Annotated in this window: 44 protein-coding genes, 17 tRNA genes, 3 rRNA genes and 3 pseudogenes (1 of these 67 running past the window's edge); 1 reads left to right on the top strand and 66 read right to left on the bottom strand. The window is 42.1% G+C overall.

All coding sequences use genetic code 11. From position 1 onward, the window contains the following. The 9 genes and pseudogenes from CWM22_00335 to CWM22_00295 all read right to left on the bottom strand — a co-directional run. Positions 1 to 34 carry the start of a hypothetical protein gene (locus CWM22_00335; GenBank protein ID AUC90494.1) on the bottom strand. 716 nt of this gene lie to the left of the window's left edge, so 34 of the gene's 750 nt are visible here — the first part of the coding sequence; its start codon is at positions 32 to 34; its stop codon lies beyond the left edge, outside the window. Positions 35 to 256: 222 nt separating this feature from the next. Continuing rightward, a complete protein-coding gene (locus CWM22_00330) occupies positions 257 to 1330 on the bottom strand; it encodes a 5-(carboxyamino)imidazole ribonucleotide synthase (GenBank protein AUC90493.1) in 1074 nt (357 codons plus the stop codon). Beyond that, positions 1317 to 1805 (bottom strand): 5-(carboxyamino)imidazole ribonucleotide mutase, encoded by a 489-nt coding sequence (gene purE / locus CWM22_00325; GenBank protein AUC90492.1) that lies wholly within the window; start codon positions 1803 to 1805, stop codon positions 1317 to 1319. Before purE ends, CWM22_00330 begins: the two co-directional genes overlap by 14 nt. A gap of 27 nt (positions 1806 to 1832) precedes the next feature. Then, a pseudogene (locus CWM22_00320) lies at positions 1833 to 2177 on the bottom strand (phosphoribosylamine--glycine ligase). Between the two features lie 64 nt (positions 2178 to 2241). Then, complete coding sequence (locus CWM22_00315) at positions 2242 to 3594, bottom strand: transposase (GenBank protein AUC90491.1); 1353 nt, start codon at positions 3592 to 3594, stop codon at positions 2242 to 2244. After that, positions 3548 to 3754, bottom strand: a complete 207-nt coding sequence (locus CWM22_00310) for a transposase (GenBank protein ID AUC90490.1) — start codon at positions 3752 to 3754, stop codon at positions 3548 to 3550. Before CWM22_00310 ends, CWM22_00315 begins: the two co-directional genes overlap by 47 nt. A 50-nt stretch (positions 3755 to 3804) precedes the next feature. Then, the gene (locus CWM22_00305) at positions 3805 to 4155 is read right to left on the bottom strand and encodes an IS66 family insertion sequence hypothetical protein (GenBank protein ID AUC90489.1); all 351 of its coding nucleotides are present in this window, start codon (positions 4153 to 4155) and stop codon (positions 3805 to 3807) included. After that, a complete protein-coding gene (locus CWM22_00300) occupies positions 4136 to 4321 on the bottom strand; it encodes a hypothetical protein (GenBank protein AUC90488.1) in 186 nt (61 codons plus the stop codon). Before CWM22_00300 ends, CWM22_00305 begins: the two co-directional genes overlap by 20 nt. An 83-nt stretch (positions 4322 to 4404) precedes the next feature. Continuing rightward, a pseudogene (locus CWM22_00295) lies at positions 4405 to 5331 on the bottom strand (phosphoribosylamine--glycine ligase). A gap of 310 nt (positions 5332 to 5641) precedes the next feature. On the opposite strand from CWM22_00295, the pseudogene CWM22_00290 reads away from it, so the two are divergent. Then, positions 5642 to 5989 (top strand): annotated as a pseudogene (locus CWM22_00290) (IS110 family transposase). Positions 5990 to 6228: 239 nt separating this feature from the next. On the opposite strand, the gene CWM22_00285 reads toward CWM22_00290, so the two are convergent. The 57 genes from CWM22_00285 to CWM22_00005 form a co-directional block, all read right to left on the bottom strand. Beyond that, complete coding sequence (locus CWM22_00285) at positions 6229 to 6387, bottom strand: hypothetical protein (GenBank protein ID AUC92815.1); 159 nt, start codon at positions 6385 to 6387, stop codon at positions 6229 to 6231. Positions 6388 to 6688: 301 nt separating this feature from the next. Further along, positions 6689 to 12889, bottom strand: coding sequence for a peptidase (locus CWM22_00280; GenBank protein ID AUC90487.1), 6201 nt, complete (start codon positions 12887 to 12889; stop codon positions 6689 to 6691). A gap of 778 nt (positions 12890 to 13667) precedes the next feature. After that, positions 13668 to 14453 (bottom strand): hypothetical protein, encoded by a 786-nt coding sequence (locus CWM22_00275; GenBank protein AUC90486.1) that lies wholly within the window; start codon positions 14451 to 14453, stop codon positions 13668 to 13670. A gap of 2 nt (positions 14454 to 14455) precedes the next feature. Further along, positions 14456 to 15178: a hypothetical protein gene (locus CWM22_00270; GenBank protein AUC90485.1), complete on the bottom strand. Its 723-nt coding sequence runs from the start codon at positions 15176 to 15178 to the stop codon at positions 14456 to 14458. A 391-nt stretch (positions 15179 to 15569) separates the two neighbouring features. Further along, positions 15570 to 17117 carry a bifunctional phosphoribosylaminoimidazolecarboxamide formyltransferase/IMP cyclohydrolase PurH gene (locus CWM22_00265; GenBank protein ID AUC90484.1) on the bottom strand — a complete coding sequence of 516 codons (1548 nt, stop codon included), beginning with the start codon at positions 17115 to 17117 and terminating at the stop codon, positions 15570 to 15572. Between the two features lie 24 nt (positions 17118 to 17141). Further along, positions 17142 to 17300 (bottom strand): phosphoribosylaminoimidazolecarboxamide formyltransferase, encoded by a 159-nt coding sequence (locus tag CWM22_00260; protein ID AUC90483.1) that lies wholly within the window; start codon positions 17298 to 17300, stop codon positions 17142 to 17144. Beyond that, a complete protein-coding gene (locus CWM22_00255) occupies positions 17297 to 17854 on the bottom strand; it encodes a phosphoribosylglycinamide formyltransferase (GenBank protein ID AUC90482.1) in 558 nt (185 codons plus the stop codon). Before CWM22_00255 ends, CWM22_00260 begins: the two co-directional genes overlap by 4 nt. Beyond that, positions 17851 to 18873: a phosphoribosylformylglycinamidine cyclo-ligase gene (locus tag CWM22_00250; GenBank protein ID AUC90481.1), complete on the bottom strand. Its 1023-nt coding sequence runs from the start codon at positions 18871 to 18873 to the stop codon at positions 17851 to 17853. Before CWM22_00250 ends, CWM22_00255 begins: the two co-directional genes overlap by 4 nt. A 55-nt stretch (positions 18874 to 18928) precedes the next feature. Further along, positions 18929 to 20383, bottom strand: a complete 1455-nt coding sequence (locus CWM22_00245; protein AUC90480.1) for an amidophosphoribosyltransferase — start codon at positions 20381 to 20383, stop codon at positions 18929 to 18931. Positions 20384 to 20385: 2 nt separating this feature from the next. Next, positions 20386 to 24105, bottom strand: a complete 3720-nt coding sequence (locus tag CWM22_00240) for a phosphoribosylformylglycinamidine synthase (GenBank protein AUC90479.1) — start codon at positions 24103 to 24105, stop codon at positions 20386 to 20388. A 12-nt stretch (positions 24106 to 24117) separates the two neighbouring features. Further along, positions 24118 to 24825 carry a phosphoribosylaminoimidazolesuccinocarboxamide synthase gene (locus CWM22_00235; protein ID AUC90478.1) on the bottom strand — a complete coding sequence of 236 codons (708 nt, stop codon included), beginning with the start codon at positions 24823 to 24825 and terminating at the stop codon, positions 24118 to 24120. Positions 24826 to 24942: 117 nt separating this feature from the next. Then, positions 24943 to 25191, bottom strand: coding sequence for an acyl carrier protein (locus CWM22_00230; protein ID AUC90477.1), 249 nt, complete (start codon positions 25189 to 25191; stop codon positions 24943 to 24945). Beyond that, positions 25184 to 26191 (bottom strand): phosphate acyltransferase PlsX, encoded by a 1008-nt coding sequence (locus tag CWM22_00225; protein AUC90476.1) that lies wholly within the window; start codon positions 26189 to 26191, stop codon positions 25184 to 25186. Before CWM22_00225 ends, CWM22_00230 begins: the two co-directional genes overlap by 8 nt. Continuing rightward, positions 26188 to 26970 (bottom strand): DNA repair protein RecO, encoded by a 783-nt coding sequence (locus CWM22_00220; GenBank protein AUC90475.1) that lies wholly within the window; start codon positions 26968 to 26970, stop codon positions 26188 to 26190. The genes CWM22_00225 and CWM22_00220 overlap by 4 nt, the downstream gene beginning before the upstream one ends. Then, positions 26957 to 28135, bottom strand: a complete 1179-nt coding sequence (locus CWM22_00215; protein ID AUC90474.1) for an aromatic amino acid aminotransferase — start codon at positions 28133 to 28135, stop codon at positions 26957 to 26959. The genes CWM22_00220 and CWM22_00215 overlap by 14 nt, the downstream gene beginning before the upstream one ends. 147 nt (positions 28136 to 28282) lie before the next feature. Then, a complete protein-coding gene (locus CWM22_00210; protein ID AUC90473.1) occupies positions 28283 to 29659 on the bottom strand; it encodes an IS5/IS1182 family transposase in 1377 nt (458 codons plus the stop codon). A gap of 122 nt (positions 29660 to 29781) precedes the next feature. Beyond that, positions 29782 to 30750 (bottom strand): ribose-phosphate pyrophosphokinase, encoded by a 969-nt coding sequence (locus CWM22_00205; protein ID AUC90472.1) that lies wholly within the window; start codon positions 30748 to 30750, stop codon positions 29782 to 29784. A 102-nt stretch (positions 30751 to 30852) separates the two neighbouring features. Further along, complete coding sequence (locus tag CWM22_00200; GenBank protein ID AUC90471.1) at positions 30853 to 32094, bottom strand: CHAP domain-containing protein; 1242 nt, start codon at positions 32092 to 32094, stop codon at positions 30853 to 30855. A gap of 84 nt (positions 32095 to 32178) precedes the next feature. Then, positions 32179 to 32694 carry a rod shape-determining protein MreD gene (locus CWM22_00195; GenBank protein ID AUC90470.1) on the bottom strand — a complete coding sequence of 172 codons (516 nt, stop codon included), beginning with the start codon at positions 32692 to 32694 and terminating at the stop codon, positions 32179 to 32181. Next, positions 32684 to 33520 carry a rod shape-determining protein MreC gene (locus CWM22_00190; GenBank protein ID AUC90469.1) on the bottom strand — a complete coding sequence of 279 codons (837 nt, stop codon included), beginning with the start codon at positions 33518 to 33520 and terminating at the stop codon, positions 32684 to 32686. The genes CWM22_00195 and CWM22_00190 overlap by 11 nt, the downstream gene beginning before the upstream one ends. 69 nt (positions 33521 to 33589) lie before the next feature. Continuing rightward, a tRNA-Ser gene (locus tag CWM22_00185) sits at positions 33590 to 33677 on the bottom strand. 12 nt (positions 33678 to 33689) lie between these two features. Then, positions 33690 to 33763, bottom strand: a tRNA-Ile gene (locus tag CWM22_00180). 31 nt (positions 33764 to 33794) lie between these two features. Continuing rightward, positions 33795 to 33867 (bottom strand) — tRNA-Phe (locus CWM22_00175). A gap of 15 nt (positions 33868 to 33882) precedes the next feature. Further along, positions 33883 to 33956 (bottom strand) — tRNA-Met (locus CWM22_00170). Between the two features lie 10 nt (positions 33957 to 33966). After that, positions 33967 to 34056, bottom strand: a tRNA-Ser gene (locus CWM22_00165). Between the two features lie 6 nt (positions 34057 to 34062). After that, positions 34063 to 34136 (bottom strand) — tRNA-Met (locus tag CWM22_00160). A 16-nt stretch (positions 34137 to 34152) separates the two neighbouring features. Continuing rightward, positions 34153 to 34226: transfer RNA gene (locus tag CWM22_00155), tRNA-Met, on the bottom strand. Positions 34227 to 34238: 12 nt separating this feature from the next. Next, a tRNA-Pro gene (locus CWM22_00150) sits at positions 34239 to 34312 on the bottom strand. Between the two features lie 44 nt (positions 34313 to 34356). Beyond that, positions 34357 to 34433: transfer RNA gene (locus CWM22_00145), tRNA-Arg, on the bottom strand. A gap of 18 nt (positions 34434 to 34451) precedes the next feature. Next, positions 34452 to 34535, bottom strand: a tRNA-Leu gene (locus CWM22_00140). A 7-nt stretch (positions 34536 to 34542) separates the two neighbouring features. Beyond that, a tRNA-Gly gene (locus CWM22_00135) sits at positions 34543 to 34614 on the bottom strand. 12 nt (positions 34615 to 34626) lie between these two features. Then, positions 34627 to 34699: transfer RNA gene (locus tag CWM22_00130), tRNA-Thr, on the bottom strand. 18 nt (positions 34700 to 34717) lie between these two features. Beyond that, positions 34718 to 34799, bottom strand: a tRNA-Leu gene (locus CWM22_00125). Between the two features lie 3 nt (positions 34800 to 34802). After that, a tRNA-Lys gene (locus CWM22_00120) sits at positions 34803 to 34875 on the bottom strand. Positions 34876 to 34940: 65 nt separating this feature from the next. Further along, a tRNA-Asp gene (locus CWM22_00115) sits at positions 34941 to 35013 on the bottom strand. Positions 35014 to 35015: 2 nt separating this feature from the next. After that, positions 35016 to 35088, bottom strand: a tRNA-Val gene (locus tag CWM22_00110). A 5-nt stretch (positions 35089 to 35093) separates the two neighbouring features. After that, positions 35094 to 35209 (bottom strand): 5S ribosomal RNA (gene rrf / locus CWM22_00105). A 202-nt stretch (positions 35210 to 35411) separates the two neighbouring features. Then, positions 35412 to 38317, bottom strand: a 23S ribosomal RNA gene (locus CWM22_00100). A gap of 306 nt (positions 38318 to 38623) precedes the next feature. Continuing rightward, a tRNA-Ala gene (locus CWM22_00095) sits at positions 38624 to 38696 on the bottom strand. A 187-nt stretch (positions 38697 to 38883) separates the two neighbouring features. Further along, a 16S ribosomal RNA gene (locus CWM22_00090) occupies positions 38884 to 40439 on the bottom strand. The 16S, 23S and 5S rRNA genes sit together here with 17 tRNA genes alongside, the layout of an rRNA operon. Positions 40440 to 40586: 147 nt before the next feature. Next, entirely contained in the window at positions 40587 to 40817 is a 231-nt protein-coding gene (locus tag CWM22_00085) for a hypothetical protein (protein AUC90468.1), read from the bottom strand. A 152-nt stretch (positions 40818 to 40969) separates the two neighbouring features. Then, positions 40970 to 41440: a sigma-70 family RNA polymerase sigma factor gene (locus CWM22_00080; GenBank protein ID AUC90467.1), complete on the bottom strand. Its 471-nt coding sequence runs from the start codon at positions 41438 to 41440 to the stop codon at positions 40970 to 40972. Positions 41441 to 41791: 351 nt separating this feature from the next. Next, complete coding sequence (locus CWM22_00075) at positions 41792 to 43765, bottom strand: ATP-dependent zinc metalloprotease FtsH (protein ID AUC90466.1); 1974 nt, start codon at positions 43763 to 43765, stop codon at positions 41792 to 41794. 21 nt (positions 43766 to 43786) lie between these two features. Further along, positions 43787 to 44329 carry a hypoxanthine phosphoribosyltransferase gene (gene hpt, locus CWM22_00070; GenBank protein AUC90465.1) on the bottom strand — a complete coding sequence of 181 codons (543 nt, stop codon included), beginning with the start codon at positions 44327 to 44329 and terminating at the stop codon, positions 43787 to 43789. A 7-nt stretch (positions 44330 to 44336) separates the two neighbouring features. Further along, positions 44337 to 45605 (bottom strand): tRNA lysidine(34) synthetase TilS, encoded by a 1269-nt coding sequence (gene tilS / locus CWM22_00065; GenBank protein ID AUC90464.1) that lies wholly within the window; start codon positions 45603 to 45605, stop codon positions 44337 to 44339. Then, a complete protein-coding gene (locus CWM22_00060; protein ID AUC90463.1) occupies positions 45606 to 46886 on the bottom strand; it encodes a serine hydrolase in 1281 nt (426 codons plus the stop codon). Between the two features lie 12 nt (positions 46887 to 46898). After that, on the bottom strand, positions 46899 to 47012 hold the full coding sequence (locus CWM22_00055; GenBank protein ID AUC90462.1) for a hypothetical protein: 114 nt from the start codon (positions 47010 to 47012) through the stop codon (positions 46899 to 46901). After that, positions 47009 to 47377 carry a septum formation initiation protein gene (locus CWM22_00050; GenBank protein ID AUC90461.1) on the bottom strand — a complete coding sequence of 123 codons (369 nt, stop codon included), beginning with the start codon at positions 47375 to 47377 and terminating at the stop codon, positions 47009 to 47011. Before CWM22_00050 ends, CWM22_00055 begins: the two co-directional genes overlap by 4 nt. Beyond that, positions 47364 to 47636 carry an RNA-binding S4 domain-containing protein gene (locus tag CWM22_00045; GenBank protein ID AUC90460.1) on the bottom strand — a complete coding sequence of 91 codons (273 nt, stop codon included), beginning with the start codon at positions 47634 to 47636 and terminating at the stop codon, positions 47364 to 47366. Before CWM22_00045 ends, CWM22_00050 begins: the two co-directional genes overlap by 14 nt. Before the next feature lie 49 nt (positions 47637 to 47685). Continuing rightward, the gene (gene mfd / locus CWM22_00040; protein ID AUC90459.1) at positions 47686 to 51180 is read right to left on the bottom strand and encodes a transcription-repair coupling factor; all 3495 of its coding nucleotides are present in this window, start codon (positions 51178 to 51180) and stop codon (positions 47686 to 47688) included. Next, positions 51180 to 51749 carry an aminoacyl-tRNA hydrolase gene (locus CWM22_00035; GenBank protein ID AUC90458.1) on the bottom strand — a complete coding sequence of 190 codons (570 nt, stop codon included), beginning with the start codon at positions 51747 to 51749 and terminating at the stop codon, positions 51180 to 51182. The genes mfd and CWM22_00035 overlap by 1 nt, the downstream gene beginning before the upstream one ends. A 157-nt stretch (positions 51750 to 51906) precedes the next feature. Further along, positions 51907 to 53022: a redox-regulated ATPase YchF gene (locus CWM22_00030; GenBank protein AUC90457.1), complete on the bottom strand. Its 1116-nt coding sequence runs from the start codon at positions 53020 to 53022 to the stop codon at positions 51907 to 51909. 84 nt (positions 53023 to 53106) lie between these two features. Further along, complete coding sequence (locus tag CWM22_00025) at positions 53107 to 53466, bottom strand: XRE family transcriptional regulator (protein ID AUC90456.1); 360 nt, start codon at positions 53464 to 53466, stop codon at positions 53107 to 53109. 103 nt (positions 53467 to 53569) lie between these two features. After that, positions 53570 to 53773, bottom strand: a complete 204-nt coding sequence (locus tag CWM22_00020; GenBank protein AUC90455.1) for a DUF951 domain-containing protein — start codon at positions 53771 to 53773, stop codon at positions 53570 to 53572. A gap of 9 nt (positions 53774 to 53782) precedes the next feature. After that, positions 53783 to 54664: a hypothetical protein gene (locus CWM22_00015; protein ID AUC90454.1), complete on the bottom strand. Its 882-nt coding sequence runs from the start codon at positions 54662 to 54664 to the stop codon at positions 53783 to 53785. A 243-nt stretch (positions 54665 to 54907) separates the two neighbouring features. Next, complete coding sequence (locus CWM22_00010; GenBank protein AUC90453.1) at positions 54908 to 56044, bottom strand: DNA polymerase III subunit beta; 1137 nt, start codon at positions 56042 to 56044, stop codon at positions 54908 to 54910. A gap of 153 nt (positions 56045 to 56197) precedes the next feature. Next, complete coding sequence (locus CWM22_00005) at positions 56198 to 57571, bottom strand: chromosomal replication initiator protein DnaA (protein AUC90452.1); 1374 nt, start codon at positions 57569 to 57571, stop codon at positions 56198 to 56200. Positions 57572 to 57671 lie beyond the last annotated feature (100 nt).

The following is a 57671-nucleotide window of genomic DNA, read 5'->3' as shown; positions in this document are numbered from 1 at the left end:
TAACTTGAAACTTCAATTCCGAATTACTCATCATAGAAATGTTATTTATTTGAATAGTGTTATTTCTCATTGCCAGAATATTTTGTTTATTTCTAAACTATCCGTTTTTAAAGTGTTGTTGTTAGTATTAAAAAAATCCATTTCCATTTATTTTCATCCTTTATAAATAATCTATATAATATTTAAAAGCAAGTGCTTTTCTTCCCCATTATCAATTAGTGCACGGTCGCACTTAATTACTAAGTTCTACTCCTTCCTAAAACTCCTCCACACCATCAACGTCTTCCCCCAACACCGTCACGTGTCCCATCTTGCGGTTGTGTTTTGCTTCTATTTTACCATAGAGGTGGAGGTGGGCGCTAGGGTTTTCTTGAAGAAAGGTTTGGACTGCTTCCATATCTTGTCCGAGGACGTTAATCATGACGGCTGGAGAAAGCAGGCGGATAGAGGGCAGAGGCTCCCCTAGAATGCCTCGAATATGGGTGTCAAACTGTGAAAAATCACAGGCTTCAATAGAATAATGCCCTGAATTATGAGGACGAGGGGCAATTTCATTCACAAGAATTTCTTGCCCTGCCACAAACATTTCAACACAGAGGGTGCCTGCCAAATGGAGCTTATCTGCGATTTGCAGGGCCATGTTTTTGGCTTTTTCAGCAAGTTCATCTGAAATACGGGCAGGCACAATGGTCTTGTAAAGAATATTATTGCGGTGGATATTTTCCTGCACAGGAAAGACGGTATAGTCGGAGCCGTTGCCAGATACAAGGACGGAGATTTCTAGGTCGAAATGCACAAACTCTTCCAAAACACACTCGGCAGAGTTAGCTAACTGACTAGCCTCTACCAAGTCCGCCTCTTCTCGAATGACCTTCTGGCCATGTCCATCATAGCCCCCAGTGGCTGTCTTCAAAACGTAGTTTTTGCTGAGGTCCAGACCTTCTAGGTCTAGGCTAGATGTGACGACTTTGTAGGGGGCGACTTGCACGCCAGCTTTTTTTGCCAAAAAATCCTTCTCAAAAATACGGTTTTGAGAAATGCGGAGGAGATCTGTCCCTTGAGGGAGCTGGCCGTCCTTGATGACCGCGTCCAGTCCGTCGGCATCGACATTTTCAAACTCGTAGGTCAGGACATCGCACCGCTCCGCCAACTGCTTGAGGGCTGCCACATCGTGATAGGGAGCGACGATAACCTCGCTGACCTTGGAGGCTGGGCAGTCCGCCGCAGGATCCAGCGTGATCACCTTGTGCCCCATGTAAATGGCGGAAATAGCCATCATCTGCCCCAGCTGACCGCCGCCGATAATTCCGATTGTCTTAGATGAGATCATCTGTCATCGCCTCCGCAATGTTTTCTTGTTCCTTGGCAAAGTCTGTCAGCTGAGCTGCAATGTTTTCATCCTCAATGGAGAGAATGCGAAGAGCGGTCAAGGCTGCGTTGGTGGCACCTGCTTCGCCGATCGCCATAGTCGCAACAGGGACGCCACCCGGCATCTGCACGATAGAATAGAGCGAATCCACACCGCTGAGGGCACGAGATTGGACAGGGACACCGATAACAGGCAAGGTTGTCTTAGCTGCCACCATACCTGGCAAATGAGCCGCACCACCCGCTCCTGCGATAATAACCTTGATGCCACGACCACGCGCCTCTTCGGCGTGACGGAACATGAGGTCTGGGGTGCGGTGGGCAGAGACCACTTTCTTTTCGTAGGCTACGCCAAATTTGTCCAGCACATCGGCTGCTTTTTTCATGGTTTTCCAGTCGGAACTAGACCCCATGATGATGGAAATTGGAATGTTCATATTTGCACTTCCTTTTCTTATGCCAAATTATTTAACAGCTTTACTTCCAATATCTGTCCGATAAAAGAGGCCTGTCGTATCTTGATTTTTCAGCTCCGCGTAAATTTTTTCCTGGGCTTCTTGTACGGTGTCTGCTGTGGTGACTAACATATAGACCCGACCGCCGTTTGATAGCAGTGCTCTGCTATTGTCCGCAAAACGAGCCCCTGCATAGTAAGTCGTGATGTCGCCCTCGGTCTTCGCTGGTAACTCTACACCTTTTTCGTAGTCCAGAGGGTAGCCGTTTGATGCCACGACTACGCCCAGCGTCACGCCACTATCCAGCCAAGTCAGCTGTGTCGGGCGTTTGTGGAGAATGTCGTCAATGTTCTGTAACCGCCCAATAACAAGGTATATTGAAAAGGTTCCAAAGTCCTGTCGACTCTGGAACCTTTTTCTATTTGCACTTTTCTTGAATATTTTCAGCCCATGGTAAATAAGCCTCCAGAACTTCTTTTTTTGCGAGCGTCTCTTCGTTAGGTAAGTGTTCTAGAAGATAGGTCATATATTTCTCTGCATCAAGACCGTGTCGTTTAGCAGTTTCTAAAAGACTCAAAATGATAGCTGTCGACTTGGCCCCCTCAAAGCTTTGAGAGAACAGCCAATTTTTACGTCCCATCACCAAGGTCTTCATAGCCCTCTCAGCCATATTGTTGGACAGGACTAAATCGCCATCCGAGAGAACGGTTCGGAAGGTGGTTTCGTATTTGAGGCTATACTCTATTGCAGTGCCCAATTTGGAACCTGGCAAGACAGCCTGATTGCGACACCAATCAAAGAACTCGTCCATCAAGGGAGCCAACTCTGTCTGCCGTTTATGCAGCCGCTCCTCAGTAGACAAGTCAGTCCAGTCATTCTCCAAGGCAAACAGGCGGTCGCAATAGGCTAAGCCCTTGGCTCCTAAAGAAGTCTTGTCTGTCTTCTTAGGAGTCGCCTCAAAGAATTTTCTTCTGACATGAGCCCAACAGCCAACCAGCTGAGCCTTGTCTAACTGCCGATAGGCTGACCACATGTCACAATGTACATAGCCCGCATAGTCCCCAAGAACTTCCTCCACAACCAAGCCACTCCGTCGTTTGTCATGATGATAGAGGGTGATGCCCTTTTTCTCATGCTTCCCAGACAAGAAAGTCCAGTAGAAGGTCAACTGGCTATCATTTTCTAAGACCTTGTAGGAGGTTTCATCCGCATGGAGAATAGGCTGCTCCAACAATTTCTCGTGCAACAGGTTATAAATCGGTTCGAAATAATACTGACTAGACTTGATGTGCCAATTGGCTATTTCCTTGCGACTGATGGGCAGACCGAGCTTGTTCCAATCCTCTTCCTGACGGTAATTGGGCACCTTCAGATTGAACTTCTGGTGAATGGTGTGGGCAATGATAGAGGCTGAACCCAAGCTGTGTGCCAAAGGTGCCTTAGGAATGGGAGCCTTGATAATCTTATCGCTCAGATTCTTCTGACTACATGCCTGACACTTGTATGCGTGTTGAACATGGTCAATCCGCTTTAATTGTGCAGGAATGAAGACCAACTCTTGTCGTTGAACAGTTGAACCAATCTCCTTTAATTGACCATGACAGTCTGGACAGGTACAATCTTCGCCTTGCAATTCGTGATGCACTATCTCTGGAGTGAATTGGCTGAAAATAGCCTGACGAACTCCCTTAGCTTTCTTGCGTTTATAGGTAATCGTTTCTGTTTCAACTGGGTAAGTCAGCTTCTTCTTCAGGGAGAATTTCCTCCCCAAACAAGCTCAGCTGACCGGGTTGATACACAACCTTCTCTGATGATTTTCCGTAGAGTTTCTGTCTCAGATACTCAATCTGTTCACGAAGGAGGGTAAGTTCATTAGCCATCATATCTATCGTTTTTGACTGTGTTTCAATAATTTTTTCTAGTGATGACATAACCAATCTCCTTCTTTTTATCTCATTATACACAAAGAAAAGCCATGATTTCAATAGAAATCACGACTTTTTGAAAGATTTATTTTTGGATTGATAGAAAATCCTTTCATGAGCCAGTCCACCTGCTCGGAAGTTAGAGCCTTGACCTCTTCTTCATTGTTTGGCCAGGTCAATTTTCCATTCTCAAAACGTTTATACAATAACCAAAATCCTTGTCCGTCCCAGTAAAGAGCTTTGAATCGGTCTTTTCGACCTCCGCAGAAGAGATAGACCTGACCTGAAAAGGGATCCAGATTGAATTGACTTTTGACAAGGTAGGCGAGAGAATCAATCCCTTGACGCATGTCCGTTTTACCGCAAACCAAGTAGACTTGACCTAAATCACTGAGTCGGATGGTCATAGTGCAGTACCTTATCCAAGATTGTTTCTAATATTTTTTGGTTGATAGAGTGAAAGAATGTGACTTCCACTTTTCCGAGACGAATTTTCATCAGAATATCATTTCTGCCTTTCTTCTCAAAGCGGCGAGATAGGGGAATAGTCAATGGGACGATGGGGTGTGACATAATAAATCCTCCAGTTTTGTTTTTTATAACAGTATACAGGAGGAGGGAGTGATTAGATAGATACCTTGTTATTGGGCGGTTACAATGTTCTGAGCAAAGTCAGAGGTCAGACGAGGCAGGATAATCTGGGTTTCTGGGTCGCCAAAACGGGCGTTGAACTCGATGACCTTGGGACCTTGCTCTGTCAGAATCAAACCAGCATAGAGCACGCCCAGATAAGACCGCCCTTCCGCAATCATGCCCTCAAGAATAGGCTTGACAATGGTGTCAACCGCTGTGTCCACCACGTTTTGAGGTAGGTGGGGAACAGGAGCGTAAGCCCCCATACCGCCTGTGTTAGGACCCTGGTCGCCGTCAAAGACACGCTTGTGGTCCTGGGCTGTCGGCAGAATATAGAACTGGTCGCCGTTGACCAGGGCAAAGAGGGAAAACTCCTCGCCCGCCAAGAACTCCTCGATGACCACGCGCGCACCCGAGTCGCCGAACTTGTTGTCCAAGAGCATCTCCCGTGCTGCTTCGACCGCCTGCTCAACGGTTTCCGCCACGACCACACCCTTGCCCAGTGCCAAGCCGTCCGCCTTGACCACGATGGGTGCACCCTGCTCTTCGATGTAGGCTTTGGCTTCTTCGAAGTTGGAAAATGTGCCAAAGGCTGCTGTTGGAATACCGTATTTGACCATAATTTGCTTGGCAAAGTCTTTTGACCACTCCAGCTCCGCAGCTAGACGACTAGGGCCAAAAGCTTTTAGTCCCGCCTGTTCAAAATCATCGACGATTCCTGCTGCCAGAGCATCATCTGGACCCACAAAAGTCCAAGCTACGTCATTTTCCTTAGCAAAGTTGATCAGGGCAGAATGTTCGGAAATTCCGAAATTGACTAACTTGATACCATCCAAGGTCATTCCGTCATTTCCAGAAGCAACAAAGACCTGTTCTACCTGCTCAGACTCTAGCAATTTCTTTGCGATAGCATGTTCACGACCACCAGATCCGACAACCAAAAGTTTCATTATTTACACCTCAAAAACGGATTTTCTATAAACAGTATAGCAAAAACAGACGGATTTTGATAGAAAAAGCCGAGTAATGTTCGGGAATGGAAAAGAGGCTGGACAAGACAGCCATGATGGCTTCACCTTCGTTAGGCGGTACATATTTCTTATAATTTTTGTGGTTGACGAGTTAATGATGTTAGTCATCGAGGGAAAAACTGATCCACTCTACTGACGAGCACCCCAAAATATGCGATAGGCATGAGTATAAAAATACGACTAAAATTCGGTAGATAAGCTCTCTAATTTTTAGAAGGAGGGAATTGTCATGGATGTTCTCTATCAATCTTGTGCAGGTATTGATGTCCATCAAGCCAATATTGTCGTCTGTATCCTACATGGACCACTCACCTCAACTCGTCCAAAGCGTGAGATGGCTACATTTGATACAACGACTAAAGTCCTACGTGCTTGCCACAATTTTCTCGGTCAATTTCGTGTGGAAGCTGTTGGTATGGAAAGCACAGGTGTTTATTGGCGACCTGTCTGGCACGCTCTCTGTGATGACTTCAAGTTGATACTCGCTCAACCAGCACACATGAAGGCTATTCCAGGTCAGAAAACCGACAAGAAGGATGCTCACTGGATAGCCAAATGGACACGGATTGGTCTACTTTAGGTATTCGCAGTGTATCGAGAATAGCTAGCCTATGGATTCTTCAAAACTGTCCGCTGTATAAAAAACGACCTTATCCCTCCTAAACAAGTAGGGACAAGGTCGTGACTGGAACAGCCGCTTTTGTCATATTTATAGTCTTTTAATTTACTTTTAGTACTCGCTTCAAAGATTTGGGGGATCCTCTGAAGGCTGGAGATAGTGCGAACCAAGTTCGCTTCAACAGTCGCAGGCATAACTCAATGCTTTTTTATTTCTAGGTGGCCAGCTGATGTACTTCGCTTTTTTGTTTTCAGGCTCAGGTACGAATAGTCCACTGGACTATTCGTATCCCCCAGATTGCTTGCACAGTCAATGGACTGTGCAAGGTGGGAGATAATACTTGCAAAGCAAGTCACTTTTACAAAATCAGGCAAGGCAAGTTCAAACACTCCAGTGGAGTGTTTGAACTTGGAAATAAGGAAACGACGTTTCAAACTACCACCCTTTTAATGACAGGTGGTAGGCTGAAAACCTCCAATGGAGCTTTTCAGTCGTCGAAGTAATAAAAGAAAAACTAAATGACGATATATCCACTTGACAGCATGCTGTTATCTAGAGTCTTGGTTTGCAAGTAACGACTTACAGATAACTTTACAGTCCTAGAACGATAGGGGCGGAACCATTTACCATATAACCAGTTCGCTCCTTCTTCTCATACTATTTAAAAATAGAAGTTCTGAAATCATCCGTATTTCTCAAAAGAGCATTATAAATCCGTTGTTTGAGGACATTGACCCAACTTGACTCATTGTGAGCAAGTACGATATCAATGCTCTTCATATCTTGAGCCACAGCTTCATCCATAAGCTTTTCTAAATCTGCAAAGGAGCTAATCATAACTTGTTTTGTTGAGTTTGGCTTATCCAATTCGTAGGTCATTGTGAAGTCAACCAAGTTGTCAAGTTGATTAATACGATTTTGGTACATAGCTTTCTTAAATGTTGCCCAATCAGCATACTCATCTTTAAAAATATGTTTAAAGACTCTGTCATCTGTGATGAGCCCAACATTTCGTCTAAACCAACCATCATACACAAGTTCCCCAGCCGCTTCCGCTTCTTTACCAAGTTGATTAGATACATAAGGAATGAAGCCCTCTACATAGCCCTTTTCTGCCATCAATTCATAGGCCATACGACGGAACATGAAATCTCCCGGAGAGCCATTTGGATTAGATAAGGCGGAATAAACTGGAGAAAAGAGACTTACGGTATAATAACCATTACGAGTTAAGCCAGCATGCGTGTCCCAATATTCACGACGGTTGATAATGCTGTTGTCAACCAAATCATTGATGGTATTCAGTTTTGCAGCTTCCTCAATTGTCAGCTGACGGATTGTATTTCCTGCATGCGTGTTCTTTTCTTTATCCTTGATATAGTAATTATCAATGACCCTATACCATTTCTGCTTGACAGTATCGCTTTGCTTCAAAACAGACTTAGCTTCTAAATAGTCTAGCAAATAGATGACATCAAACATATTGTGAACGTAGGTATTTAAATCTGCTACATTTTTATAACGCTGTGCAGGGTTAGCAGCATGATAGCGGGTTATAGAGTCTTCATTTCCAGAGTAAACAGTATTAATTCCTAATGAACGTGCCTGATTACCATTTGGAACTTGCAATAGACCAAGAGCAAATAATTCCGCACCTAAACCTTGACGACGACCATTTCCTTCGAAATAAATTCCTCCATCAAAGTTATGAACCATCTCGTGAGTGAAGACAGAAGTACCATACTGGTCTAGCATTCTATCAACAACAAAATGCGTTAAAGAACCTGTTGCATACGCACCTGATCCATTCGCTGCATACCATTTACCTACTGGACCAAAGAAGTTAGCAATAGAAGAACGCTCCGTATTTTGAAGACTCTTCCAAGTAGCCTTACTTGCTGAGTCACGGAAATTAAATCCATCATAATTCAAGACTGACTGGAATAGTTTTTCACGTGATTCTTCAGACAAAATACTGTACCAATAATCAAAATGATCTCGTTGCCAAACAGCTGCTCTGTCAACAATCTGATGCATATAATCCTCAAATTTCATACCATTAGAAGCGGAATCATACAAGTAACGGTCGTAAGCACCGAACGATAGAGTTGACATGGTAGAAATAATATACATGCTTTCATCTGGTAGAGTGAGAAGAGGAAGGAGCATGTTTTGATGAGCCCAGTTTGACTTCGTAATACGGTCATACACACCCAAGGCATAGCGACTATCCGGTGTTGCTTGTGCTTGCTTCTTAGCAGCTTCTTCAACATTCGAAGCCATTTCCACAATATAGGCCTTACTTGTATCTTTCAACCACTCATTATTGGTTTTATCTGGTAAGAACAATTGACGGTAGCTTGATAGGTAGTCAAATAAAGTAGCTTTTCCTTTTGCTAACTGTAAAGAGTTAGCATAGGTCTGAACGTTATTCTTTGGACGAAGACTGTCATATCCAGAATTCCCCAAAGCAATAATAACATCTAATGTAGAGGTCGCTTGATTACCAAAGAAGTCTTGTTTAAATATAGTCAAATCTCGAGTATTTAAATCGCCGAAATCAATATTATACCAACGTTTCAGATATGCAAGACCCAGCACTAATGCTTCTTTATTTTGAGAAATCTTCTGAACTAGATAATTCTCAACCGATGCACCTAGGCTATTGATAGCTTTATCAGAAGCCAACACTTTCCGTAAATCTTCCGCGAGATGATCACGTACACTATTGAAACTATCTTCCAAATACAGTGCCCACAATGGTTTTTGTTCAGTAGTTGATGGAACTCCCAAATCCGATGCCCAGTTCTTCAACTCGTTTTCTGTTGGTGGTGTCGTAGGCTCTACAATTCCCAACACCGCTTTCACTTTATCAGAGTTAAATACCAAACTTGAAATATCATTTGTAAGGCGATGAACCATTCCGTCGTAGTTTGATAAGAATGTTTCTGGAGTATAGAGTAAATCCGTTCCTACAATTGTGTAATCAGATACATGGTTATTTACAAAATCTTCCTTGAAAGCAACATCCAAATAAGCAACCGTATTGTCAGCGTAGTGAAGCATGATACGATTAATAGCGCGTTTCTGACTATTTGGATCTGTTACAATTTGATTACCAACCATTGGAACAACATCTAATAATCTCGTTTGAGCTAATTTATCTGTCAAGTCCATCTTGTTAGCTAGGTAAACAATATATTCTTTATTATAGAATGGTAACAGTTTTTCCATGTTAGCATAGGCTATAGCACGTTCAGAAGTTGCTTTATCTAGCAAGCTATAATCCACACTATACAAATTCTTAGCTTGGTTGTTCAGACTATCTGCTACCGTAGCAGTAATTCCCATGGCTGCAATTTTACTTGCCGCTTCAGTTTCAGAAATTTGAGTACTCCACTTATCTGCAGCTCCGCTAGCCGAACCAGTAACAAATGTATTGGTAATAGGGGCCGAACCATAGGCGGTATCTCCATGAACTCGCTTACCATTGGTTACCTGTACGCTGCTGACAACATTATTTACAACTCCAGAACTCCAGGTTGAACCAACTACTCCGCCGACCTGACCAGCTGTTGTCAAGTTTACAATTGTTCCCTTGGCTACTCCGTCTTGCAAACGAGCACTATTTTGGATGTGTCCTACTAGAGCTCCTGCTCGGTAGTTATTATTCTTAGCAGAGAGAGTTATGGCTACATCAGCTTGTACTTGACTGAGCGTAGTATGGTTGTCCTTTGCCCAGCCTGCAATTCCTCCGATATTTGAACCTCCTGAATTGGTTCCTATTGCTACAAGCTGACCTTTAAAGGAACTATTCGTAATCTTAGTTGCACCATTTGCGAGATAGACAAGCCCTCCGATACTTGTAGGAGCTGAAAGACTACCTTCTACTGAAACGTTCCTTATCTGACTTCCAGTTGCTGTTTTAGCAAGTGCACCGACTTTTTCTGTCTTAGAAGTAATCGCAACGTCAATCAAGTCTACATTCTCAACCGTAGCATTTTTGATGATATTAAATAGTGGCTGAATAAGGTTATAGATAGCGTACGATTTGCCATTATGAGCACCATTCAAACGACCTGTAAAGGTAGATGTAACATAAGAGAGGGCATCTGTAGCTAAGTCAACTTCGTCAGCAGTCATATCTGCACCAAGTGTGTAGGTTCCTGCTGGGTCGTTTTCTATTGCTGTTAACAATTCTTTGAAAGAAGTGTATACACCGTTCTGGCTTTCTACTCGTTTGTCCACATAAAAACTATAATTTTTATTGTATTGGTTTCCTGTGTCCTGAACCAGTTCATCAGTTTCAACAGTCAATTTATACTTGATTTGACCATCTATCTCTACTTCTTCAATTTTGGAGATTGGAAGAAGTAATTCTTTGAAACGATCTGATTTGATTTTTACAAAGTAGTTGTCCAAATTGACCGATTCGCTAGTTAATGACAATTGACGGCGATAATGACCATTGTCAAGACCATATAACTCCACTTGGTCGATATCCTTAATTTCAATCTTCTTATAATCCAAGCGGAAATCTTGTGTACTTTCTTGCAGTTTTGTCTCTGGTCCCTTGCCTACGTTATAGGTAACAATTGTTTTTAGACTATAGTCTGTATAGTAATCCAAACCTGTCAATGCGAGAGGTGCAGTCACATCTGTAATTGGAATTTCTCTTACAAGCTGGTCTCCCTGATAGAGCTGAGCAACCGCTGAAATGTAAGATTGAGTTCTATCTGATAATTCAAAACTAGCCTCTGCCGATTTTGCATTTTCATCTTCTGCAATAGAAGTGATTGTAATTGTTGGTATTTCTTTTACCTTAGTACCGACTTGGATAATCTTTGGTCTTGGATCTGTAGTAATTTCATTCGAAATTTCCTCGGTCTTAACAACCTGACCATCAATAATATAGCTACGGATGATAATGGTACGTACGCCCTCTACTCCCTCTTGGCTGACAAATGTCTCACCTGCCAGGAGTTCGCTGTTCGGGACCTCTTGGGTTTCATAGGCGACGGGTTCGGTACGGGTCGTATCACGTTCTACAATATCTAGGCTTGGCAGTTCGAGACTTGGGGCATCCTTCGGAACTTCCTCTACGACCTTAGTACCGACTTGGACAATCTTTGGTCTTGGATCTGTAGTAATTTCATTCGAAATTTCCTCGGTCTTAACAACCTGACCATCGACAGTATAGCTGCGTGTGACAATGGTACGCTCGCCGTCAACGCCTTCTTGGCTGACAACCATCTCACCAGCTAGGAGTTCGCTATTCGGAACTTCTTGGGTTTCATAGGCGACGGGTTCAGTACGGGGCGTGTCACGTTCTACAATATCTAGGCTTGGCAGTTCATGGCTTGGGGCATCCTTTGGAACTTCCTCTACGACCTTAGTACCGACTTGAACGATTCTTGGAGTAGCTGGGGTCGTTATCGTGTTCGAAATTTCCTCGGTCTTAACAACCTGACCATCAACAGTATAGCTACGGGTGACAATGGTACGTACGCCCTCTACTCCTTCTTGGCTGACAACCATCTCACCGGCTAGGAGTTCGCTATTAGGGATCTCAAGGGTATCATAAGCGACGGCTTCAGTATAGCTTGTATCACTTTCCACAATATCTAGGCTTGGCAGTTCATGGCTTGGGGCATCCTTTGGAACTTCCTCTACGACCTTAGTACCGACTTGAACGATTCTTGGAGTAGCTGGGGTCGTTATCGTGTTCGAAATTTCCTCGGTCTTAACAACCTGACCATCAACAGTATAGCTACGGGTGACAATGGTACGCTCGCCGTCAACGCCTTCTTGACTGACAACCGTCTCACCGGCTAGGAGTTCACTGTTCGGAACCTCTTGGGTTTCATAAGCGACGGGTTCAGTATAGCTTGTATCACTTTCCACAATATCTAGGCTTGGCAGTTCATGACTTGGAGCGTCCTTTGCGACTTCCTCTACGACCTTGGTACCGACTTGAACGATTCTTGGAGTAGCTGGGGTCGTTATCGTGTTCGAAATCTCCTCGGTCTTAACAACCTGACCATCGACAGTATAGCGACGGGTGACAATGGTGCGTACGCCGTCAACTCCTTCTTGGCTGACAACTGTCTCACCGGCTAGGAGTTCGTTATTCGGAACTTCTTGGGTTTCATAAGCGACGGGTTCAGTTTGAACACTATCTACATGCTCAACTGCCAAACTTGGTTTATCTGGATTGACAGCATTGTCTGTACCCGGTAAATAAGAGTTAGGATGAATCGGTTTTACTATTTCATCACTCTTACCTTCCTTTATGTAACCAATATATCTATAGCCCTCAATAGTCATCGGTTCTGGCAATTGTTCACCTACACTGATAGATAATTCCTGATTAAATCGAGCCAAGGTTTGATTGGTTAAAGAAAAGGCAGGAGGTGCTAATAACAATGAGCCTGTCGCCCCTAAAATGAACAATCCCGCAAACTCTTTTTTCCCCTTACGACCTTTACGGATAGCCAAAATCAGCAACCCTGCTCCAACAAGTGCTCCTGTTACTTGCCCAAACCATTCATCACCAGTAGCGGGCAAAATCCCCTCTGATACTGACTGCTTTGGCTTATAAATCAAGTAATAGGCATTGTCACTTTCTTCTACTAATTTCGGTAATTCATTTACGATTAATTGCTTTTCTGACGCTGTTAATTCATCTTCGGCAATATAGCGATAATGCACTGTTTTGGCACTATCTTCAGCAAATACCTGTCTTTCTGAAGAAAATGAAAACAGCATAAAAAGACTAGCAATGGTAGCAGATACTAGTCCAAACGATGTTTTTCTCAAAGAAAAGCGATGAACGGTCTGTCCAGAATTTTGTTTCATATAATACTTCCTTAATATTTTATAGAAAAATCAAAAGCAAACATTTTCGGCCTCACGTGCATTTAGAAAAAAGAAATGAATTGCGTGCAAGCTATCCCAAATTTCCTCTGCGAAAGATAGTCTGATTTTGATTAAGTGGTCAGTTTGTTTCAGTAGCCCACCTTGAACGAAAGATGGTTGGCAGTTGAGCTAGCACTTGGTTAAACCATTAAAGTAAAACTGAAGGACTATAATACGCATATTAAAAAATCTCTCTAATCCAATATTAAAAGATTACAGAGTTCCAATTTACCTTTATACCATCAGTTCCTATTTCAAGACCAGGTGTAGCTCCCAGTACCTATTCTCAAAATCTATGCCAAATCTCAGTATAGCGATTGTATCGCAATAATACCAACTACTGACTGACAATTCACACACCTTTTTGTTAGATGGTACATTCCCCCTTCCACAGTTTCAAAAATCTTGTTGATCCCGCTACACATGGGATATGATATAGAATCCTCTTGCAAGCACAGCAAAAATAAACAAAACCTATCTCACTGGCTAGAGTCGCAATTAGCTAACTGTTCCTAGTCTTTTAGCTTGATAACTGATAAACTAAAAACCTGCTGGAAATCTTCATGCGTCAAAGCAATAAAAGACCGACTGAATAGCTATCTGTAGACTTCTGGTTTCACGCACCATTATACTAGAATCTGAGGAATGTTGCAACACAGATAGTCATAAATCATTATGTTATTCTTATTTTCTCCGATTCCAAAATAAATCCCTAAATTTACTGCCTATAACTATGATAACGACTAATACTAAATTTCCAAACAATCTTATAAACAAGTAAAAATATGATATAGCCAGCAGAAATAGTCCCTAAATCTGCTAAGAGAGGTAATGATTTTGTTATTGACATCAGTGGGAAATATCCAATAAATGCATATGGAATGAACCATAATAATATTGATAACCAGCTAGGATAAATACTATTTGGATAGCGAGTTGTTTCATCCAGTCTCCAAACAATAAAGTTAATGGAATACACATCTTTGATAAAAAATGTTAATGAGTTAACGAAGAGGTGGATTGCTGCGTAACATAAAATACTACCTATTAGTAAAAGGATGATTTTCAGTATAAACCAAGCAGATAACGTTTCAAATTCTGTAAGCAGTGCCATCCAAAATATTATCAGACCAATACAAAATTCGCCAATACTTTCAAAATCTATCTTTGAAAAAATGATGAGTAATAGGGTGTTTACTGGCCTAAGTAATAAGACATCAAATGTTCCTTCTCTGACATAATCTCCAATAAATAAGGTGTTGATGAAAATGAAATTCCAGCCAGCTCTGGCCATTGTTACAAATCCAAACAAGAGTACTAACTCATTTGTAGACCATCCAGGAAAATTTGATAGATTATCTAAAAATACTTTTAAAACATAGATTGAGATAACAGTGTTCACGCTATAGCCTATTATTCCAATGACGGCATCTTCTCTATATTGGATATACCTCTTCCATTGAAGTTTCATAAAATGAATATACAAGTAAAAATATCTTGTCATCACTAACCTCCATAATAGTTCATCACTTTAAATAGCTTCTTCTGATACATAGAAATAAATAAAGCCAGAAGGAGAACCCAAAACATCTGTAAGCACAATTGGTTTAAAACATATTGAGCTGGTAATAAAGCCGATAAAATAGATGAAGGAACTGATAACATAGCATAGAAAGGAGTTAAAACAATAAGTTTTTGCAACATTTCTGGAAAAAAGCTAATAGGTAATACTGATCCACCAAAAAGCATCAACAAGGCATCGTAAAATTCTAAAACACCTAAAATCTGATTAAAACGGATAGATAAAAGCCCCAAGAGATAGCCAAATAAAAACGAAATCAATAGACCTAATAGAGCCGACATGATAAATGATAGCACCATTTCAGGAACAAGAGATATTCCTGTAACGAATGAATAAAAGACAAGAGCAAACGTCAAGGGAGTGACTACAAAAATCAAATCATAAACAAATGAACCTACTTGTCTAAAAAAATGCATCCCCATAAAACTATGGGGTCTTAAAAAATAGACTGCCGTATCACCTTTTTGAATCATCTCTGAAATAATGGAGGCGGTACGATGATCTGGAAAAAGAATGAACATCATCCTAGAAATTACTGCATATAGAACGAGTTGAGATGATGTGTTTTCAGTGACTACACTGGTCCAAACCGAAATCTGAATGGCTACAACCAAAAAGGCACCAAGAATTGTCAAAATAGTACTCACCCTATATGATTTTCGTCTCCTAAATTCTGCTATTGTATAAGCTAATACATTCACCTTGATGTCTCCTTATCCAATAATAATATATCCGCTAAACTGGCATCTGTAATATGATAATCTCTGATTTTTTGGTCTTTGACAAACTCTTGAAGTAAATCTAATTTCTCTTCTTCAATAAACATTTCAGTCATTGAAGCGAGGCTGGGTAAAAACTAGCCAATAACTAAAAAATACACAGACAAATTGAGCTGCTTCAGATGAAATTCAGCCAAACTGTCTGTGTTTTTCTTTCTGTTTATACTCTCTTGGACTAATTTCTTAGCCAATTTCGTAAGATTCATGCTCATTAGAAGGAAGCCTATCTCAGTTTTTCCCAGTCTCTAGATATAGTCTCTCAATGTCTAAAATGTCTTACACCCGTAAAGACCATGGTCAAGCCGTACTTGTTGGCCATGTCAATGGAGTCTTGGTCACGGACAGAGCCACCCGGCTGGATAATAGCCTTGATACCTGCGGCTGCAATTTCTTCCACGTTATCTGCAAATGGGAAGAAGGCATCCGACGCCAATACGGCTCCATCCAAACGCTCCTTGGCTTGCTCGATAGCGATACGGACGGACGCCACGCGGTTGGTTTGCCCCGGTCCCACGCCCAAGGTCATCTTGTCATTGGTGATAATGATGCCGTTGGACTTGACATACTTGGAGGACTTCCAAGCGAACTCCATAGCTGTCCACTCTTGCTCGGACGGTTGACGCTCGGTCACCACCTGCCAGTCCTCTGGGCTTTCCACCACCACGTCCTGATCCTGCACCAAAAGCCCGCCGACAACGCCTGTGAACTCTTTTTCCACTTCGCTTGCATCCTGTGCGTCAAAGACCAACTCCAAAATCCGAAGATTTTTCTTTTTATTGGTCAAAATAGCTAGCGCTTCTGCCGAGTAACTCGGTGCGATGATGATTTCTAAGAAAATCGGGTGCATCTTTTCAGCCGTCGCAGCATCCACTTCTCTGTTCAGCACGACGATGCCTCCGAAAATGGATACTGGGTCAGCCTCATGGGCATAATCCCAAGCCTGCTCAATAGTCTCTGCCTGTCCGATACCGCAAGGGTTCATGTGTTTGAGAGCCACAACAGTTGGACGGTCCTTGAAATCACGGATAATACGGATAGCCGCATCCGCATCACGAATGTTATTGAAAGACAGCTCCTTACCGTTTAGCTGTTTAGCAGCTGCAATCGAGTAAGCTGTCGGAAGGGCATTTTGGTAGAAATCCGCATGTTGCTGAGGATTTTCTCCGTAACGCATGGGCTGATTAAGATCATAAGTAATCGTTAATTTTTCAGGCTTATCTTCGCCTACCTGCTTGGTAAAATAATCTGCTATTAGGGCATCATAAGCTGCGGTATGACGGAAAACCTTAGCTGCCAACCGCTGACGCGTTGGGTAGGTCGTCTGACCCTGCTCTGCTATTTCCCCTAAAACCGTCGGATAATCTGCTGGATCCACCACAACGGTTACGCTAGCGTGGTTTTTGGCTGCTGAACGAAGCATAGACGGTCCGCCGATGTCGATGTTCTCCACCGCCAAGTCGTAGGTCACATCTGAACGCAAAATAGTCTCTTTGAAGGGATAAAGATTTACCACCACCAAGTCAATCAGGCCAATTTCATGGTCGTTGGCTGCTTGCAAGTGGCTGTCCAAATCCCGACGAGCCAGCAAACCCCCGTGGATTTTGGGGTGCAGGGTCTTGACACGGCCGTCCATCATCTCAGGAAAACCGGTCACATCGTCTATGGCAATAGTAGTCACTCCAGCCTGATCCAAGGCTGCCTTGGTACCGCCAGTTGAGATAATCTCCCAACCAAGTTTCGTCAATTCTTGGGCAAGTTCTACGATGCCATTCTTATCTGATACGCTAATCAGTGCGCGTTTTGTCATATTTTCTCCTTTTCCTTACCAGAACTACTTGATTTGGGTCATGAGGAATCCTGATAAAATCAAGGATAGACCATAAGCCAGAATCAAACGGGCTGGATTTTCTAAGTTTACAAAAATAAGGCTATTAAACAGCAGAGCTGCCAAAACAAATACCAAAATAAATGAAATGACTTTCTTTATCATAACACTCTTCTTTTCGCCCCAAACTCCTCCAAAACCGCTGGATAGAGTTGGTACTCCGCTTCATGTATTCTTGCTTCAAAGGTTTCCAAGGTATCATCGGCTAGTCTAGGCACTCGAACTTGCTGAATAATTTGTCCTGTGTCAATACCACTATCCACCCAGTGGACTGTTACGCCACTTTCAGATACACCAGCCTGCCAGGCATCTTCAATCCCATGAGCACCTGGAAATTCCGGCAAGTAGGCTGGGTGGATATTAATGATACGACCTTCGTACTGAGCCAGCAGGGTTGGTCCCACAATCTTCATATAGCCTGCCAAGATCACCAAGTCAATCTGATGCTGGTCTAAGAGTTGGATGAGTGCTTCTTCGTAGGCCTGCTTATCTGAAAACTCTTTGAGTTCAAAAGTAAAGGTTGGTACACCTAGTTTTTCAGCTCGTTCCAAGACATAGGCGTTTCTGCAGTCTGAAAAGACAAAAACCACTTCAAACTGTTTTGCGATGACTTGGAAATTGGAGCCGTTGCCTGATGCAAACACTGCTATTCGTTTCATTTGATGACTACACTCTTATCTTCCTTAGTGATAACGCGGCCGATAGTGTAAACTTCCTCGTCAACTAGTTGACAGACACTGTCAACCTTGTCTGGACTGACTGCCAGGACCAATCCGATTCCCATATTGAAGATTTCAAACATTTCTTCATGTTTGATCTTTCCGTATTTTTCAAGGGCTGTAAAGATTGGAAGGACTGGAATCTTGTCTTCTTCAATCTCAGCGGCTAGGTTGTCCGCAAACATACGGGGAATATTTTCGATGAAGCCGCCGCCTGTGATGTGGGCAATGCCGTTGACTAGGCCTGCTTTTACCAGAGGCAATACCTGCTGGACATAGATACGGGTCGGCTCTAAGAGAACATCCTTCAGAGCTCTGCCATTGAGCTCTGGCAACAGAGCGTCCCCAGAAACATCCGCAAACACGCGACGGACAAGGGAATAGCCGTTGGAGTGGATACCGCTTGAGGCCAAACCAAGAAGAATGTCGCCCTCCTGGACCGTGCTACCGTCGATGATCTGGGACTTCTCCGCAATACCGACAGCAAAACCAGCCAGGTCATAGTCATCCTTGCCGTACATACCAGGCATTTCAGCCGTTTCACCGCCAATCAAGCCGCAACCAGCCTGGACACAGCCTTCCGCAACACCTGCAACCACCTGCTCCAGCTTGGCTGGCTCATTTTTTCCAGTCGCAATGTAGTCAAGGAAGTAAAGTGGCTCCGCACCCGCTGCAATGATGTCGTTGACACACATGGCCACGCAGTCCTGACCAATGGTGTCGTGCTTGTCGTACTGGATCGCTAGCATGAGCTTGGTTCCCACGCCGTCTGTTCCTGATACCAAGACTGGCTCTTTGACATCCAGTTTGGTTAGATCAAACATCCCGCCAAAACCACCGAGGGCTCCCATAACACCCAAGCGTTCTGTCCGAGCCACATGCTTCTTGATGCGTTCGACAACTTCATATCCCGCTTCGACGTCAACGCCCGATTGGGCGTAGGCATTTTTATTTGTCATTTTGATTCCTTTCAACAGTTTACAGGTCTGTCAAGTAACGTTGACACCTCTGTCTTTACTTGACATTTTCAATGTAGAAACTCGTTTTCTCTTCTAGGCTACGGAGATATTCTTCCTCATAGTCATAAAGAGGGGTTGGAAATTCGCCGTCAAAGTAGGCTACACAGAGCCCGCCTTTTGGCGCATCGGTTTCGATGCCGATGGCTTCAATCATCCCCTCAAGAGAAAGGTAGGTCAGACTGTCTGCCCCGATGATCTCACAGACTTCTTCAACCGTATGATTGGCTGAAATCAGCTCCCGACGGGTCTGAATATCAATTCCATAGAAACACGGGTACTTGAGTTCTGGGCTGCCGATAGCCACATGGACTTCTTTTGCCCCTGCATCACGAAGAAGCTGGACAATGCGGCGGCTAGTTGTACCGCGAACAATAGAGTCGTCAATCATGACCACGCGCTTGCCTTTGACAACACTTGAAACAGCTGACAACTTCATGCGCACACCCTGCTCCCGCAATTCCTGGGTTGGTTGAATAAAGGTCCGCTGGGTATATTGGTTTTTAATTAGCCCCATTTCATTTGGCAAACCAGATTCCTCTGCAAATCCCATAGCCGCAGATAGGGAGGAGTTTGGCACACCAACCACGATATCCGCTTCATGTTGAAATTCCTGGGCCAAACGACGACCCATATTTTTACGAGCCGTGTGGACATTGACACCATGAATAACCGAGTCCGGTCGGGCAAAATAGACATACTCCATAGAGCAAACAGCCAGTTGCGTATCTCTTGTATAGCTATCATATTGAATTCCTGAATCATCAATGACGACAATTTCACCAGGCTCCACATCTCGCACCCAGTCAGCCCCCACTACTTCAAAAGCACAAGTTTCGCTGGCAACTACCCAGGCACCATTTTTCATTTTGCCTATTGAAAGTGGACGGAAACCATTAGGGTCTAGAGCTGCAACCAATTTGTCTTCCAACATAATCAAGTATGCAAAGCCACCCTTGACAGTGTTAAGAGCTTCCTTAATTTTTCCTATGAAATCCGGATTGTGACTACGGCGAATCAAATGCATGAGGATTTCTGTATCAGAAGAAGAAGAGAAAATGGAACCATTTTTTTCAAGTTCAGCCTTCAAACTGACTGCATTGGTCAAATTTCCATTATGTGCCAAACCCACCTGCATATCTGAAAAATCAAAGAGAAAGGGCTGGATATTATGGATAGATGCTGAACCTGAGGTTGCATAACGAACATGACCAATAGCAGCCGTTCCTGTCAAGGCTTCTAAATCTGCTGGATTTTTGAAGACTTCTGCAATCAGGCCTGTTCCGCGATGGCGACGCAACTGTCCGCCATCATTGGCTAAAATCCCTGCTCCTTCTTGCCCACGGTGCTGCAAACTGTGGAGGCCAAAATAGGTCACCTGAGCAGCCTGCGGATGTCCCCAAATGCCGAAAACACCGCATTCTTCGTTGAGTGATTTAACTTCGTATGTCATAGTTATTTTCCTGTAAAATAGCGAACTGCTGAGACAAAGAGCCCTTGGTCTTTCTTACCTGGAATGTTTTGGAAAAGACCGTCCTCGTAACGCTCCGAATGCCCCATTTTCCCGATGATTTGTCCGTTGCGACTGGTAATGCCCTCAATGGCATGGCTAGAACCATTTGGATTGTACTTAGAGTCCATGCTCGGCTGACCTGCAAAGTCAACGTATTGGCTGAAAATCTGCCCACTGTCACGCAAGGTAGCGAACTCCTCGTCCGTCACCACGAATTTCCCTTCCCCGTGAGAAACTGGAGTAGCATGGATATCACCGACTTGGACACCTGCTAACCACGGTGAATTGACATTGGCAATCCGCGTTTCCACCATTTTGGCAACGTGTTGGTTAGCATCGTTATAAAAGAGAGTCGGACTGCTTTCTCCCGCCTCCTCAAAGTTTCCATAAGGTAGCAAGCCCGATTTGACAAGAGCTTGGAAACCGTTACAGATACCGATGATGAGGCCACCTTTTTCGATAAATTGGTCAATAGCAGAGCGGACCTTAGCATTTCGTAAGATGGTCACGATAAACTTAGCAGACCCGTCTGGCTCATCCGCAGCGGAGAATCCACCTGCAAAGAATAGAATATTAGCCTTGTCAATATTGTCAACCATGGTGTCAACCGAGTTTTCAATGCTTGCTGCATCTAAAGTCACAAATGGAACAAGATTGACTTTTGCACCAGCCTGTTCAAAGGCCTTGGCAGAATCATATTCTGAGTTGGTTCCTGGAAAGACTGGGATGTAAACAAGCGGAACATCAACTCTTTCCTTGGCTTGTATAACTGCTGAACTGGTAATTGCAGGAACATCCTGTAAGTCTGTAGCCTGTTCAAATTCTGTTGGGTAAACTTCTTCTAGTTTGCCTTCAAAGGCAGCTTGTAGTTCCTGTCCAGCTAAGTTGACACCATTGACAACCAGTGTAAAGTCTGTAGTAGTTTGACCGATTTTCACAGCATCTGGAATGTCTTCTTGCGATGTGAAGATAAAGCCGCCAAGCTGACCTGTCAAGCTGGTTTCAAGGTCAGCAAGCTCGATTTCTGCACCGATTTGGTTACCAAAGGACATGAGGGCTAGGCTTTCTAGAACACCACCATACTTGACTGCACTAGCAGCCGTAATCACATAATCGCTTTGCCATTTTTCAAAAGTCTCAAAATTAGACTTGATCAAGGCAAAATCAATATCTTCTGATAAAATCTGACCTGGTAAGTAGTAAATGTGCTCGCCAGCCGCCTTGAACTCAGGTGAGAGAACCTTGCGGCTGTCTGCTGTTGTCACACCAAAGGCAACCAAGGTCGGCGGAACTGTCAAGTCCTCAAAGGTACCAGACATAGAGTCCTTACCACCGATAGACGGCAAACCGAGCTGAATCTGAGCCTCGATAGAGCCCAGAAGTGCCGCTACTGGCTGACCGAAACGCTCTGCCTGCTTGTCCATCCGCTGGAAATACTCCTGATAGGAGAAGCGAGCCTTGGACCAGTTAGCCCCTGTTGCCACCAAGCGAGCCGTTGCTTCGATGACCGCATAGGCAGCCCCGTGGTAAGGGGACCAGTCTGCCAGATAAGGATGGTAACCCTGAGCCATGACGGATGCCGTTGTCGTCACACCCTGTTGGACAGGTAGTTTCTGCACCGAACTTTCTGTCGGTGTCAATTGGTGACGACCTCCGAGTGGGTGGTTGACCGTTGAGCGACCAACAGATGAGTCAAAGATAGTCTGCAAACCTTTTTGACTAGCATGGTTGAGGTCTGATAGAAGGTCTTTCAAGTCCTCTTGTAGCGTTTCAGCAGATGTTGTACGTGTTTCCGGCAAGTTGACAGCATTGTCAACTACTTTTGCATCAACTACTACACGAACACCATTTGTATCAAGGAAAGAACGTTCCAAATCAACAATGGTTTGACCATTCCAAGTCATGACTAGATTTGGTTTTTCAGTCACTTTGGCTACAACAACCGCATGGATATTTTCCTGACGGCAGGCTGCGATGAAGGTATCGACATCTTGAGGACGGATAACGACACTCATCCGCTCTTGCGATTCAGAAATGGCGATTTCCGTTCCGTTCAAGCCTGCATACTTGAGTGGAACCTTGTCCAAGTCAATTTCCAAGCCGTCCGCCAATTCACCAATGGCTACGCAGACACCGCCTGCACCGAAGTCATTGGATTTTTTAATGAGGCGAGTAACGGTACCATTGCGGAACAAACGCTGAATTTTACGTTCTTCAATAGCATTTCCTTTTTGGACTTCCGCACCAGCCGTTTCCACAGACTCGACTGTCTGTACCTTGGACGATCCTGTTGCCCCACCGATACCGTCGCGACCTGTTTTGCCTCCTAACAAGATGACCACATCGCCTGCGACTGGTTTTTCACGGACCACATTTTCCTTTGGAGCAGCACCAACAACGGCACCTAGTTCCATGCGTTTTGCGACAAAACCTGGGTGGAAATATTCACGCACATAAGTGGTCGCAAGACCGATTTGATTTCCATAAGAAGAATAACCATGTGCCGCTGTTTTTGAAATGATTTGCTGTGGCAATTTCCCTGAGCGAGTAGCCGTCAGAGGTTGGGTAATATCGCCCGCACCTGAAATTCGCATGGCCTGATAAACATAGGAACGACCTGACAAAGGATCACGAATGGCTCCGCCGATACAGGTTGCGGCACCACCGAAAGGTTCGATTTCTGTTGGGTGGTTATGGGTTTCATTCTTGAACATGAGGAGCCACGGCTCTTTCACGCCATCCACATCCACTTCGATTTCTACCGAGCAGGCATTGATTTCATCTGACACTTCCATGTCATCCAGACGACCATTTGCTCGCTCATAGCGACCAAAAATGGTCGCCATATCCATCAAAGTCTGAGGCTTGTCTGTTCGACCTAATTCTGTCCGCATTGCCAGATACTTGTCATAAGTCGCCTGCAGTTGCTTGTGGAATTTTGAAGCTGAAAAATCAATAGACCTAAGTTCTGTCTCAAATGTCGTATGGCGGCAGTGGTCACTCCAGTAAGTATCCAAGACCTTGAGTTCTGTCTCAGTTGGCACTCGACCAATTGACTTGAAGTAATCCTGAATGAAGAGCAGGTCTTCCACTTCCATGGCCAAACCAGCCTCACGCTTGTAAGACGCAAATTCCTTTGCCCCGTAGCTATCAAACAAGTCCAAGCTTGGAATGACAGTATCTGACACCGAAAACTCCTGAGCCACCAAAGGAGCATCCAAATCCTTGAAACGCGAATCCACAGGATTCAGCAAATAGTTCTTGATAGCAGCTAACTCTTCTTCCTGCACATCGCCATTCAAGATATAGAGCTGACCTGTATTGACACGCACCTCCTGACGACTGCCCAATAAGAGAAGGGCCTCCTGACTGCTGGCAGCCCGCTGGTCAAACTGCCCAGGAAGAGCCTCAATCGCAAAATAAGCAACCTCCTCCAAATCAAGCTCAGCTTCCGACAAGACCTTGTCCGTCACCTGCTCGGTAAAGATATGCTTAATAGCTTGCTCCAGCAAGTCATCCTCCAGATGGAAGACATCATAAACCTGCACCAGACGTACACTCGTCAAACTTGTCAACTGTAAATTATGAGTCAACTCCTTACGAAGAGCCTCCGCCTTAATCTGAAAATCCGCCTTCTTCTCAACAAAAATCCGCTTCGCCATATCTTCCAATCCTTATTTCACTTCTTGTAACTTTGCCAATACGACCTCGTAAACCTCGGTCAACTCCCCGAGACCCCGACGGAAAACATCCTTGTCGAGATGGTTGCCATCCGCATCCCACAAACGACAATTATCAGGAGAAAACTCATCCGCCAATAAAATCTGACCAGACGAATCAACCCCAAATTCTAGCTTGAAATCCACCAAATTCAGCCCAATCTGAGCAAACAAGTCCTTCAAGAACCCATTGATTCGTCTTGTTTCTTCCTTGATATAGGCGATTTGGTCCTGACTAGCCAGTTCTAGAAAGGCAATGTGTTCATCGTTGATAAAAGGATCGTCCAACTCATCTTTTTTATAGTAAAATTCCACGATAGGAGTAGATAAGGCAATCCCTTCTTCCACCCCAAAGCGTTTTGAGAAAGACCCAGCTGTCACATTTCGCAAAACAACCTCGAGAGGAATAATCTCCACCTTCTTATTCAACTGCTCCGTATCCGACAAGTGCTTGATAAAATGCGTCTTGACTCCCGCTTCATTCAACTTTTCAAAAATCAAAGAGGAAATCAGATTATTAAGTCGCCCCTTGCCAGTAATCTGTTCTTTCTTGCCACCATTAAAAGCCGTTGCCTGGTCCTTGTAAACTGCAACAATCTGGTCGCTGTCAGCCGTAGCGTAGATGTCTTTGGCTTTTCCTAAATAGAGAAGGTCTGTTTTCATTAAAATGTTCGCCTTTCATAAAATATTCTAGTCTTTTCGTTTATTCTATCACATAACATTCGTGTAAAAAAGTATTTAACGGTATTTTGTAAAAAAATAAAGAAAAACGCCCGTAAACTACGAACGTTTCTGTAATTCTTCATAAATAAAATCCACAATATCAGATAGGGTTTCAAAGCGTTCAATGGCCGCATCAGGAATATCGACACCAAACTCGTCTTCCAAAGTCAAAACAAATTCCATGATTTCCACCGAATCCGCTGCGATATTATCAGCCAAAGTCGACTCAGGTTGAACTTTAAAATCCTCACCCTTTTCATCTTGAATCAATTCAACAACCCGCTGATAGACCTGCTCTCTAGTCATGACTCTCCTCCACTACTGAAAATTTCTCCACCGATTTTTCAACAATGCCAGCCTCCAAGATAGAACGCGTCTGCTTGATGGTATAGAAAATCGCCTGGGCATCGCTAGAGCCGTGAGCCTTGATGACAGGTGCTTTCAGACCAAGCAAAACAGCACCACCTGCTGTTTTATAATCCATAGCCCCCAATGCCTTTTTAAGAGTCGGCTTGACTAACAAACCACCCAATTTAGCACGCAGACCGCCATTTTTGATAGAGCCTGTCAACTGGGCAACGATGGATTTTGCAGTTCCCTCAATGGTTTTCAGCACAGCGTTTCCCGTGAAACCATCCGTCACAACCACATCCGCCACGCTGTTGAGCAACTCACGCGCCTCCACATTGCCGATAAAGTTGATTGACTTGTCTTCCGCCAAGAGTTTATAGGCTTCTTGGTGAACTGGCGTGCCCTTGGTATCTTCCGTACCGTTGTTCAAAAGTCCCACACGAGGTTGTTTGACACCACGCACGTGCTCCGCGTAAAATGAGCCAAGAATACCATACTGATAGAGGTGATGGGCTGTATTTTCAGCATTTGCCCCCAAATCCATCATATCAAATCCCTTACCGTCCATAGTAGGAAGAGTGGACATAAGACCTGGACGGTCGATGTTCTTGATGCGACCGACGACAAAGACGCCTGCCGCCAACAGAGCCCCTGTATTTCCAGCCGATAAGACCGCATCTGCCTGACCATCCTTGACAGCCTTGGTCGCTAGGACCATCGAAGCCTCTTTTTTCCGACGAATCGCCTTGACAGGCTCATCATCTGAATTGATTTTCTCCGTCGTATGGACGATGCTGACACGCTCTGTCGCTGTCAAATACTGCTTGATTTTAGCCTCATCACCATAAAGTTGAATGTCAATGTCTGGAAAGGCAGCCAAGGCTTGATTGACACCTTCTACCACTGCCTGAGGGGCGTGGTCCCCACCCATAGCATCTACTGCAATACGTTTCATTCTGTTTCCTCATTTTCTGTTCTTGGTTTCATAATCTGCCCCCAAGAAGACAAATCATCTATAAATTTCTTTGATTTCAAGTGAATCCCCACATATTCCTCGTACAACTGGTCAATAAAAAGCCGTAATTTTCGCTTCATCTCAGGCTTGATGGAAATGGTTTCTAGCTCATCAAAGGAAATAGCCTGAAATTGATCAAGTAGATAGGGAACATTAGGGTCCAGATAAGCCCGTCGCTCATCTTGTTGATAGTGTTGCGGACACAAGACACCGCTATACTTGTAAGAATAATCAAAAGGCAGACCAACCCGATGACAAAAAGCACACTCGTGAAAATTCAGACTGATCCCAAATCGACCCAAGAGCTGAATTTCAAAGATATTGGTCAGAACTTCGTAGTCCAAACCTGACTCCATCAAGTCCAAGGTCTTGACCAAAAAAGCAAAGAGAGCTGGGTCATAGACCTTGTCCTGCAAGGCCGCATCGGCCAAGGCCAAGATATAGGTAGCATAGCTAAGCTTGAAAATATCACCGTTAATATTCTTAAAGGGCTGTACCTGATGAAAATCTTCGATATAAGACAGACCATCATCATTGATTTTAACGATAAAATCCGCGTAGGTCAAAGGCTGGATAGAAGCTACCAGCTTGGACTTAGAGGCATGTTTCACGAAAAACATTCGCTTGCCAGCCTTCTCCGTAAAAATCTTGACCAGCTTATCATCTTCCCGAAAATTCCGATTATAAAGGACTAATCCTCTGGTTTCAATTCGTTCCATTTTCTTCTAGATACTCTTTCAAGCGAGCCATAGCCGTCTGAATGGTCTCCATACTTGCTGCATAGGAAATCCGCACATAGCCCTCACCATACTGACCAAAGGCCGCACCTGGAATAAAGGCCACTGCTTTCTTCCTCGCAAAGTCCTGCAAGAAGCTAAAGGAATCTTGATTGTAACCCGCAGGAATTTTTGCAAAGATGTAAAATGCTCCATCAGGCTTGATAATTTTAAAGCCCAAGTCCGCCATCTTCTCGATGATGTAATCCCTACGCTTGACGTACTCCGCCCGCATCGGAAGAGCGTCATCCTTACCGTTTTTCAAGGCCTCAACCGCACCATACTGCATAGCAGTTGACGCCGCTGTCACAAGATACTGGTGGCTCTTGATAATTTGAGCGATGATGGGAGCCTGACTCATAATCAAGCCAATCCGCCAACCTGTCATGGCATGAGACTTGGACAATCCCTGAATCAAAATGGTCTGTTCTGGCAAAAACTCCGCAATCGAAGTATGAGGCTGACCAGTGTAAGTCAACTCCGCATATACCTCATCTGATAGGACAAAGACAGGATACTTACGCAAGACATCCGCAAAAGCCTGAATCTGCTCACGTGAGTAGGTAACACCTGTTGGATTGGCAGGATAGTTGAGAATGACAGCTTTTAGCTTATCCCCCTGCTCAATAATCGCCTCTTCCAACATCTCAGGTGTCAACACAAAATCATTTGCCGTCGTATCGATTTCAACGATATCTGCTCCCACCATATTGACAATCGGTTCATAACCAGGATAGGCAGGGGCAGGCAGAAGAACTGTATCCCCAGCCTCCAAAATAGCAACTAAACTCGCTGACAGAGCTTCTGTCGCACCGATTGTAGAGAGGATTTCATTTTCTGGATTGTAGTGTAAATTATATTTTTCAGCCACAAACTCAGCTGCTGCCTGACGCAACTCCAAAAGACCAGCCATTCCAGTATAATAACTCTTGTTAGCATCGATAGCAGCCTTAGCCGCTTCTTTAACATGGTCAGGCGTTGTAAAATCAGGCTCTCCCAATGTTAGTTTCAAAATCCCGGGAACATCCGAAATAGACTGATCAAACTGACGAATCATCGAAACCTCAATCCGATTCAAATTCTTATTAAAACGATTTAATAAATCCATTCTGCCACCTCAAAAACATATAAAACTATTATAATACATTTTGAAAATAAATGTAAAAAAGAAGAGTCATTTGACTCTTCTCAGATTGCAGACAAACATCGTTTTGGTGTTTGTCTTTTTTACTGTTTTTAGAGAAAAATGGCTGTTTTAATGCTGAAACCACCCCATCTGGACAAAATAAAAAGGCCTTCTTGCCATCCTTTTAACTAGTTTTTTGAGATTTAAGCACGCCAAAGTCAGTCCAATCTTATCCTCCATTTTGGACTTGCCTTTTTCCCTCGTGTAGCGCAGATTATGGTATTCCTTGGCTGTGCCAAATAGCCGTTCAATCGTCTCTTTCCGATGTTGGTAGAGCTCCTTCATCCCTCTTTGATGACGAATATCCTCGCACTGTTCCAAATACTCCTTCCAAATATGCCGCGTGACAACTTTTTGATGGTTCTTACTGGTCGTACATACTGATAATAGGGGACAGTTGGCACAAATTGCAGGATCACTTTTGTATTCTCGGTAGCCTTCTCGGGTAGTCGTGCGATAGGTCAAGGCCTGATGTTCAGGACACAGGACACAATCGAAGTGTTCGTCATAGACAAAATCTTTAGGACGAAGTTGACCCTTCTTCCCACGGGGACGGGTGTAGGGAAGGACAGGAGTGATTTCCTTATCAATTAGAAACTTGGCAATACTGGGAGTTTTATAGCCCGAATCCGCAATGATATACTCTGGTTTCAAGGGTTCAAGCTTGGCGAAAAGTGCAGGAAAAGCCTGACTGTCATGGATATTACCAGCCTCAACACTATAAGCAAGTGCCCAGCCATACTTATCACAGGCAACTTGGGCAGAATAAGCGAAAACTTCCTTATGATCACCTTTGTGGAACCAGCCACTTTCTGGGTCGGTTGTGGAGATTTTCTTAGCGATGGGCTCTGGCTCTTTGGCGGGCCCGAGCGGCTTTTTTCCGTGCTTTACCCGATCTTGATTAATTTCGATTTCCAGCTGTTCACTCATGAATTTGGCCTGCTTTTCCACCTCTTGGTTGATAAACTTACGATTATTGGCCGCAGCTTTAATATGAGTTCCGTCTATGAAAATCTCCGTCGGGTCAATTAGGCCTGCATTGATACACAGCCCAAGAATATGCGTGAAAATGGACTCAATCAACCCTTTCTCTTGAAAGCGACGGGAATAATTTTTGTCGTATGTCGTGAAGTGAGGCACCTTGTCATCTAGGGTTAAACCAAGAAACCAGCGATAGGCAGTATTCACTTCAATATCCTTGATGGTCTGACGCATGGAACGAATACCATAAAAGCACTGAATCAGAGGAATTTTAACTAACATGACAGGGTCAAGACTAGGACGACCATTATCAGACGAATAGGTATCTTCTACTAGGTCATAAATGAAGTCGAAGTCAATCACAGCTTCCACTTGGCGCAGGAAATGATCTGCAGGCACAAGCTGGTCAAGGGTATAGAAACCGTACTGATTGCGGTTATAGTCAGGTTTTTCTTTGTGTAGCATAGGAGAACCTCATAAGTCCTTTTTCTTATATTATACTCCTAAATACGAAGAAAAGCCCTTAGAAAATCAATTCTAAGGACTTTGTCTTCAGTCTGAGAAGAGTCATTTGACTCTTCTCATACCTATTTAACACGACTTGCCTCAAACAAAGGTGACAAAGGACGTTTTTCATGAATACGAATAATCGCTTCCGCTAATAATTCTGCCGTTGAAATATGTTCGATTTTATCGATTAAGCGATCTTCTGCAATTTCAATTGTATCAAGAACAACCAATTTCTTAATTGCTGACTTACTAATGTTATCCATAGCAGGCCCTGACAATACTGGGTGCGTACATGAAGCATAAACAGCTGTTGCCCCTGCATCTGCCAAAGCATCCGCTGCATGACAGATGGTACCCGCAGTATCAATCATATCATCAATCAATATACAAGTTTTATCCTTAATATCGCCAATAATGTTCATCACTTCTGATGTATTCATCTTATCAACACTACGGCGTTTATCAATAATAGCAATCGGTGTCTTCAAGAACTGTGCTAACTTACGGGCACGTGTCACACCACCATGGTCAGGTGATACAACAACATAGCCATCACCTACCATACCACGACGCTCAAAATAATCCGCAATCAATGGAGCACCCATCAAATGATCAACAGGAATATCGAAGAATCCCTGAATCTGCGCAGCATGCAAATCAATTGTCAACAAACGATTGACCCCCGCTATCTGCAACATATTAGCCACCAATTTTGAAGTGATTGGCTCACGAGCACGAGCTTTACGATCCTGACGTGCATAGCCATAGTAAGGCATTACAACGTTTACTGATTCAGCGGATGCACGTTTAAGAGCATCGACCATAATCAAAATCTCCATTAAATTATCATTAACTGGTGAGCTAGTGGATTGAAGAATATACACGTGAGTTCCACGAATGGATTCCTCAATATTTACCTGAATCTCACCATCTGAAAATTGACGAACACTTGATTTTCCTAGAGGAATTCCTATTTTTTTCGACACCTGTTCAGCTAACTTCTGATTTGACGAAAGAGCGAACAATTTTAAGTCAGTAAACGCCATGACAGCCTCCTATATATTTCTACCTTTACTATTTTAACCCTTTTTCCTTCATTTTTCAAACAAAAATAGAGCGCAAATCCACACGCTCTATTTGAAAATTTCTTAATATGGAGGGTAAATGTAGTAAACTGCACCTTCAGATGTAGTTGTAGGATTAAACCAACCACGGTGGTTACCAATATAACGACGACCCATGTAGTTTGATTCAACAACTTGGATACTTGTTGAAGATTGAACAGCCGTAACAACCGCTACGTGCCCATAATAACCACCTGTCCAAACAGCAATCGCACCTACTTGTGGAGTAGAACCTGTACTAAAACCTTCAGCACGTGCTGATGCTAACCACTGTTTAGCATCTCCCCAGTAAGGACCAACCCATGAAAGTTGAGATTTAACTCCCCAAGTACACTCACCAATTGGGTAAGATGAAGCGTCATAACGCGCATTATTTGCTGCCGCTGAACTACCTGAACCTGATGATATAGACGTTGTAGGTGTGCTTACCGTTGGTGTAGATTGTGATACTGTCGCAACCGTTTCAGTCACTGTAGTTTCTACTGGCGTTGACACGACTGGTGCTGATACTGAGGCTACTTGTTGCTGTGCTAGAGCTGCCTGTTGTGCTTGATACTCCGCTTGACGAGCTGCCGCTTGACGAGCTGCTTCTTCTGCAGCTGCCTTTTGCGCCAACAATGAATTTTTCTCATCTTCAGCAGTAGCTTTCTGCACAGCCAAATTTAACTTAGCAGCTTCCAATTCAGCCTGACGCACTTGCAATACTTGGGCGTCATCTTCCAATTTTTGGCGATTAGCTGCCAAAGTAGTGATTGCCTCTTGGTTTGCCTTTTGTTTTTCAGCAATTGCTTCCTTATCAGCTTTTTGTTGTTCCAACATACGGTTATTAGCTGAAACAATCTCACGCATTGCATTAACACGAGAAACAGCATCAACGATTGATTTTGAATCTAAAATTGTATTAATATAGCTTGAAGCAGAGCCATCAACTTGAGCACTACGCGCCTGCTCTTTTAAAGCACCATCACGTGACACAATATCAGCTGACAAACGCTCAATATCTGCCGCCAATGCCTGCGATTCTGCTTCCAAACGAGTATTTTCTTCTGTTAATTTCGCCTGTTCACTAACAATTGCATCAACTTGTCCTTGAATAGCATCAACTTGTTGTTGAGCTTCAGCTTGTTGTGCTGTCAACTCACTAATCTGTTGATTTTTTGCTGCAATCTGACTATCTACATCATTCGCACTAATCACAGCTACATAATTAGCATTAGATAGAACGACTGTACTTAACATAATTGTAGCCAAGATTTTTTTCTTCATATCCGAACATAACTCCTCTATACTTTCTGACTCTCTCATTTTATCAAAAAAATTGCGTAAGTATATTACGCAATTATTACATTTCTATGTCTTGTTTGTTATTCCAAATAAACGCTCAAATGACGGTTGTAGTACGAAAAATAAGACCAAATTGAATAGTAGACTTGGAAGTAATTTATTAAAAACAAAGATAAACACAGACAAGTTTGTTATATGAAAAATGCGAGCAAATGAGTAACTAATAAATTCAAATTGAAAAATAGCTACTAGTAAAATCAAAATATTAATTCCTCGCTTGCTGACAGCACCTTGAAAGAAGAAATAGATGCAATATAAAACTAAAGGAAGAGTTGTAGTAGCAATACCAATCAGATTAAGATAACTAATATCATATACCAAACCTAGCAAAGTAAATATGAATAATGAAAAACCAAGAGATACATAGTTAGCATAAAAAATAGCTAACATAAGTACCAAATGACTTGAAATAGTAAATAATCCGACCGACCAATTTGTTACCAACGTTGAAATCTGTCCATCAAGTAATAAAATAAAGAACAAGATGGGAAACATGAATATTTCTATCATTTTATTGCGCATTTGTTTGACCTACCACTAAAACCGAATAAATATTTGAAAAACTAGCTGTCGGCTCAACATATACTTCTCTATTTAAACTGTTACTATTTGATTTAACCGATAAAACTTTACCAATTTGGATATTTGCCGAAGTCGCACCAGCCAAATCACTCGTTACAACATTGCTACCCACTGCAATTTCATCAGCTGAGTTCAACTGATTAATGATAAAACTATTTGTATCTGCATCATAGCCCGATAAAATACCATAAATTTCTTTAGAATCAACAGAAATTTTCACAGGCAACTTCGTGAATTCATCCGAATTCGTAAATAAGGTAACAACCGCCGAATCTGAACTCAATGAACTCACGATGCCAACTAATCCACCATTAGCAACCACAAGTGCATTAGATGTCACACCACTAGTCTCACCAATATTAATTGCAATATGCTCCGACCACGCTGAAGGAGTCCTCACCAAAACTGATCCTGGAATAAGTTGTTTTTCAGGAAAATCAGATACCACACCTAAACTGCTACGAAGCGATGCATTCTCTTCTTTCAAGCTAGTATTTTCAGCAGCCATCCCTTCAAGGCTCATAATAGCTTCCTTTAATTGTTTATTTTCCTCGTAAGCGTTCATCAAATCTGTCAAGACATCTTTCTGCTCAGAAAAAAATCTAGTAGGCACTGAAATAACCGATTGAATTGGCGTTACAACAACCCTAACGATATTATTTAAATATGGTACCTGTAACCCCTTAGAGAAAGTCACAAACAAAAGAGAAAATGACAGTAATAAAAAGATAGAAACAACTACTACTAATTTTGAAAATTTATTCATAATAGACCCTCATAGCCCCTTACCAAGATACAATAAAACGAGAATATCAAGCGATAATCTCGTTCACTACGGAGAATAAGGGATTCGAACCCTTGCGCCAGTTACCCGACCTAACGATTTAGCAAACCGTCCTCTTCAGCCTCTTGAGTAATTCTCCATCAATATAATATGGGCACGAGTGGAATCGAACCACCGACCTCACGCTTATCAGGCGTGCGCTCTAACCATCTGAGCTACGCGCCCAAGATAATAAACTTGGACAAAGTTAAATTAATGGCGCGAGACGGAATCGAACCGCCGACACATGGAGCTTCAATCCATTGCTCTACCAACTGAGCTACCGAGCCAAATTCTTAAAGAAATTGCGGGAGCAGGATTTGAACCTACGACCTTCGGGTTATGAGCCCGACGAGCTACCTAGCTGCTCCATCCCGCGGTAGTAGAAAAGGAGGATGTGGGATTCGAACCCACGCACGCTTTTACACGCCTGACGGTTTTCAAGACCGTTCCCTTCAGCCGGACTTGGGTAATCCTCCAATATATGGACCTTGTAGGACTTGAACCTACGACCGCTCGGTTATGAGCCGAGAGCTCTAACCAGCTGAGCTAAAGGTCCAGCAAACAAGAATATATAGCGGCGAAGGGGATCGAACCCCCGACCTCCCGGGTATGAACCGGACGCTCTAGCCAGCTGAGCTACACCGCCAAAATAATATAATCGGGAAGACAGGATTCGAACCTGCGACACCTTGGTCCCAAACCAAGTACTCTACCAAGCTGAGCTACTTCCCGATACTATTAAAAATAAAGCTCCCCTAACGTCTCCATTAAGCGAGTGATGCACCCTAGAGGAGTCGAACCTCTAACCGCCTGATTCGTAGTCAGGTACTCTATCCAGTTGAGCTAAGGGTGCTAACTATTATAATCTTCATGCCGAGGACCGGAATCGAACCGGTACGATGTTGCCATCGCAGGATTTTAAGTCCTGTGCGTCTGCCAGTTCCGCCACCCCGGCCTCTCAAAGCGAACGACGGGATTCGAACCCGCGACCCCCACCTTGGCAAGGTGGTGTTCTACCACTGAACTACGTTCGCAATCTTTCCTAATGCCGGCTACATGACTTGAACACGCGACCCTCTGATTACAAATCAGATGCTCTACCAACTGAGCTAAGCCGGCTAAATTATATTTCTCCTATGCGGGTTAAGGGACTTGAACCCCCACGCCCGAAAGCGCCAGATCCTAAATCTGGTGCGTCTGCCAATTCCGCCAAACCCGCATATGACTCGTGCTGGGCTCGAACCAGCGACCCATTGATTAAAAGTCAATTGCTCTACCAACTGAGCTAACGAGTCGAAAATATGAAGCAAACTCCGTTTGCTCTATCTCCAACTTCAAATAGTCTCCCAGACTATTTGAACGGTCCCGACGGGAATCGAACCCGCGATCTTCGCCGTGACAGGGCGACGTGATAACCGCTACACTACGGGACCTATGGGAGTTAACGGGATCGAACCGCTGACCCTCTGCTTGTAAGGCAGATGCTCTCCCAGCTGAGCTAAACTCCCAATTTGCTAAGCGACTACCGTATCTAACAGGGGGCAACCCCCAACTACTTCAGGCGTTCTAGGGCTTAACTGCTGTGTTCGGTATGGGAACAGGTGTATCTCCTAGGCTATCGTCACTTAACTACTGAGTCTTGTCAACTCAAAATTGAATATCTATATTCTAACAAGAAACCGATCGCTTGTCAATATCGACTCTAGTTTTAATAAGTAATTGTATTCGAACTAAAAAGCTAGTGATTTAGATAAATCGCCTTGAAGTCTAACCGACTTCCGCGTTGATTTCCTAAAATCATACGCTTTTCTTAACGTTCTCATTACTTATTCTTGGATAAGTCCTCGAGCGATTAGTATTGGTCCGCTACATGTGTCGCCACACTTCCACTTCCAACCTATCTACCTGATCATCTCTCAGGGCTCTTACTAACATAAAGTTATGGGAAATCTCATCTTGAGGTGGGTTTCACACTTAGATGCTTTCAGCGTTTATCCCGTCCCTACATAGCTACCCAGCGATGCCTTTGGCAAGACAACTGGTACACCAGCGGTAAGTCCACTCTGGTCCTCTCGTACTAGGAGCAGATCCTCTCAAATTTCCTACGCCCGCGACGGATAGGGACCGAACTGTCTCACGACGTTCTGAACCCAGCTCGCGTGCCGCTTTAATGGGCGAACAGCCCAACCCTTGGGACCGACTACAGCCCCAGGATGCGACGAGCCGACATCGAGGTGCCAAACCTCCCCGTCGATGTGAACTCTTGGGGGAGATAAGCCTGTTATCCCCAGGGTAGCTTTTATCCGTTGAGCGATGGCCCTTCCATACGGAACCACCGGATCACTAAGCCCGACTTTCGTCCCTGCTCGAGTTGTAGCTCTCGCAGTCAAGCTCCCTTATACCTTTACACTCTGCGAATGATTTCCAACCATTCTGAGGGAACCTTTGGGCGCCTCCGTTACCTTTTAGGAGGCGACCGCCCCAGTCAAACTGCCCGTCAGACACTGTCTCCGATAGGGATAACCTATCCGGGTTAGAGTAGCCATAACACAAGGGTAGTATCCCAACAGCGCCTCAGTCGAAACTGGCGTCCCGACTTCATAGGCTCCTACCTATCCTGTACATGTGGTACAGATACTCAATATCAAACTGCAGTAAAGCTCCATGGGGTCTTTCCGTCCTGTCGCGGGTAACCTGCATCTTCACAGGTACTAAAATTTCACCGAGTCTCTCGTTGAGACAGTGCCCAAATCATTACGCCTTTCGTGCGGGTCGGAACTTACCCGACAAGGAATTTCGCTACCTTAGGACCGTTATAGTTACGGCCGCCGTTTACTGGGGCTTCAATTCAGATCTTCGCTTGCGCTAAACCCTCCTCTTAACCTTCCAGCACCGGGCAGGCGTCACCCCCTATACATCATCTTACGATTTAGCAGAGAGCTGTGTTTTTGATAAACAGTTGCTTGGGCCTATTCACTGCGGCTCAGTTAAACTGAGCACCCCTTCTCCCGAAGTTACGGGGTCATTTTGCCGAGTTCCTTAACGAGAGTTCTCTCGCTCACCTGAGGCTACTCGCCTCGACTACCTGTGTCGGTTTGCGGTACGGGTAGAGTATGATACATCGCTAGAAGCTTTTCTCGGCAGTGTGACGTCACTAACTTCGCTACTTATCTTCGCTCCCCATCACAGCTCAATGTTACAGATACAAGCATTTGACTCATATCACACCTCACTGCTTAGACGGGCTCTTCCAATCGCCCGCTTTAGTTAGCCTACTGCGTCCCTCCATCACTTCATACTCTAGTACAGGAATATCAACCTGTTGTCCATCGGATACACCCTTCGGTCTCTCCTTAGGTCCCGACTAACCCAGGGCGGACGAGCCTTCCCCTGGAAACCTTAGTCTTACGGTGGATGGGATTCTCACCCATCTTTCGCTACTCATACCGGCATTCTCACTTCTATGCGTTCCAGCACTCCTCACGGTATACCTTCTTCACACATAGAACGCTCTCCTACCATAACACTAATGTGTTATCCACAGCTTCGGTAAATTGTTTTAGCCCCGGTACATTTTCGGCGCAGGGTCACTCGACTAGTGAGCTATTACGCACTCTTTGAATGAATAGCTGCTTCTAAGCTAACATCCTAGTTGTCTGTGCAACCCCACATCCTTTTCCACTTAACAATTATTTTGGGACCTTAGCTGGTGGTCTGGGCTGTTTCCCTTTCGACTACGGATCTTAGCACTCGCAGTCTGACTGCCGACCATAAATCATTGGCATTCGGAGTTTATCTGAAATCAGTAAACCGAGATGGCCCCCTCATCCAAACAGTGCTCTACCTCCAAGATTCTCAAATGTCGACGCTAGCCCTAAAGCTATTTCGGAGAGAACCAGCTATCTCCAAGTTCGTTTGGAATTTCTCCGCTACCCACAAGTCATCCAAGCACTTTTCAACGTGCCCTGGTTCGGTCCTCCAGTGCGTCTTACCGCACCTTCAACCTGCTCATGGGTAGGTCACATGGTTTCGGGTCTACGACATAATACTAATCCGCCCTATTAAGACTCGGTTTCCCTACGGCTCCGTCTCTTCAACTTAACCTCGCATCATATCGTAACTCGCCGGTTCATTCTACAAAAGGCACGCTCTCACCCATTAACGGGCTCGAACTTGTTGTAGGCACACGGTTTCAGGTTCTATTTCACTCCCCTTCCGGGGTACTTTTCACCTTTCCCTCACGGTACTGGTTCACTATCGGTCACTAGAGAGTATTTAGGGTTGGGAGATGGTCCTCCCAGATTCCGACGAGATTTCGCGTGTCTCGCCGTACTCAGGATACTGCTAGGTATAAAGAATATTTCAAATACGAGGCTTTTACTCTCTTTGGCCTACCTTCCCAGGTAGTTCTTCTATACTCTTTAAGTCCACATTGCAGTCCTACAACCCCGAGGAGTAAACTCCTCGGTTTGCCCTCCTGCCGTTTCGCTCGCCGCTACTAAGGCAATCGCTTTTGCTTTCTCTTCCTGCAGCTACTTAGATGTTTCAGTTCACTGCGTCTTCCTCTTCACTACCTTAACAGTAGTGAGTGACAGGTATTACCTGCCGGGTTCCCCCATTCGGACATCCCTGGATCATTGCTTACTTACAGCTCCCCAAGGCATTTCGTCGTTAGTCACGTCCTTCATCGGCTTCTAGTGCCAAGGCATCCACCGTGCGCCCTTATTAACTTAACCTTAATTACTAGTTTTTTTCTAAACTAGAAAACTCATTAAATATTCACAGCGTTTTCGGTTTATTTTCTTGTTACTATTTCTTAATGTATCCTTTCAGATACATCAGGAATGTTTGATAGATATTCAATTTTCAATGGACAAGTTCTAAGATATTAAGAACCGATGCGACTTGTCGCAAAACTTTCGTAGAATAAGGAGATAACCAACGACGTGTCTTTAGACACTAGGTGGTTTTGACTTATTCCTAGGAAGTTTAGGTTCGTATTCAGTTATCTTAGTTATCTAGGTTACTCTGTATTCTAGATAATGGAGCCTAGCGGGATCGAACCGCTGACCTCCTGCGTGCAAAGCAGGCGCTCTCCCAGCTGAGCTAAGGCCCCGTACATTTTTATGTACCTGTTAACGTATTTAATTGTTTCGATATAATATCATTTTTGAGACGCTGGCCCCTGTCGTGCACTAGCTCCGCTAGTTTCGACAAAGCTTCAACCTAAAGGTTTCGCTTAGCTGAGCTAAGGCCCCACAAGACCTCTCAAAATTAAAGAAGACTGACGTACAGGTTTCCATTTCCTTAGAAAGGAGGTGATCCAGCCGCACCTTCCGATACGGCTACCTTGTTACGACTTCACCCCAATCATCTATCCCACCTTAGGCGGCTGGCTCCTAAAAGGTTACCTCACCGACTTCGGGTGTTACAAACTCTCGTGGTGTGACGGGCGGTGTGTACAAGGCCCGGGAACGTATTCACCGCGGCGTGCTGATCCGCGATTACTAGCGATTCCGACTTCATGTAGGCGAGTTGCAGCCTACAATCCGAACTGAGACTGGCTTTAAGAGATTAGCTTGCCGTCACCGACTTGCGACTCGTTGTACCAGCCATTGTAGCACGTGTGTAGCCCAGGTCATAAGGGGCATGATGATTTGACGTCATCCCCACCTTCCTCCGGTTTATTACCGGCAGTCTCGCTAGAGTGCCCAACTGAATGATGGCAACTAACAATAGGGGTTGCGCTCGTTGCGGGACTTAACCCAACATCTCACGACACGAGCTGACGACAACCATGCACCACCTGTCACCGTTGCTCCGAAGAGAAACCCTATCTCTAGGGCGGTCATCGGGATGTCAAGACCTGGTAAGGTTCTTCGCGTTGCTTCGAATTAAACCACATGCTCCACCGCTTGTGCGGGCCCCCGTCAATTCCTTTGAGTTTCAACCTTGCGGTCGTACTCCCCAGGCGGAGTGCTTAATGCGTTAGCTGCGGCACTGAGTCCCGGAAAGGACCCAACACCTAGCACTCATCGTTTACGGCGTGGACTACCAGGGTATCTAATCCTGTTCGCTCCCCACGCTTTCGAGCCTCAGCGTCAGTTACAGACCAGAGAGCCGCTTTCGCCACCGGTGTTCCTCCATATATCTACGCATTTCACCGCTACACATGGAATTCCACTCTCCCCTTCTGCACTCAAGTTTGACAGTTTCCAAAGCGTACTATGGTTAAGCCACAGCCTTTTACTTCAGACTTATCAAACCGCCTGCGCTCGCTTTACGCCCAATAAATCCGGACAACGCTCGGGACCTACGTATTACCGCGGCTGCTGGCACGTAGTTAGCCGTCCCTTTCTGGTAAGATACCGTCAAATGAGAAACTTTCCACTCTTCTCACAGTTCTTCTCTTACAACAGAGCTTTACGATCCGAAAACCTTCTTCACTCACGCGGCGTTGCTCGGTCAGGGTTGCCCCCATTGCCGAAGATTCCCTACTGCTGCCTCCCGTAGGAGTCTGGGCCGTGTCTCAGTCCCAGTGTGGCCGATCACCCTCTCAGGTCGGCTATGTATCGATGCCTTGGTGAGCCGTTACCTCACCAACTAGCTAATACAACGCAGGTCCATCTCATAGTGAAGCAATTGCTCCTTTCAAGTATCTACCATGCGGTAAATACTGTTATGCGGTATTAGCTATCGTTTCCAATAGTTATCCCCCGCTATGAGGCAGGTTACCTACGCGTTACTCACCCGTTCGCAACTCATCCGTCTAGTGCAAGCACCAGACTTCAGCGTTCTACTTGCATGTATTAGGCACGCCGCCAGCGTTCGTCCTGAGCCAGGATCAAACTCTCATTAAAAGTTTTGATTCAAACTCAAGCTATTGCTAGCTTTCCGTTTTATTGTTTTGTTTTGTCATTGACGATTTATCCTTAGATAAATCACCCTGCACGTTTGGTTCGTCTTCTTTAATTTTCAAAGGTCTTGTTCATCGCTCTTGCGACAACTATCTTAGTTTATCATTTCTTATGAACTTTGTCAACACTTTTTTGAAACTTTTTTTCGTTCTTCTGTTAACTAGTCCCGCAAGAGATAACTCGATTATTCTATCATCTTCTGATGGTCTTGTCAACACTTTTTCGAAACTTTTTTTCGTTCCTCTGTTAACTAGCCCCTCAAGAGACAACTCAATTATTCTATCACGACTTATATACTTTGTCAACCGGGTTTTTGGGATTTTTTACACTAAAAGTTCTATGTAGATACTTTGTTTTTTCTCCTATTCCTTCTTCCTGTGCTATAACCTATATAAAAAGAAACTGAACAGAACTTTTTATGGTGCTTCTGCCCAATTTCTTAATTCGATTAACATAATGTTAGTGACTAGCTTTAGCGAAAGTCTTTCAAATGAATTTGTAAATCACGTATCATTTCACGACGACCATTAAAACATTGTCCGCTAATTAATTTTTCGTATTTATCAAGTTGATCATTACTCAGATTTTTTCGATAATCTCTCAAGGCACCTCTTAGCATTAATAGTTCATCGTTTATCAATCCCGGTGATTGTATTGCGTGAGATAATTCGTGAATATCTTCATGTGGCATACGGTCAAACTTGCGTTTTTGACTTTCCTGTTTGCGGATACGATCCTTGATTCGATTTCTGAACTTGACTTTAAAATAACAATATAATTGAACTTGTTCATCAACTAGCCACGGTTGAGCTTCCAATAATTCAAACAAGGTCATCATTCCTTCTTGTTCCCAATCATCTCGATCCCATAGTTTAATGTAAAACTCTTTTCGAGCCTTGTTTACAATACCTTTGACGCTTGCGTACACTTTTTCGAATTCCATTTCTTAATCTCCTTTTGTTGATGGTTTAAGTTTATCGAAAAGTGCTGCCTTTCTACAGGACATTTTTGTCTAGCATACTTTATTTGATTTTTCTTTTTTAAAGTACATTTGCTATTGATACTCTATGGCAAACATTGCATTCTGCTTCAGAAGGGAGTTATTTGGTATAGTTCTAAGATTGAGATAAATAACTGTTGATTCGTTTTTCTTGTAAATGCCCTGTTTCTGATGTGTATCATGTAAAAAAGCCCTCGCCAAGATTATGTACTTAGCAAAGGCTTTGTGGTTATTTTAGTGGTTGAGAGTGAGGGCAGATCCGTTATGGAATGTCTTGCCCAGAGTATTTTTATACTACTCTTTCGTATTAATTTTCTCTTTTACCTCTTCATAAGAAAGGGGATGAACATCTTCATCATCACGTTCAATATTCTCTGGCATTTTGCCTGTTTCATAGAGAGATTTAATTTGAACACTATCAAGAGTTTCGTATTTGAGCAATGCTTCTGCGATTAGTTTATGAGTTTCGCGATTAGACTGAATAATTTCAGCTGCTTTGTTGCGAGCTTCATTTAACAAATCACGTACTTCATTATCTAATTCATAAGCAGTTTGTTCTGAAATGTGTTTATGAGTTGTCTGGCCACCAAACATTGCATGACTGCCCTCATACTGCATTGGTCCCATTTTGTCACTCATGCCATATTCAGCAACCATAGCACGCGCCATCTGTGTTGCTTGTTCAAAGTCATTTGAGGCACCAGTTGTTTGGGTATTGAAAATAATTTCTTCCGCAACACGTCCTCCCATAAGACCAGCCAATTGCTCCTTCATATCTTCTTTAGATAGAAGCATTTGATCTTCTTTTGGAAGGGCAATCATGTAACCTCCTGCGCGGCCACGTGGTACAATAGTAACTTTATGAACTTCACGCGCATTTGACAAGACAAGGCCGACAATCGTATGACCAGCTTCATGGTAGGCAACGATTTCTCGTTCCTTAGCTGAGACTTGACGATCTTTCTTGGACGGACCTGCAATAACACGATCTTCCGCTTCGTCGATATCTGACGCATCGATGACAGTTTTGTTTCGACGTGCAGCAACTAGAGCTGCTTCGTTAAGAACATTCTCTAAATCTGCACCAACAAATCCTGGTGTTTGTTGTGCTACTAATTTCAAATCTACATCTGCTGCTAGTGGTTTATTCTTCGCATGAACTTTAAGGATTGCTTCACGTCCTTTAACATCCGGACGACCAACCAATACTTTACGGTCAAAACGACCTGGACGAAGAAGGGCAGGGTCTAAAACATCACTACGGTTGGTTGCGGCAATGACAATAATCCCTTCGTTCCCTTCAAAACCATCCATTTCAATTAAGAGTTGGTTGAGGGTTTGTTCACGTTCGTCGTTACCGCCACCCATGCCGACACCACGTTGGCGACCGACAGCATCGATTTCATCGATGAAAATAATGGCTGGCGCTGCTTTTTTTGCATCTTCAAATAATGAACGAACACGGCTGGCACCGACACCAACAAACATTTCAACAAAATCTGAACCAGAAATGGAGAAGAATGGTACACCCGCTTCACCTGCTACTGCTTTGGCAAGCAAGGTTTTACCGGTTCCTGGAGGCCCCTCTAGTAGCACACCTGCTGGAATACGTGCTCCAAGTTTAGTAAAGCGTTTTGGATCCTTCAAAAATTCAACAACTTCAACTAATTCTTGTTTTTCTTCTTCTGCACCTGCAACATCTGAGAAACGAACTTTGATATTGCTTTGCTCAAGAGCTTTTGCCTTGTTTCGCCCAAAATTCATGGCACCTCGAGCTCCGCCACCACCCTGGTTCATCATCATCATGAAGAATACACCAGCAATGATAAGCGGTAACAAATTAAAGACGATATTTAACCAAAGTCCATTTGAACTTTCAGGTTTAATAGTAACCTTTACTCCATTTTCATTTGCAAGAGCTTGTAGCTCTGACAAATTCGTTTCTGACGGTAAAATTAGTGATTTAAAGTTTTTATACTTAACTTTACTAGAAACTTGGAATAACTTAATAGTTGAAGCTAACTCATCTTTAGCTTCCTGTTCTTTTTTGTACTTACCAGTAATTTCAATAACACTTGAATTTGGTTGATAAGTAATTTCAGATACATTATTATTTTTCAATTCAGTTACTACTTGTGAATAACTGATTTCTTGAGTTGCTACTTGCTGACCAGCGTTAAAAAATTGAAAGGCTGTAACAATAGTGGCAATAACGAGAATAATGAGAAAAGGATTTTTTATAAATCCTTTATTTGGTTGATTGTTCATAATATAGTAGGAAACCTTTTTCTATTTTGTGTAAACTTCCTCTTTGAGTACACCAACATAAGGAAGATTACGGTAATTTTCATCATAATCTAAGCCAAATCCAACTACAAATTCATTTGGAATAGTAAAGCAAGTGTAGTCTGGCTCGATTTCAACAACACGACCTTCTGGTTTATCAAGAAGAGTGGCAATTTTAATAGAAGCTGCCTGACGCAAAGCAAAGAGTTCTTTCAATTCTTTTAATGTGCGACCAGTGTCAATAATATCCTCTACGAAGATGATATGTCGACCTGCAACACTATTGTCCAAATCCTTGATAATCTTAACGGTACCGCTACTCTCCGTTCCGCCATGGTAGCTAGAAACAACCATATAATCCGTTTCTACATGGGCATCAATATGTTTCATTAATTCTGCCATAAATGGGATAGAACCTTTTAAAATTCCTACAAGAATAGGATTCTTATCTGCATAGTCTGTTGCTAAAATTTGACCGAGTTCTTTGCATTTTGCAACGATTTCTTCTTCTGAAACAAGAGTTTTCTTAATATCTTTGTCCAACATAGTTGTTCTACTCTTTCATTTTTATATATAAGGTAGCTTTTATTATATCATTTTTTACTGATTTACTCAAATCACTGCTAACAAGATTCGTAATTCCATAAATTTCTCCATTCTGCTCGATAATAAGCGCATTTTGTCGAACTTTCTGTGAGATTTTATTATCAATAAACCAACGACGGAGTTTTTTATTTACTCCGTTTATTAAAATGGTATCCCCAGCCTGCCTTCTCCTCACTACAATTGGATTTTCTGTAGGAAAATATAAAATACTATCCGCTTCTTCCAAAGGATGATTGAGAGAAAAAATATATGAACCGTAAGAAAAAATACCCTCTGATTTTATCATGATTTTTTCTGGTTGACTATCCGTCTCTGGTCCTATTTTATAAATTTGAAAACGATGATAATCCTTTTCTAGCATGTAATCATTTTTCAATAAATGATAGTAGTTAGCTTTTGAACGCAAGATGTGTAATACTTCATTAAATTGTGGACGAGAGAGCTGTAAATCAGGAAATTTTTCCAAATATTCCTCTAATAGATAACTTTGTACCGCAGGTGTCTGTTGTTGAAAGCTCATCACATCTGTAACGGATAAATCCTGTGTCAAATCTCTTAGCGCTTGAAATAGATTATTTGTATCAACTGCAAGATTATTGAGAGTAAGTTCGATTTTAGGATTTTCCTGTTTTAACTTTGGTAAATAGTCATTTCTGACTCTATTTCGAAAATATTTGAAATCTGCATTGCTGCAATCTTCAAAATGAAATAGCTTTTCAAAATCTGCCTTTTTAAAAGATAAAAGTGGTCGAATAAGTTCCCCTGTTGCAAAAGGCTGAGTCGGTTGAATTGCTGATAAGTGACGTAAACGCCCTCCTCTAATCAATCGCATAAAGACAGTTTCTGCTTGATCATCTGCATGGTGGGCTGTCACTAGTGCAGTGTAGCCTTCCTTCTCCATGATTGTAGCAAAAAATCCATAACGCCATTTTCGCGCCGCTTCTTCTGAAAAATCGCCTTCAAAATAGGACAGATAAAAGGGAACATTACTTTCTTCTGCTAACTGTCTAAGATATTTTTCCTCAATGACAGATTCTTCTCTCTGTCCATGATTAATATGGGCAATTCCAAGTTCAATCCCTAACACTTGTTTGCATTCGTATAAAAGATGGAATAGGTTCATAGAATCTAACCCACCAGATACGGCTACTAGTACTTTCTTATGTTTATCAAAAAAGTGACCATCCAGTGTCACTTTTAAAAATCTATCTTTCATTTACTTTAAAATCCCGTAAATATCATTTGCAATTTGTGTAATCTCATCATAATTTGATTTATCTGTAAAAATAGATAAAACAAAAGGAGACTCTGCGTAAACAATCGCTACATCGTGTTTGACATCATCTGCATCGCCAATTTTATGAGCAACTGGAACTGAGATGTCTTTCGAAATACGTTGATTATCAAATTGAGTAGATAACAAACTTTCTAGCACATAGCCATTTTGAATATATAAGGCTTCCATCATTTTACCTGCGATCTCAGCTGAAGTTTCACGTGTAACCATACTCCACTCACTACCTGTTTTAGCAGTTATTACTTGATAAAAATTGGAATCGAATTTATTAGCTACATAATAAGAAAGTAAATTACTAGCTACATTATCTGACTCTTTAGCAGTCTTATTGATCAATTCTTCCACTGAATAATCTTTATTGTCAGGAGTTTTTGACAGTGAACCACTTCCTCCAGCAACATAAGCTCCTGGGAAGGATATAGATTCGGCTGTATATTTCACTTTAGTAGTCAAATCAATGTACCCAGCATTCAGTTGCTCTTGAACGTAATAAAGAATTGGTAGCTTAGCAATGCTGGCAGAATAGAATAGTTTCTCTTGATTTACACCTGCAGTTTGACCTGTTGACAATTGTTTCACATATATACCAATAGTATCTTTGGGATATTTGTTAGTCAACAACTCTTGAACAGCTTCTACTCTATTATCCGTTTTAGAAAGATTATTTACTGCAATCCAACCTTTATCTGTAACATAGGCAAAATCACCTAGGGAAGTTGTCACAATTTTAGAAACCATGACAGCTTGATAGGGTTGTAAATCATTTTTTATTTCCGTAGCTTCGTTAGCAATTGGTGAGGTTAACAATGTGAAACCTTTTTTTGTCCAATAAGTTTGCTCAACAGTAGTTTCTGTAACAATTACATCATCAAATAGTAGATGCCTACTTGCAAGAATGTAACCCTTGTCATCTATTTTGAAAACCAATTCTTTTTTGCTATTGACTAGAACATCCGTAATAGAAAAATGTTGGTTCGGCTGTAATTGTCCACCTGCTATAGTCAGTTCTTCATCCGAATAAAGATTCTCAGTTTGAAAAACATTTGGGTTTTGAGGGATAGTTTGAAAATACTGATCATAGATAGTATGAGTCAATTCGTATTCTTCTTGCGCTGTGAGTTCAAATGGTATTTCTGTACTATCGACCACCTGCCATCCAAATAAAACTGGCAATAACCATACGAGCAGTTTTTTCTGCATACTCCCTCCTTTCTACGATTCATTTTCTTCTAACTTTAATTCTCTATTCTTTTGATTCAACTCTTCTAATTTTTCATCAGAATGCTGTAAAAATTGCTCTACAATTTTAAAAATAGATTCGGTCATTTTGGTAACCCTGGAATATTGTAGACAAATTCCCCTTCTTTAGAGTATTGATACTTAGCCCGAACATACTTTGCTGCGTATTCCTCATTTTTCAATTTTGCAACCATCTCTGCTTCCTGCTTCTGTTCTTTGGTCAGTTCTTCGTAATTTTTTTCCAATTCAGCAAGTTTCTTTTCCTGCTGCTGAATATTAGTGTAAGTCCCAACAAGATTATAGGCAGGCAACATAAAAAGAAAGATAACTAGAATGAGAATTGCACCCATAAAACGATTTTTTTGTTGGCGTTCTGCCAATTGATGCTGAGTTTTTTTACGCTCCGACTGAATAAAGGCATTATTCAGTTGTAGAATTTTAGATTTCTTCATCTTTTTCTATCCTTTTTTCACTGATAATTTCATACATTTTCAGTGCGTCTTCTTTTTTAGTCGAATCTTTCATTTCAAGTACTTTTACAGTGAGTAGTTTATTACCAAATTGGATTTCAACCTGATCATTTACTTTTAAATCTGTTGAAGATTTCGCCAAAATCCCATTGACTTTTATTCGTCCTTTATCGGCAACTTCCTTCGCAACTGTTCGACGCTTGATAATGCGGGATACTTTCAAATATTTATCTAGTCTCATACTTTACCTCAACTATATATTTTACCATTTTTTCATTTAATTGAGAAATTTATTCTGCTTTCCTTGCTTTAATTTCTTTTAATTTTTCGGCAAAAGAAATCAATTCCTCTAATATTTCATATTCTTTTTTCTGTTGAATGTTAAACACAACAGCTAGTTTTCCTTTATTTTCTGTTATCTGAGCTTTCAAATTTGTCACAGATAAAGCTTCAAAGTAATCTTGCGTTAGGAAAATTTGACCAGCCATAGGTTCGAATGTTACTGTCACTTGATGTTGTCGTCTAAGAACTGTATGACAGAAAACTTGGTCTAAAAATGATTTCAATAGACCAATTTCAAGCAAGTAGGCTACTACATCAGGATACTCTCCAAAACGGTCAATCAATTCTTCCTGTAATTCTTGATAGTTTACACGACTGTCAATATTCTTTATACGCTTGTAAATTTCAATTTTTTGTCGCTGATCACCAATATAATCACTTGGTAAATAGGCATCAATCTGTAAATTGACCTCTGAATTACTCTTCTGACGTTGGGTTGCCTTACCTTGTTTTTCCAAGATGGCTTGTTCCAGCAATTGTGAATACATCTCATATCCCACAGAATCAATAAAACCTGACTGAGCAGCACCTAAAATATTTCCCGCACCACGAATAGACAAATCTTGCATAGCAATCTTGAAACCTGATCCTAGTTCTGTAAAGCCCTTGATTGCCTCCAAACGTTTTTCAGCTACTTCTGTCAAGGACTTGTCTGGACGGTACATGAGATAGGCATAGGCAATCCGACTGGAACGGCCAACACGTCCTCTAAGTTGATAAAGAGTTGACAGTCCCATATGATCTGCATTTTCAATAAACAGTGTATTAGCATTTGGAATATCAACACCGGTTTCAATGATTGTTGTGGTCACTAGAATATCATACTCACCCTCTACAAAGGCATATAGAGTATTTTCTAATTGGATCTCCGACATTTGTCCATGAACGTATCCTATAGTAGCTTCTGGAACCAATTCTTTTAATTCAGACACTTTCTGTTCAATGGTGTCAACTTTATTGTAAAGATAGTAAACCTGACCTCCGCGATCTATCTCTCGAAGCATTGCATCTCGGATAACGGAAGGATTTGTTTCCATCACATAAGTTTGTACAGGATAGCGATTTGTCGGTGGAGTCTCAATTACTGATAAGTCGCGGATTCCCAGCATGGACATTTGCAATGTCCGAGGAATCGGAGTTGCAGTCAAGGTTAGGACATCTATTTTCTTTTTCAGTTCCTTCAAGCGTTCCTTATGCTTGACACCAAACCGTTGCTCTTCGTCAATAACCAGTAAACCTAAATCAGCAAAAACAACATCTTTTGATAGAAGGCGATGGGTACCAATCAAGATGTCAACTTGGCCTTTTTTCAACTTCTCAAGTGTTTTTTCCTGCTCTGCCTTTGTTTTAAAACGACTCATAACATCCACATTGACAGGAAATTCTGCAAACCGTTCTTGGAAATTAGCATAGTGTTGCTGGGCTAAAACAGTCGTAGGTACAAGAATAGCTACTTGCTTGCCATCATTGACAGCTTTGAAAGCAGCGCGCATAGCTACCTCTGTCTTACCAAAGCCGACATCTCCTACCAGCAAACGATCCATTGGAGAGTCTTTTTCCATGTCTTTTTTGATTTCATCGATGGAACGGAGTTGGTCGTCTGTTTCCACATGTGTAAAGTAGTTGTCAAATTCAACTTGATTGTTATCGTCCGGTGAAAAGGCAAAGCCTTTCAACTGGCTACGCTCTGCATAAAGCTTAATCAAATCATCCGCAATATCCTCTACCTGCTTCTGAACTTTTTGCTTGGTTCGTTGGAAACGGCCATCGTTTAGTTTATTAACTTTTGGAGCTTTTCCATCGGACGCTAAGTATTTGGAAAGGAGATCAATCTGCTCTACAGGAATGGAAATGCGATCGGAGTTTTGATATTGAACTGTCACATAGTCACGGTGGATACCTGATATTTCAATGGTTTCTATCCCTAAATACTGACCTATCCCGTGAACATGGTGAACAACATAGTCACCAACAGCTAGCTCACTATAGTCCTTAATACGCTCAGCATTAGAAATATTAGTTCTACGGACCTTACGCTTAATCTTTTTATTAAAAATCTCTTTTTCAGTAATAAGAACTAACTTCTCATCCATCAAATGAAATCCAGAAGCTAGCTGTCCAATGGTCACTTGTTGCTGACCTTCTACTAACTTATCCGTTGGATAGGCAGGTAGCTGAATATCATACTCCTGTAAAGATTTTTGCAAAGTCTGTAAACTTGCTTCAGAACTTGCTTGAATAACAACGGTATTGTTTGATTTCGCATATCGAGTCAATTCATCTTTTAACAGTGGAATCTGGTGGAAAAATTCCTGCATAGGATGTTGAGTAAATTGATAAAGAGCATCAAACTTTACATTGCCTAAACCTTTTTGAAAACTTGAAAAGAAGGTGGCAGGTTTGTATTTTCTCAATTCAGCGTAAGTTGAGGCAAAATATTTCAAACTTGATACTGATTTACCCTTCTGTAAATCATCTGTCAACAACTCTGCTGATTCTTTTTCAAATTGAGCCTGCTTGTCAGCAATTTTATGAAAATCATCTAAAAATAAGGGAGAACTCTTTGGCAAGTAATCCAACAATGTCCATGATTGTTCATAGATACAGAACAAGAATTTATGCAAATCTGGATGCCGGTACTCCGTCTGCATATCAGCTAAGACTTCTCGTAAGTAAGACTGTTGCTCCTCTAGGGTCGATTGTTCAATAGCTGTCTGAATGTATTGGCTAGCTCTACTATAGTCTTCCGAAGACAAAATGATATCGGAAGCTGGAGAAATCGAGATTTCGTCTAGATTTTCTAAAGATTTTTGACTGTCGACATCAAAGATACGAATGCCATCAATCTCATCTCCAAAAAATTCTATTCGGTAAGGAGTTTCTGCTTGCATGTCAAAAATATCTAGAATATCACCTCGTTGGCTAAATTCTCCCTGGGTTAATACACGAGACACTTTTTTGTAGCCGATGTTGACAAGATTCTTTACAAGTTTGTCAACTTCTATTTCTTGACCAACTTCAAGCTGTATTTTAGAACCTTTATAAGTCTCAGGACTCGGCAATAAGACCCGACAAGCAGCCATACTAGCAACTAAAATTCCTGATTGAGTTGCATTGGTCAAAAAATTCAAACTATCAATTCTTGACTGAGTTCGTTCTTTTGATGCAAAGACAAATTCCGCAATTGGACTATCATCTGTAAAAAAGTTGTAAACATTCTCACTTCCAATAATGGCTGTTAAATCTGCAACTAATTTCTCAGCATCATTTTGAGTAGCAGTCACAATCATAATCTTTTCGGCCAAACAATCATAGGCAGTCGCCATGACTAATGACTTACTGGTTCCAGTGAGTCCTAATAATAGTTGGCGAGTTGACTTGTTTAATCCAGACTGCCACTGATTGATTTGCTTATTTTTGTGAAGTATATCTAGTATATTCATTAGCCGTTAAACTTTCTCATAATGGTATCAAAATCATCTTCTTCTAGATATACGTTGACAGCCTTGTCAAGTTTATCTAGTGCTAAGTCGATTTCAATACGGTCCTCTATATCAAAGCCAGACAAGACATGGTTGACAACGCTCATTTTTCCTTTAGGACGCCCAATACCAATCTTGATACGGTCAAATTCCTGTGTTCCAATATGCTTGACAATGGATTTGATACCATTGTGGCCACCAGCTGATCCTTTTTGACGGAAACGGATCTTCCCAACAGCCATGTCCAAGTCGTCATAAGCTACTAAAATATCAGTTGCATCCAGACCATAATAAGCCATCAGGGCATGAACAGCCTTACCAGATTCATTCATAAAGGTCGTTGGTTTAACCAGGTAAATTTTTTCACCGTCAATAAAGGTTGTGGCAATGTCAGCTTGGAAAATCTTATCGTGACTAAAGGTCACATTTTCACGCTTGGCAATCTTATCCAGCAGCATAAAGCCAACGTTATGTTTTGTTTCAAAATAGCGGTCTCCGGGATTTCCCAGACCGATGATCAATCGTGTCATTTTTTCTCCTTAAATACCAAAAGGCTGGAAAATGCTTTCCAACCAAGTAATCATCCTCTTTGATGCGATAAACTGTTCTTAGTCTAGGCGTTGAAACCGCAGACAATACTGATGGTATGGCAAGGTAAAACAACGAAGAATAAGGACAGTTTAGCCATCAAACGTTAAAGCGGAACTCCATGATGTCCCCATCTTGAACCACATACTCTTTTCCTTCTTCACGAAGGCGTCCAGCTTCCTTAACAGCCTTTTCAGAGCCGTATTGAATCAAATCATCATAGGACATGGTGACGGCACGGATAAAGCCTTTTTCAAAATCTGAATGGATAATACCCGCACACTGAGGAGCTTTCATGCCACGTTTGAAGGTCCAAGCACGCACTTCTTTTTCCCCTGCGGTAAAGTAAGTTCCAAGGCCAAGCAAGTGGTAGGCTGCACGGGTCAATTTGTCCACACCAGATTCTGTTAAACCGAGAGCTTCCAAAAACTCACCCTTGTCTTCATCGTCAAGTTCTGATATTTCTTCTTCAGCACGTGCAGAAATCACCACTACTTCTGCATTTTCCGTCGCTGCAAAGTCACGGATTTGCTGAACATAACTGATAGACTCAGGATCTGCTACCTTGTCTTCATCGACGTTGGCAACATAGAGGACTGGTTTAGTGGTCAGGAGGAAGAGTTGCTTAACGATTTTTTGTTCTTCATCGGTGAAGTTAACTGTACGAGCAGATTTTCCGTCTTCTAGGACAGGTTTGATTTTTTCAAGGACTGCAAATTCTGCCACAGAATCCTTGTCTTTTTGAGTACGGGCCATTTTTTCTACACGCGCATAACGCTTGTTGATGCTCTCTAGGTCCGCCAAAATCAATTCTAGGTTAATAGTATCAATATCTGCGATTGGATCCACAAAAGCATCATCACGGCCTTGTTCACGCATGACATTTTCATCATCAAAGGCACGCACCACGTGGACAATGGCGTCAACCTCTCGAATATTGGCCAAGAATTTATTTCCAAGTCCTTCACCTTTAGAGGCACCTTTTACGATACCGGCAATATCGGTAAATTCAAAAGTGGTTGGAACTGTCTTTTTAGGGGTGATGAGCTCCGTCAACTTCTGCAAACGCTCATCAGGCACTTCCACCATGCCGACGTTTGGATCAATGGTTGCGAAAGGGTAGTTTGCAGCTTCTGCTCCTGCTTTGGTAATTGCGTTAAATAGGGTTGATTTACCAACGTTTGGCAAACCGACGATTCCTGCTGTTAAAGCCATGTTTTTTTACTCTCCAATTAAAAATTCAATCATGACTATTATAGCAGAAAAGTAGAGAAAAAGCTTGCTGTTTGGCAAGCTTCGTTAAAAATAATGCTTAATGAATAATCCACCTAAAAATATAACTGCAAAAAAAATGAGAACGACAACATCTCCTCTTGTAAGAGGTCGTTTGGATTCTTCGTACAAATATTCCCAACCATTCATTTTTCCTCGTTGTTCCACCACAATTTCCTTCTCAGGTTCTTTCCCTAAAACCAGATAATCCAGACTAACACCAAAGATTTCTGCCAGCTGAACCAGTTTGTCAATATCTGGCGTTGCTTCGCCATTTTCCCACTTTGAAACAGCCTGACGGGAAATATAGAGTTTCTCTGCCAACTCATCTTGAGATAGGTTCTTGGTTGTGCGTAGATTCTTGATCTGCTGTGCTAACTGCTTCATGATTATATCCTCCTCTTTTTTATAAGTCTATTATAGCTTAGAAAGGAACAGTTGACTAGCAATTTTTAGGAAAAAATCGCAACCAGCAGTTGCAAACTGTCAACTAGGCTTCACTCGGCAGAACTTGTTTCATTTTTCGTTCAAAATCATATCGGCTCATCATAACAACATGGTCACAGTTACTACAGCGGATTTTAATATCCGCTCCTAGACGGATAACCTCCCACTTATTTGCCTTCTTGCCGGTCGATTTGATGACACAGGCATGGGGCTTTTTCATTTCGACAAAGGTTCCTAATTGATACATACTTCCTCCTTAAAGATACATACTTCTTTCCTGATAGGTTAACGTTACCTCATTTGCAGTGCATGTCTCTCCATCTATTTGCAATAACAATTTTTCTTTTGATTTTAAAACTACATCTACCCCTGTTAAATGCTGAATTGTATGAGAAGATTCATGCCTCTTCGTTAATAAGGCTAACAATGATTGTAGACGTTGGTAGAAATTTCCATTTTTGAAGTAAGCAATATCTACTTCCTTCTTTTTAGCACTTGCTGTTGGCCATATCATGATTCCTCCACCAAAATAAAGACTATTTGCTACAGAAATAAAAAAGAGATTAGCTAACTGATAAGATTTTTCATCAAGAGTTAATTCTAAGTTTATAGCTTGTTTTGAAAATAATGTTTTAATACCAAAGAATAGATAAGTTAACTTCCCAAGTTTTACCTTGTTCAGAATTTTTTTCAAAATTGAATTCGTCGAACCATTGATAACTTGAGCTGCAAAGCCAAAATCCATACTGTTTACAACCGTTCCGTATGAACTGTTTAAAACATATATCCGACTTGTTTTTCCCTCTAAAATGGCATCTACACTTCTATAGAGCGATGTTATATTCATTGCCTTAGCAAAATCATTTCCAGATCCTGTTGGATAATAAGCAAACGGTAGACTAGCTGGCCAAAAACGCAACGCTTTAGATAGTGTGCCGTCTCCACCTAAAATCATTAATTGGTCCTCACTACTGACAAACTCCTTTAAAATAGCCTCTATTTGCCTTTTTTCATCCTCAGGACCAACTGTCATAAAAATGTTAACTGCAAGCTGTGGATAACTTTCTTTTATTTTGAATATGATATGTTCAGCAGTATGGCTACCAGCATTAGGATTAGCTAATATATATAACGTCATTTATTCCCCATCACTAAATATATAAAAATAAGCTCAGTGCTATTTTTTAGTATAACATAAAGGGAGCGGGAAAGAACTCGACTGGTCAAAAAAAGAGTTCGTCTTCCCGCCCCCGCACAGTTGATTAGGTCAGATTTGGAGTGTAAAACACGAACAAATCTGCCAATCAACCACTGCGCTGAGATGTTGACACGAACCCTGAGAAGCGAGGTTGGTCTTTTTGCCCAGCCTCCTTAATATTATTTAGTTGGTACGAACTGGTGTAACCAATTGAATAAAATCTTCACCTTCATTATTTGGAATCAATGTAAATGGACGGACAGAAGAGATAAAGCTAATTTTCACTTGTTCACTAGTTGTGGCTTTCAATGCTTCTATCAAGTAAGTTGGGTTAAAGCTGATTACTAAATCTTCACCTGATACTTCTACAGTATCTAATTCCTCATTCACACGTCCAACTTCTGGAGAATTTACATGGGCCGATACAACATTATTAGCAATTTCTAGTTTTACTGTACCATTTTGGGTTGCATTTGAAAGAAGACGAGCACGCTCCATCGAGTGACGAAGATTTGCAGTATCAAAAATTGCAGTTGTTTTAAACTCAGTTGGAATTAAGCGGTCTGTATCAGGGTAGGTACCTTCTAATAAGCGTGTATAGAAGCTAATATGCTCGCTTCTAAAAAGGATTTGATTATTTGAAAAGAAGACTTCTACTGTTTCAATATCATCTGTAAAAACTGCAGTAAATTCACGGAGAGAACGACTTGGAATAACAACATTAAAATCATCACCAGAGGTATCAAGGACCAATTTCCGTTGGCTCATACGGTGTGAATCTGTTGCAACAGTTTTTAGATTTTTATTTTCTGTTAAAACAAAATGAACACCCGTAAGAATAGGACGACTTTCTTGTGTAGAAGCTGCAAATGCTGTTTCATTAATTGTTTGTTTTAATACTTTTGTTTCTAACACCAATGGTTTTGAAGTTGGAACTTCCTGTAAACGAGGATACTGTTCTGCTTCTTTTCCCTTTAATGTGATTTCAGACTTACCACTTGTCAAAACGATTTGCTTTTGTTCAATTTCATTGAAGTCAAGGACTAAATCCGGCATACTGGATACGACATTAATAAAGAAACCAGCTTCTAAGAGAATGGAACCTGGAGAACTGATCAAAAGTCCTGCATTTTCATCTTGAATAGAAATAAAATGTTCAATCGAGATTTGTCCATTTGAACCAGTTAAAGTGATTCCTTCACTAGTTACTGTAATTTTTACTGTTGAAAGAATTGGAATAGCATTTTTTGTACTGATTGCCCGTTTAGTAATACTAAGTGCTTGTAGAAATATATTTTTATTAATAGAAAATTGAATCATGGATTCTCCTTTATTTATTATCTATAAGGTTAATAGTAATAGTAGTCTCTGTGTATTCTGTGGAAAAGTGATGAAAGACCAATAAAACTGCGGAAATTAACTTGTTCACAACTTGTGGAAAAAACAGAGCTTTTTTGAAAAGTTATACACAGGTTAACGAAGTTTATTTTTTATACTGGTAATCTCTATTTCTAAATTCTCATCATCCAAGAGGAGAGTTTTTATTTTATTGTATGCATGCATAACGGTTGTATGGTCTCGATTACCAAATTCTTTCCCAATTTTTGGAAGGGAATTGTCTGTCATTTCACGTGCTAAAAACATAGCAACTTGTCGCGCGTGAACGATATGTTGAACACGCTTAGAACCCTTTAATTCTTTCAAGCTGACACCGTAGAAATTTCCCACTTCGGTTTGGATTTTCTCAATAGGAATAACCATATTTTGTGGATTTGTTTGTTTTCTTGATCGAATAGCCTCAGCAGCAACCTCGACACTTATCTCAGACAGTTGACGCATAGTGGCTATCAAATGGATATCTTTTAAGGCACCTTCAAGGTCACGTACGTTCGAATCAAATTGCCCAGCTAGATAGGATAGCGTCTCATTTGTAAAGTTGTAAGGCAGGTTCTCGCACTTGTTACGTAAAATTGCGATACGTGTTTCAAAATCAGGTGGAGTGATTTCACTGGTTAACCCCCATTTGAAACGTGTTACTAGTCTTTCTTCCAAATTGTCTAAGTGATCGGGATTACGGTCGCTTGTGAGTACAATCTGCTTATTTTTTTCATGAAGCGCATTAAAAGTATGGAAAAATTCTTCCTGTGTTGTTGCTTTATTACGGAGAGACTGAATGTCATCAATTAGAAGTAAGTCCAGATTGCGATAGGTTTTTTTGAAACTTTCCATATCATTGAGACGGAGGTGTTCTAAAAATTCATTGATGAATGTTTCCGATGAGACATATTTTATTCTTGCCTGGGGATTATCGGCTAGAACCTTATTTCCAATCGCATTTAAAATATGAGTTTTTCCAAGACCAGGACCACCAAAAATGAATAATGGATTGTAGAGCTCACCTAGGTTATCAGATACAGCTAAAGCTGCAGCCTTTGCCCAGTGATTATTGTCTCCTTGTACAAAATTAGCAAAGGTGTACTGGGATTTTATATCAGAATGAACCGGTTTAAAAGTTTCTTGAGGAGTAGCTGATTCAGGTGTCTGTACCTGGTGAACCACTGAACTTCTTGCGTTTGTAGTGTTCTTAATCTCCTGTTCATCCTCTGTAAATTGATATTGGATGGCAAGAGGCTCTCCGTAGATTTCAAAACTAGCGGCAATCATTAACTCTTCGAAGTTTTTTTCCCAGAAATCTTTTTTAAATGGACGATTTAAGAAAATATTGGCAACTTGCTGGTTGATTCCGAGTAATTTTGCATCAGCGACATAAAAATCATAAATAGATGGCTTAAAATTTCCCTTTGCTAATTCAATAAATCGTTGCCAAAAAAGTTGTTCTTGGTTCATATTTTCCCCCTTTCACATTATATTCGTTAGAATAGTGTACCATAAAAAACAAAAGTTTTCCACAGATAATTTTAAAAATCCACACTGTTAAGAAAAGTTT

Source organism: Streptococcus suis (assembly GCA_002831545.1).
Lineage (GTDB): Bacteria > Bacillota > Bacilli > Lactobacillales > Streptococcaceae > Streptococcus > Streptococcus suis_P.
The sequence above is the reverse complement of the archived record's forward strand: the minus strand, read 5'-3'. Positions and strand labels throughout refer to the sequence as shown.

Excerpts from the sequence above, each read along its gene's own strand:
- CWM22_00215 (AUC90474.1), bottom strand. The coding sequence starts at position 28,135 with ATGGATTTATTAAATCGTTTTAATAAGAATTTGAATCGGATTGAGGTT.
- hpt (AUC90465.1), bottom strand. The coding sequence starts at position 44,329 with ATGTTGGACAAAGATATTAAGAAAACTCTTGTTTCAGAAGAAGAAATC.
- CWM22_00060 (AUC90463.1), bottom strand. The coding sequence starts at position 46,886 with ATGCAGAAAAAACTGCTCGTATGGTTATTGCCAGTTTTATTTGGATGG.
- CWM22_00080 (AUC90467.1), bottom strand. The coding sequence starts at position 41,440 with ATGGAATTCGAAAAAGTGTACGCAAGCGTCAAAGGTATTGTAAACAAG.
- purE (AUC90492.1), bottom strand. The coding sequence starts at position 1,805 with ATGAACATTCCAATTTCCATCATCATGGGGTCTAGTTCCGACTGGAAA.
- CWM22_00300 (AUC90488.1), bottom strand. The coding sequence starts at position 4,321 with ATGTCACACCCCATCGTCCCATTGACTATTCCCCTATCTCGCCGCTTT.
- CWM22_00280 (AUC90487.1), bottom strand. The coding sequence starts at position 12,889 with ATGAAACAAAATTCTGGACAGACCGTTCATCGCTTTTCTTTGAGAAAA.
- CWM22_00045 (AUC90460.1), bottom strand. The coding sequence starts at position 47,636 with ATGAGACTAGATAAATATTTGAAAGTATCCCGCATTATCAAGCGTCGA.
- CWM22_00220 (AUC90475.1), bottom strand. The coding sequence starts at position 26,970 with ATGGAACGAATTGAAACCAGAGGATTAGTCCTTTATAATCGGAATTTT.
- CWM22_00240 (AUC90479.1), bottom strand. The coding sequence starts at position 24,105 with ATGGCGAAGCGGATTTTTGTTGAGAAGAAGGCGGATTTTCAGATTAAG.
- CWM22_00050 (AUC90461.1), bottom strand. The coding sequence starts at position 47,377 with ATGAAGAAATCTAAAATTCTACAACTGAATAATGCCTTTATTCAGTCG.
- CWM22_00015 (AUC90454.1), bottom strand. The coding sequence starts at position 54,664 with ATGACGTTATATATATTAGCTAATCCTAATGCTGGTAGCCATACTGCT.
- CWM22_00330 (AUC90493.1), bottom strand. The coding sequence starts at position 1,330 with ATGATCTCATCTAAGACAATCGGAATTATCGGCGGCGGTCAGCTGGGG.
- CWM22_00030 (AUC90457.1), bottom strand. The coding sequence starts at position 53,022 with ATGGCTTTAACAGCAGGAATCGTCGGTTTGCCAAACGTTGGTAAATCA.
- CWM22_00230 (AUC90477.1), bottom strand. The coding sequence starts at position 25,191 with ATGACTAGAGAGCAGGTCTATCAGCGGGTTGTTGAATTGATTCAAGAT.
- mfd (AUC90459.1), bottom strand. The coding sequence starts at position 51,180 with ATGAATATACTAGATATACTTCACAAAAATAAGCAAATCAATCAGTGG.
- CWM22_00305 (AUC90489.1), bottom strand. The coding sequence starts at position 4,155 with ATGACCATCCGACTCAGTGATTTAGGTCAAGTCTACTTGGTTTGCGGT.
- CWM22_00010 (AUC90453.1), bottom strand. The coding sequence starts at position 56,044 with ATGATTCAATTTTCTATTAATAAAAATATATTTCTACAAGCACTTAGT.
- CWM22_00245 (AUC90480.1), bottom strand. The coding sequence starts at position 20,383 with ATGACATACGAAGTTAAATCACTCAACGAAGAATGCGGTGTTTTCGGC.
- CWM22_00020 (AUC90455.1), bottom strand. The coding sequence starts at position 53,773 with ATGTATCAATTAGGAACCTTTGTCGAAATGAAAAAGCCCCATGCCTGT.
- tilS (AUC90464.1), bottom strand. The coding sequence starts at position 45,605 with ATGAAAGATAGATTTTTAAAAGTGACACTGGATGGTCACTTTTTTGAT.
- CWM22_00260 (AUC90483.1), bottom strand. The coding sequence starts at position 17,300 with ATGATAAAGAAAGTCATTTCATTTATTTTGGTATTTGTTTTGGCAGCT.
- CWM22_00255 (AUC90482.1), bottom strand. The coding sequence starts at position 17,854 with ATGAAACGAATAGCAGTGTTTGCATCAGGCAACGGCTCCAATTTCCAA.
- CWM22_00025 (AUC90456.1), bottom strand. The coding sequence starts at position 53,466 with ATGAAGCAGTTAGCACAGCAGATCAAGAATCTACGCACAACCAAGAAC.
- CWM22_00035 (AUC90458.1), bottom strand. The coding sequence starts at position 51,749 with ATGACACGATTGATCATCGGTCTGGGAAATCCCGGAGACCGCTATTTT.
- CWM22_00195 (AUC90470.1), bottom strand. The coding sequence starts at position 32,694 with ATGCGCAATAAAATGATAGAAATATTCATGTTTCCCATCTTGTTCTTT.
- CWM22_00075 (AUC90466.1), bottom strand. The coding sequence starts at position 43,765 with ATGAACAATCAACCAAATAAAGGATTTATAAAAAATCCTTTTCTCATT.
- CWM22_00190 (AUC90469.1), bottom strand. The coding sequence starts at position 33,520 with ATGAATAAATTTTCAAAATTAGTAGTAGTTGTTTCTATCTTTTTATTA.
- CWM22_00265 (AUC90484.1), bottom strand. The coding sequence starts at position 17,117 with ATGACAAAACGCGCACTGATTAGCGTATCAGATAAGAATGGCATCGTA.
- CWM22_00250 (AUC90481.1), bottom strand. The coding sequence starts at position 18,873 with ATGACAAATAAAAATGCCTACGCCCAATCGGGCGTTGACGTCGAAGCG.
- CWM22_00275 (AUC90486.1), bottom strand. The coding sequence starts at position 14,453 with ATGACAAGATATTTTTACTTGTATATTCATTTTATGAAACTTCAATGG.
- CWM22_00205 (AUC90472.1), bottom strand. The coding sequence starts at position 30,750 with ATGGCGTTTACTGACTTAAAATTGTTCGCTCTTTCGTCAAATCAGAAG.
- CWM22_00235 (AUC90478.1), bottom strand. The coding sequence starts at position 24,825 with ATGAAAACAGACCTTCTCTATTTAGGAAAAGCCAAAGACATCTACGCT.
- CWM22_00005 (AUC90452.1), bottom strand. The coding sequence starts at position 57,571 with ATGAACCAAGAACAACTTTTTTGGCAACGATTTATTGAATTAGCAAAG.
- CWM22_00310 (AUC90490.1), bottom strand. The coding sequence starts at position 3,754 with ATGTCATCACTAGAAAAAATTATTGAAACACAGTCAAAAACGATAGAT.
- CWM22_00210 (AUC90473.1), bottom strand. The coding sequence starts at position 29,659 with ATGCTACACAAAGAAAAACCTGACTATAACCGCAATCAGTACGGTTTC.
- CWM22_00055 (AUC90462.1), bottom strand. The coding sequence starts at position 47,012 with ATGACCGAATCTATTTTTAAAATTGTAGAGCAATTTTTACAGCATTCT.
- CWM22_00200 (AUC90471.1), bottom strand. The coding sequence starts at position 32,094 with ATGAAGAAAAAAATCTTGGCTACAATTATGTTAAGTACAGTCGTTCTA.
- CWM22_00225 (AUC90476.1), bottom strand. The coding sequence starts at position 26,191 with ATGAAACGTATTGCAGTAGATGCTATGGGTGGGGACCACGCCCCTCAG.